The organism is Actinokineospora bangkokensis, from assembly GCF_001940455.1.
GTDB classification, from domain to species: domain Bacteria; phylum Actinomycetota; class Actinomycetes; order Mycobacteriales; family Pseudonocardiaceae; genus Actinokineospora; species Actinokineospora bangkokensis.
Map to the genome: position 1 here is coordinate 701759 of NZ_MKQR01000009.1, position 51625 is coordinate 753383.

Below are 51625 nucleotides of genomic sequence, written 5' to 3' on the forward strand. Positions count from 1 at the left end.
CGCAGGCGCCCCCTCAGCGAGATCGACGCCCGCGTCCTCGAAGGCATCGCCGCGGGCAACACCACCGTCCAACTCGCCGCCAAGCTCTTCCTCAGCCGCCAGGGCATCGAGTACCACGTCGCCGCGATGCTCCGCACCTTCAAGTCCCCCAACCGCTCCGCACTGGTCGCCAAGGCCTACTCCGAAGGCATCCTGCGCATCGGCCACTGGCCCCCGCAGGTCACCACCGACCACGTCGCCTGACACCCACAACCCCACACACCACACCCCCGGGCCCCACGCGGACCCGGGGGTGCCCGTGCGCCCGGAAACCGCCTACCGTGACCACACCACACCCAGCGCACCCCCAGGACGGACACCATGCCCACCGGGCTCACCAAGGACGCCGGCTGGCAGATCGGCGTCTCCCGCACCCTGCCCCACCCCCTCCCCGCCGTCTGGGACCTGCTCACCAGCCCCCACGGCCTCGCCACCTGGGTCGGCCCCGGCACCACCCTGCCCCCCAACCCCACCCGCACCACCCGGTACACCACCGACGGCGACACCGGGGGAGAGGTCCGCGGCTACCGCCACCACGACCGCATCCGCCTCACCCACGGCACCACCACCATCCAGACCACCGTCCGCGCCACCCCCACCGGCACCACCCTGCGCTTCCACCAGGAACACCTCACCGACGCCGACCACCGCGAACGCCAACGCACCCACTGGCAGCACGTCATCGACCGCCTCGCCACCGCCCTGGACAACCCCCCGACCTGACCCGCCCACACCAACCCCGCAGAACACCCCACCCTGAACACAGCCGCGCCAGCCGCCACCTACCCCCGCCGGAACCACCGACGCCGCCGCGCCCCAAACCCCACAGACTCAGCCCCCACCACCCGAGACCGCTCCCGAGCCGCCTCCTCCTCAGCCCGCACCCGTTCCCGCGCCACCACCCACCCCGCCAACGCCTCCTCCTCATCCACGAACCGCACCACCACCGGACCCGTCCCCGTCCGCATCCACTGGTCGATGCGCTCGTTCAACTCCCGCACCACCGCCCGCGCCTCCGACTCCACCCGCACCCCCGCCAACCGCTCGGGCAACAACTCCACCTCCCGCCGCAACCGCAACTGCGGCGGCAACATCTCCCGCCGCGCCTCACCACCCTCCCGCCGCACCAGGTTCGCCAACCAATCCCCGGAATCCCGCGGCAACGGCTTGCCCGAACCAGCCAACCCGTCGAACTCCCCGCGCTCGCGCGCCTCCCGGATCTGGCTGTCCACCCACGTCTCGAAATCCATGTGCCCCGGCTTGCGCCGCACCACACCAACCACCTCCCACCACCGATGCTACCCACCCACCACCCCCCGAACCCGCCTAGCGCAACGCACCCAGCGGACCCCACTCCGCCAACCCCAACCCCGACTCGAACCGCCGCTCCACACCCGACACCGGGTCCCGGAACTCCAACACCCGCGCCAACAACTGCAACGGCCGCGAGAAGTCGTCCAACGCCTGCTCCCGCAACACCGGGTAGAAGTCGTCGTTCACGATCGGCACCCCCAACGACGCCATGTGCAACCTCAACTGGTGCGTCCGCCCCGTCGCAGGCGTCAACCGGTACAACCCCCGACCACCCCGCACACCCACCAACTCCACCCGCGACTCCGCGTTCGGCTCACCCGCCACCTCCGCCGCCTGGATCACCCCCCGCTCCTTCTCGATCCGCGACCGCACCACCCGCGGCAGCACCAACCCACCGTCCACCGGCGCCACCGCCGCGTACTCCTTGAACACCCGCCGATCCCGGAACAACGTCTGGTACCTGCCCCGCAGCTCCCGCCGCACCACGAACAGCAACAACCCCGCCGTCACCCGGTCCAACCGGTGCGCAGGCGACAACTCCGGGATCCCCAACTGCCGCCGCACCCGCACCAATGCCGTCTCCACCACGTGCCTGCCCCGCGGGATCGACGCCAGGAAGTGCGGCTTGTCCACCACCACGACCTCGTCGTCCTGGTGCACCACCGACACCTCGAACGGCACCGGCACCTCCACCGGCAGGTCCCGGTGGAACCACACGAACAACCCCGGCACGAACGGGTCAGCGGGGGAGACCGGCCCCTCCTGCGTCACCACCCGCCCCTCCACCAGCATCTGATCGATCCGCCCCGGGTCCACCCGCGGCAACCGCTCCACCAGGTGGTCCCGCACCGTCGCCCACGACCCCTCATCGGGCAACCGCAACCGCGCAGCGTCCAACCCGTGCCGCTGGGGGAGAGGTGACCTGAGCTTGCGACGACCCACCCCCACGAGGCTAGTGGCCCGCCCACCACCCGCCCCCTAGCCCCCGTCCTCTCCCTCGCCGTCCTCCTGGCCGCCCGCCAACCCCTCCAACACCCGGTAAGTCCGGTTCGACGCCGCCGCCGCCCGCCGCTCCCGCCCTGTCGCATCGATGTAGCCCTGCGAGGTGTTCAGGCTCGCGTGCCCCAGCAGCACCATGATCTCCACCGCGTTCGCCCCGTCCTCGGCCAACCGCGTCGCGAACGTGTGCCGCAACGCGTGCAGGTTCGCCCCCGCGGGCACCCGGTCGTGCAACCCCGCCTGCCGGAAGCACTGCTTCACCAGGTAGTCCAACGCACCCCGCCCGATCCCCGCCCCGTCCGACCCCAGCACCAGCGGGTCCTCCGCCGACCACCGCGACGCCGGGAACCGCCGCTCGCACGAGGACAGGTACGCCGCGATCACCCGCTCCAGCGGCGGCTCGATCGGGATCGACCGCTCCCGGTTCGCCTTGCCGTGCACGTACACCCGCCGCTCACCCGGGCGCCCCACCACCGACGACCGCCTCAGCGCCCGGATCTCCGAGGCCCGCAACCCCGCCACCAACCCCAGCGCCAGCACCAGCAGGTCCCGCTCCGGCCACGGCACCCGCGCCCGCCGCGCCCCACCCGCGATCGCCGACAGCAGCTGCTCCGGCGTCGACTCGCCGCGCAGCGGCTTGGGGGAGAGGGGCCCCGGCCGCGGCCGCCCGATCGCGCCCATCGGGTTCCCACCAGCCAACCCGTCGGCCACGCAGAACTGGAAGAACTGGTTCCACGTCGACCACGCCCGCGCCACCGAGCTCTTCGCGTGCGTGTCCGCGAACGCCCCGAACGCCTCGCGCAGCACCTGGGCGCTGACCTGCTCCAGCTCGACGTCCTCGGTGCCCAGCGCGGCGACCAGGTGGGCGGTGACCCCGGCCAGGTCCCGGCGGTAGGCGGCGGTGGTGTGCGGGGAGTCCTTGCGCGGCCGCCGGGCCACGAAGAACGCGTCCTGCGCGTCGATCAACCTCACCGCACCTGCATACCCGGGCCCACCGACAAGTTGATCACCGACCCGCCGCCCGGCCGGGTGGTTCTCGCACTGGCGTTCGATGCATAACCGCGATTATGCATCGAACACGTGTTCGCCTGGATGGGGTCCGGTGGGCGAGTGTCGGGCTGTTCGGTCGACGTTCTGCCCGTCTCGCACACCCCGTGCCCGGCTCTCGCCGCCTCGGCGGGCGGCCGGTGTCCGATGCGCTCGAACGCTCGACGCGGACGACTCAAGGCTCCGGACGGCGCCGCGACGCGGCACCAGCGTCAAATCGTCACCGTGACGTTTGTCGGCGGCTCATCAGGTCGACGACCCCAGGTTGGCCGATGTTCGATAATCGACATTATGTCAAGTAAGCGGTGAGGGGTGCCCAGGAGACCCTTCCCCACGCCCGCTCGAACGCCGCCACAGCGTCCGGCGGCACCGCGTACTCCACCGCGTCGATGGCGCCGATCGGCTGGCACGCGCACTGGGAGTTGAGGAAGAACGCCCCGCGGAACCCGTCCAGCTCGTCGACCCGCACGGCTCGGTGTCGCTGCGGCACGTCCAGGTTGTCGCGCACGAGCTGCTGGGTGACGCCGTCGAGCACCGGCCCCGCGGGCCAGGTGACCCCGTCGCCGTCCCAGAGCGCCAGGTTCCAGATCGACCCCTCCAGCACCACTCCCCCGTGGTCGACGAAGATCAAGTCATCCACCCCGGCCGCGTGGGCCTGGTGGTGCGCCCGGAGCAACCCCATGGTGGCCAGGTGCTTCACCCACGGCAGTTCCCGCTCGTACCGCGCGGTCCGGGTCCGCAGCGGCGGTGCGGGGGTCATGTCCACGGGGTCGTCGACGACCACGAGCACGTCCGGTTCGTCCCGCTTGGGTGTGGCCATGATGACCCGCAGCGACGCGTCGCCCCGGCCGTCGGCCGCCAGGGCCGCTTGCACCAGCCGGGTCACGTGCTCGTCCTCGTGGGCCCACCCGAACATCTCCCGCGACGCTTCGCGGAGCCGCCTCAGGTGGTGCTGCCAGCCGGCGATCCTGTTCCCCCGGACCTGCGCGGCCGTGAAGTGCCCGTGTGGCAGCGGGATGAGGCGCGTGGCCGTCTCGACGTCGAGCGGCTGTCCGTTGACCTCGATGTGCCGCATCCCGCTCCCCCGCATGATTCGCTGTTCACCGAATCATGCCCGCTGCTCCCCCGCGGCGTCGCCTCAGGCGATGAGCCAGGCGTTGGTGGAGTGGGTGTGGGGGGTGGGTGCGGTGGTGGTGGAGGGGGCGATGCGGAGTTCCTGGGCGAGGGGGGTGAGGTGGAGGCTGCTGAGGATGGGGCCGCGGGCGAGGGTGGTGAGGGTGCGGCCGCGGCGGGTGCAGGCGCGGTGGGCGCGCAGGAGGACGGCGGTGCTGGCCCAGCTGAGGTGGGTGACGGCGGTGAGGTCGACGACGAGGTGGTGGGTGGTGGGGTCGGGGGTGGTGGCGGTGGTGATGAGGGCTTCTCGCCAGGGGGCTTCGGTGGCGAGGTCGATGCGCCCGTGGGCGGTGATGGTGGTGGTGCCCGCGGTGTGGGTGGTGGTGACGGTGAGGCTGCGTTCGGCGCGTTCTCGGGGGGTGCGGGCGAACTTGAGGGTCATGCGGGGGCCTCCAGGTGGGGGTTCTGCTGCCTGGAGCGCGTGGGGGTGGGAAAGGTTGCCGTGGTGGTGGGACGTTTTCCGGGCTGTCACGTCGGGGGTTGTCCGGTGCGTCCGGGTGGAGCAGCCCCTCCCCCGTCCTCGGGGCTACTCCCCCGTGGTGCCGTCGGCGAGTTCGCGGAGGATGTCGAGGTGGCCGACGTGGCGGGCGGTTTCCTGGATGACGTGGGTGAGGCACCAGCGGACGGTGCGGGTGGGGTCGCCGAGGGCCTGGTCGTCGGCGGTGAGGGGGGCCATGGCGGTCTCCGCGAGGGCCCATTCGGCCTGGTAGGCGGTGAGGACGGTGGTGGGGGTGTCGCCGGGGCGCAGGCGCCAGTCGTGGACGTCGTCGTCGGGGGGCCAGAGGGTCGGCAGGTCGGCGCCGCCCGCGGTGCGGGTGAGCCAGTGGCGTTCGACGGCGGTGAGGTGCTTGATGACGCCGAGGAGGGTCATCAGGGGTGAGGTGGTGAGGGGGGCGTCGGTGGCTTGGGCGGGGGTGGTGCCGGTGGCCTTGGTGACGGCGGTGGTGCGCAGGAAGCGGAGGAACTGCCACTGGAGGGCGAGTTCGTCGTGGGCGTCCGTGGTGGGCCAGGCGCGGTCCGGGGTCGGCATGATCACGATGGTAGGTGGGGGCGGGTGGTCCGGCTCGGGGTGCGGTGGGTCGGGTCGGTGGGGTGGGTGGTGGGTGGTGGTGGGAGTGCCCTTAGCGTGGGGTGTGCCGGGTCCTGTCCGGGGCCTGGGTGGTGGCGAGGGATGGGGTGGGTCGTGCAGCAGGAGTGGTCGCGGGTCGACGAGTACCTGGTGTCGGCGTTGGTGGAGCAGGACGAGGTGTTGACGGGGGCGTTGGAGCGGGCGCGGGCGGCGGGGTTGCCGCCGATCGATGTGGCGCCGAACCAGGGGGCGTTGTTGCACCTGTGGGTGCGGGCGTTGGGGGCGCGGCGGGTGTTGGAGTTGGGGACGTTGGGCGGGTATTCGACGATCTGGATGGGGCGGGCGTTGCCCGCGGGTGGGTCGTTGGTGACGTGCGAGGTGTCGGCGGAGCACGCGGCGGTGGCGCGGGAGAACTTGGCGGTGGCGGGGTTGTCGGAGGTGGTGGACGTGCGGGTGGGGCCTGCGGTGGAGACGTTGGAGGGGTTGGTGGGGGGTGAGCCGTTTGACTTCGTGTTCATCGATGCGGACAAGGAGAACAACCCGTCGTACTTCCGGTTGGCGGTGGGGTTGACGCGGCCGGGTGGGGTGATCGTGGTGGACAACGTGGTGCGGGGTGGGGCGATCGCGGACGAGGGGTCGGTGAACCCGCAGGTGGTGGCGACGCGGGAGATGAACCGGTTGATCGCGGCGGAGCCCCGGGTGGTGGCGACGGCGGTGCAGACGGTGGGGTCGAAGGGGTATGACGGGTTCGCGTTCTTGCTCGTGACGGGGTGAGGGTCCGCAGATGGGGTCGGGGGTGGTCGTCAGGGGGTGTGGAGGGTGACCTCGTGGGTGAGGTCGGGGTCGGTGGTGGTGAGCAGGTGGTGGGCTTCGGCGGTGAGGTCGTGGCGGGCCTCGGTGGTGGTGCGGGTGTGCTGGGTGATCTCGATGGTGGCGGTGCGGCGGGTGCGGCGCAGGCGCCAGGTGCCGGCGATGTGGCCGTCGACGAGGGTGGTGGCGGGGATGACGCCGTTGGGGCCGCCGAGGACGTGGGGGCGGACGGTGTCGGGTAGGACGCGGGTGCGGTCGGCGTGGGAGAGGATGAGGTTGTCGTAGTCGGCGATGAGGCGGGCGGGTGCGGGGGTGTCGGGGTCGGGGCGGGGTGCGTCGGGCAGGTCGTGCAGGACGGTGCCGGTGTCGGTGGTGTAGGTGCGCAGGTGGGGGGTGAGGCGGTCGAAGACCTCGGTGAGACCGGTGAGGCCTGACCAGGTGCGGGCGTCGGCGGGGGTGGCGGGGCCGTAGGCGGCGAGGTAGCGCAGGACGAGGTCGTCGATGGTGGTGGGGGGTCGGGTGGTCGGGGGGAGCCAGGTGTCGGTGGGTGCGTGGGCGGCGGGGCCGGGGGTGCGCCAGAGGCCGCGTGGGGGGATCTGGGTGAGGGAGGTGGTGTTGCGGACGATCATGGCGAGGCGGTCGGCGGGGTGGCCGGGGAACTCGGTGGCCAGTGCGGTGCCGAGTTCGGCGGCGGTCATGGGGCGTTGGGTGAGCAGGGTGCGGCCGCGGGTGGTGATGGCGGTGATCTGCTCGGGGGTGAGGGTGCGGACGGTGGGGCCGCCGTTGGTGCGGGTGGCCTTGTCGTGGAGGGGTTGCAGGAGGGGGCGCAGGGTGTGGGCGTCGTCGGTGGTGACGAGGTGGAGGGTGCCGCGCATGAGGGAGAGGCGGGCGGCGGCGCGGGTGCGCAGGAGGTCGGCGAGGTGGTCGGGGTGGAAGTCGGTGAGGCGGGCGTGGAGGCCGAGGTAGGGCGGGTCGGGGGCTTGGGCTTGCAGGCCGATGAGGTGGTGGAGGGCTTGGGCGGGGGTGAGGGGGTGGCGGTGGAGGAGGAGTTGGCGGGCGAGGTAGGCGCGGTTGAGGGCGCGGGGGGTGAGGCGGTCGGGCACGGGTGCAGTGTGGCGGGTCTTGCGGACAGGTGTTGTCCGGGTGGGGTGGGATGCTGGGGTGGTGATGGAGACGTCGGCGCGGTTGTTGCGGTTGTTGTCGTTGTTGCAGACCCGGCGGGATTGGTCGGGGGCGGAGTTGGCGGTGCGGTTGGGGGTGACGGACCGGACGGTGCGGCGGGACGTGGACAAGCTGCGGTCGTTGGGGTACCCGGTGAACGCGGTGGCGGGGACGGCGGGTGGGTACCGGTTGGGGGCGGGTGCGGCGTTGCCGCCGTTGCTGCTCGACGACGAGGAGGCGGTGGCGGTGGCGATCGGGTTGCGGACGGCGTCGACGGGGGCGGTGGCGGGGATCGAGGAGACGTGCGTGCGGGCGTTGGCGAAGTTGGAGCAGGTGTTGCCGTCGCGGTTGCGGGAGCGGGTGCGGGCGTTGGGGGCCTCGACGGTGCCGTTGGTGGCGGTGGGGCCGGTGGTGGACCCGGGGGTGTTGACGGTGTTGGCGGCGGCGGTGCGGGATCGGGAGCGGGTGCGGTTCGACTACCGGTCGCACGGTGGGGAGTCGTCGCGGCGGGATGTGGAGCCGTTGCGGTTGGTGCACACGGGTCGGCGGTGGTACTTGATCGGGTTCGACGTGGACCGGGGTGATTGGCGGACGTTCCGGGTGGACCGGTTGGAGCCGAGGGTGCCGACGGGGCCGCGGTTCGCGCCGCGGGAGCCGCCTGCGGAGGATCTGGCGGAGTACGCGCAGCGGGGGTTGACGGTGCGGGCGTACCCGGTGCAGGCGACGGTGTTGTTGCGGTGGTCGGTGGAGCGGGCGCGGGAGGTGATCTCGGTGACGTCGGGGCAGTTGGTGGCGGTGGATGAGGGGTCGTGCCTGTTGACGGCGGGGGCGCCGTCGTGGGAGGGGATGGCGTCGTGGTTGGGGATGTTGGGGTGTGAGTTCGAGGTGGTGGGGTCGCCGGAGTTGGCGGAGGCGTTGGTGCGGGTGTCGCAGCGGTTGGGGCGGGCGTCGGGGCGGGGTGCCGGGTCCGGGTGAGCGGGTGGGGGTTGTGGTGGGTGGTGGGATGGGGGTGTCAGTGGGTGGTGTCGTGGGGAGGGGGTCGTGGTGTCGGGTGCGGTGTGCCGGGTGGTGTCGCGGGTGGTGGGTGAGCCGTTGGCGGGAACGGCGGCGGTGGCGTCGGGGTGGGTGTGCGTGGAGCAGCCGGGGCCGTGGGGGCGTGAGGTGGTGGTGCCGGGGGTGGGTGCGCCGGGGGTTCGGGTGGTGTTGATCCGTCGTCCGGGTCGGGCGGTGGTGGCGGGGTCTCGGCGGGTGTTGGTGGCGTCGACGGTGCCGGGGTCGGAGTGGGTGCGGGCGGGTGTGGTGGAGGAGTTGGCGGGGTTGGACGTGGCGGGTGTGGGGGTGGGTGAGCACGGTGGGTGGGGTGTGCCGGTGTCGGGGCCGGTGTTGTTGGTGTGCACGAACGGTCGGCGGGATGTGTGTTGTGCGGTGGTGGGGCGGCCGGTGGCGGCGGGGTTGGCGGAGGAGTTCGGGGAGGCGGTGTGGGAGTCGACGCACTTGGGTGGGCACCGGTTCGCGCCGACGGGGTTGTTGTTGCCGTCGGGGTATGCCTACGGGGGGTTGGACGTGGAGCGGGGGCGGGTGTTGTTGGGTTCGGAGGGGGTGGTGGTGCAGGGGTGTCGGGGGCGGTCGACGTGGTCGGCGCCGGGGCAGGTGGCGGAGTTGGCGGTGCGGGAGTCGGTGGGTGTGGTGGGGTCCGGGGAGTTGGTGGTGCGGTCGGTGGTGGCCGGGGGCGGTGGGTGGTCGGTGGAGGTGGGGCACGTGGACGGGCGGGTGTGGCGGGTGGCGGTGGCGGAGCGGGAGTTGGGGGTGCGCCCGGCCAGTTGCGGGGCGGCGCCGACGCCGGTGGTGGCGCACGTGGTGACCGGGATCAGGTGACCTGGGCCGGGTGATCGGGGTCGGGTGATCGGGCAGGGTTGCCGCCCGGGTGGGCGGTGCTGGTTGGCGGACTGTTGTGGTGTCCGGTTGGTGGCCGACATGATGCGGTGATCGGACACCGGGCGAGGCGAGGAGTCGGGCATGGGTGCGCTGCTGTCGCGGCGGGGGTTGCTGGTCGGTGCTGCCGCGGGTGCGGTGGGGGTGGCGCTCGGTGGCCGGGTGGCCTCGGCGGCGGTGGTGCCGGGGGCGGCGGACTGGATGGGGGCGCTGGGGTCGTCGACGCCGTTGACGCGGGTGTCGATCCCAGGCACGCACGGGTCGGGGACGCGGGTGGGTGGGGCGGCGGTGGCCAACCAGGACCTGTCGATCGGTGAGCAGCTGGCGGCGGGGGTGCGGTTCCTCGACATCCGGTGCCGGTTGTTCGAGGGGTCGTTCTCGTTGCACCACTCGTCGTTCTACCAGCGCCTGAACTTCGACGACGTGCTGGTGGCGTGCCGGGACTTCCTGGCCGCGCACCCGGGTGAGGTGGTGCTGATGCGGGTGAAGCAGGAGTACTCGACGGAGTCGGACGCCGCGTTCGGGGCGGTGTTCGCCGGCTACGCCCAGCGGTACCCGGGGCTGTTGCGGACGGGGTCGGCGGTGCCGTCGGTGGGTGAGGCGCGCGGGCAGGTGGTGGTCGTGTCGGACAACGGCGGGGTGCCCGGGATCGGGTGGAACTCCCCCGCCGTGGACCTGTCCGACGACTACGACATCGCGACGCTGGCGGACCTGGAGAACCGCAAGTGGCCGGGGGTGGCGGCGCACTTCGACGCGGCGCGGGCGGCGGGCGCGGAGAAGCTGTTCATCACGTTCACCTCGTCCTGGGGGTGGGCGTTGTGGCCGCGGGACGCCGACAGGGCGATCTGGCCGAAGGTGTCGGGGTACCTGGACGCGCTGGAGACGGCGGTGGTGGGAGTGGTGCCGGTGGACTTCACCACGGCGGCGAAGGCGCGGCAGGTCTACCGGTTGAACTTCGGTCGCTGAGGCGGCACGGGCCCACGCGGGTCAGCGCCACCCGGTCCTCCCCCACCGCGTCGCCCGCCACGGCCTGACCGGCGGCGGTGGGCACGTCCTGGGTCTGGTGCCCGCCCCGGGCCGGGGGTGGCTGGGGTGGGCACCAGGCTGGGTCAGGGCTGCTGGGGCGGTGCCAGGGGGTTGCGGACCGGGCGGGTGATGTCCGGGTCGGCCAGTGGGGTCGGGGTGGGTCCGGAGGTGACCTGGCGGGGTTCCTCGGCGCCGCGGGTGACCGCCGGGGCGGCCGGGTTCGGGGCAGCGGTGGCCGGGGTGGCGGGGGTGGCCAGGGGTGATTCGACCTCCTTGCGGGCGACCTCCTCGGCGGCGCGCACGGCCTCGGCGACGCGGGGGTCGGTGGAGGTGTCGAACCAGGAGGCGACCTCCTCCTCGTCGGCCGCGGGGTCGGCGGCGGGGGCGGTGTCGGTGGGGGGCTCGTAGCGGAACACCCCGTCGTCGCCGCGGGCGCCGAGTTGGCGGGCGAAGCCCTCCAGGGCCTTGGAGAAGTCGGTGGGGATCATCCACACCTTGTTGGCGTCGCCCTGGGCCATGGTGGGCAGGGTCTGGAGGTACTGGTAGGCCAGCACCTCCGGGGTGGGCTTGGACGCCTTGACCGCGGCGACGACCTTCTCGATGGCCTTGGCCTGGCCCTGGGCCTGCAGGTAGCGGGCGGCGCGCTCGCCCTGGGCCTTGAGGATGCGGGACTGGCGGTCGGCCTCGGCGGCCATGATGGTGGCCTGCTTCTGGCCCTCCGCGGCGAGGATCTGCGCCTGCTTCTGGCCTTCCGCGGTCTTGATGGCCGCTTCGCGCTGGCCCTCGGCGTTGAGGATGATGGCGCGCTTCTCCCGGTCGGCGCGCATCTGCTTCTCCATGGAGTCCTGGATCGACGGCGGCGGGTCGATGGCCTTGAGCTCGACGCGGGCCACCCGGATGCCCCACCGGCCGGTCTCGGCGTCGAGCACCCCGCGCAGCTGGGAGTTGATGGAGTCGCGGGAGGTCAGGGTCTCCTCCAGGGACATGCCGCCGACGACGTTGCGCAGCGTGGTGGTGGTCAGCTGCTCGACGGCGACGATGTAGTTGGAGATCTCGTAGACCGCGGCCCGGGAGTCGGTGACCTGGAAGTAGACGACGGTGTCGATGGAGACGGTGAGGTTGTCCTGGGTGATGACCGGTTGCGGCGGGAAGGACACGACCTGCTCGCGCAGGTCGATGCGGGCGCGCACCCGGTCGAAGAAGGGCACCAGGAAGTTCAGCCCGGGTTCGGCCACGGTGCGGAACCGGCCCAGGCGCTCGATCACCGCCGATTGCGCCTGCGGGATCACCAGCACCGACTTGACCAGCACGATCAACACGAACACGACCACGATGATGGCGACGATGACTGTCGGCTCCACTCGCGGACCTCCCTACCCTGCGTCGTCAAACCCTGCGTCGACAGTCTCGCGTCGACAGTCCTTGCCTCGTCGAACCTTGCGCTTGTCCTGCTGTCCTCGCCCGCGCCTGCCCCCGGGGCGCGGTCGCCTCAGTCGCCGTCCGGCCCCGGCGGCAGGCCCGGTGGGTGGTCGGCCCACACCACCGCGGTCGCCCCGGCGATCTGGACGACGGTGACCGCGGTGCCGGGGGTGAGGACCTGCTCGGGGTCCATCGACCGCGCGGTCCACTCCTGCCCGTTGAGCCGCACCAGGCCGCCGTGGGCGTCCACGGTGGACAGCACGGTGGCCGGGGCGCCGAGCAGAGCGGCGGCGTTGTCGGTGACGTGGCGGGTGGTGAGCCGGTGGCGCAGCGCGGGCCGCGCGGCGGCCAGCAGGCCCAGCGCCGAGGCGGCGAAGACCGCCGCCGAGACCAGGGTCGAGCCGAACAGCGCCTCCGCGCCGCCGCCGAGCAGCGCGGCGACGCCGAGCATGAGCAGGACCAGGTCGCCGGAGAGCGCCTCTGCCACCACGAGCGCGATCCCCGCGATGACCCACACCAGCGCCGCCATGCCCCCATCCTCCCCCACCGGCGGCCCGGCGGGGGGCGCGGCGGTGACTTGTGGCCCTACCGCGACCCGGCGGGGTCGCGTGGTGCCATCCTCGCACCGCGGGCCGACGCCCGGGGCCGGTTGTCCACAGGGGGTCAGCCCGCGGGTTCGGTGACGAAGTCGATCAGCCGTTCCACGGCGCCGATCAGCGGGGGCTGCACGTCGCGGAAGGTGGTCACCGCGGCGCGGACCCGCCGCCAGCCCTCGGCCGGGTCGCCCCAGCCCAGCGCGTCGCAGACCCCCTGCTTCCAGTCGAGCCCGCGGGGCACGCGGGGCCAGGCGTCGATCCCGAGGGCGGCGGGGGTGACCGCTTCCCAGATGTCGACGTAGGGGTGGCCGGTGACCAGGACGTTCGGGTCGTCGAGGGTGTCGACGAGGCGGGTTTCCTTGCTGCCCGCGACCAGGTGGTCGACCAGGACGCCGACGCGGCGCAGCGGTGAGGTGCCGAAGGCGGCGAGCGCGGCGGGCAGGTGGTCGACGCCGTCGAGGGGTTCGACGACGATGCCCTCCACCCGCAGGTCGTGGCCCCAGACCCGTTCGACCAGCTCGGCGTCGTGCACGCCCTCGACCCAGATGCGGGAGGCGCGGGCGGTGCGGGCACGCAGGCCCTCCACGCGCACCGACCCCGACGCCGAGACCCGGCGGGCGGGGGTGGTGGGGGCGGGTGCGGGGCGGACGAGGGTGACGGGGCGCCCGTCGAGGAGGAACCCGGCGGGGGTCAGCGGGAACACCCGGTGGCGGCCGTGGCGGTCCTCCAGCACGACGGTGTCGCGTTCCAGGCGCACGACCGCGCCGCAGAACCCGGTGGCCGGATCCTCGACCACGGTGCCGGGGGTGGCGGGCACCTGCGGGATCGCGCGGGCGGGGGCGGGCTTGAGGATGTCGCGGCGGTAGTCGTGGGGGCGCACGCGGTCACGCTAGGCCGTGCTCCACAGGCCCGCCACCCGCCCCCGCGTCCCCCGCCCGGCATTCACCCACCTGACACCGCGGCCGCCTGACATCACGGCCGCCTGTACCGCCCGACGCGGCTCCTAGCCGGCGAGTGGGCGTGGGCGCAGGACCGACGCGCCCAGGGCGCCGACCGCGCACAGCAGCACGGGCAGGGCGAACGCGGCGTTGAGCGGGACGAGCCCGGTCAGGGCGCCGATGGAGGCGGGTCCGGCGAGCAGGCCGAGGTAGCCCATGCCGACCACGCGGGCGACCAGGACCGCCGAGGAGCGGGACCCGAGGTTGCCCGCGGCGGTGAACAGCTGCGGGACGCACCCGGACAGGCCGATGCCGAACACCGCCCACCCGGTGATGGCGAGCGCGGGCCAGGGTGCGGCGGCGGCGGTGGCGAGGCCGACCGCGGCCAGGGCGGCGCCCCAGCGCACCACCCACACCGCGCCGAAGCGGCCCGCGACGGGGTCGGCGGTGAAGCGGCCGATGGTCATGGCCACCGAGAACGCCCCGTAGGCCAGGGCGGCGGTGCCCGGGGGTGTGCCCAGGACGTCGCGCAGGTGCACCGAGGCCCAGTCGTAGGCCACGCCCTCGGAGAGCATGAGGGCGAAGGCGAGCCCGCCGAGCAGCCACACCAGCCGGGTCGGGGGGCGTTCGGCGGGGGTGGTGTCGTCGGGGTCGCCGCGGCGGGGGTCGCCGGGCAGCAGCGCGCGGGCGAAGGCGACGACGGCGACCAGGCAGACCGCGGCGACGGCGAGGAGGGTGGGCAGCACCGGGACCCGGCCCAGGACCAGGGCGCCGACCGCGGCGGCGAGGGCGCCGCCGACGGAGAACACGGCGTGGAAGGCGGACATGACCGGGCGGCCGTAGGCGCGTTCGACGTCGACGGCGTGGGCGTTCATGGCCACGTCGAGGGCGCCGTTGCCCAGGCCGAGCACGACCAGGGCGGCGGCGAGGGTCCAGGGGCCCCTGGCCAGGCCGGGGCCGATGATGGCCAGGGAGATCAGGGTGGCGGCGGCGGGGACGACGACGCGGTGGCCGAAGCGGTCGGTGAGGGCGCCGGTGGCCTGCATGCCCACGAACGCCGAGCCGCCGAGGACCAGCAGCAGCGCGCCGAGGGTGGCGTGGCTGATGCCGGTGTCGTGCTCGATGACGGGGATGTGGACCACCCACATGCCCAGGACGAACCCGTTGAGGCCGAAGTAGCCCCAGGTGGCCACCCGCGCCGCGCGCGGGGGCGCGGTCGGGGCGGACTGCTCAGCAGACACGCACCGTCACCCCTCTCTCCTGCAGTTCTGCCCGGTCGGGTGCCGGGGCGGTGGCGTCGGTGAGCACCGCGTGGGCGGTGTCGGCGGGGAAGACGCGGGCGAGGGCGACCTGCCCCCACTTGCCGCCGTCGGCGGCGACGAGGACGCGGCGGGCCGCGGCGGCGGCCTCCTGCTTGACCTGGGCGTCGGCCAGGTCGACGGCGGTGAGCCCGGCGGTGGTGTCGAACCCGCAGGGGCTGAGCAGGGCGACGTCGAAGCGCAGGGCGCGCAGGGAGGCCAGGGTGAGCGGGCCGACCAGGGCCAGTTCGCCGGGGCGGGGTTCGCCGCCGGGCAGCAGGACGCGGGTGACGGGGTCGTCGAGCAGGACGCGGGCGGCGTGCACCGACAGGGGCATGACGGTGACCGGTCGCCCGCGCAGGGCGCGGGCGACCTCGACGGCGGTGGTGCCGGAGTCGAGGACGACAGCCTCGCCGTCGTCGACCATGGCCGCCGCGGCGGCGGCGATGCGGCGCTTGGCGCCGGTGGCGTCGCGGGCGCGTTCGGCGAAGGGGACCTCGACGGCGCCGGGCAGGGCGGCGACGGCGCCGCCGTGCACGCGGCGGACGAGGCCGGTGGCGGCGAGGGCGTCGAGGTCGCGGCGCACGGTCATCTCGGAGGCGCCGGTGCGCGCGGCCAGGGCGGAGACCTCCACGACCTCCACCGTGCCCGCGCGCAGCGCGGCGAGGATCACCTGCCTGCGTTCGTCGGCTCGCACCCCACCATCCTCGCACACATGGGATGTTCGTTCGCACACCTGGGGTGTTCGGGATGGGGGTGCGGTGGTCCGGCCGGACAAGGCGGCGGCCATTGTCGGGGCGATCTTGGGCAAGCGCGCACGAATGCGCCCGCGCCGGTGGCCAACCGGGTGCCAAAAACGCGGCGATAGGCACCGTTCGGCGGTACAAAACCGGTCGTGAGCAGGAAGGATGCGAGCGACCACCGGGGTGGGTCGCCCGTGTGTCAGACCGGTCACAATCGTGATCACCCCAATGGAAACACTGTGCTAGACCCTTTCGGAAGCCGCGTCGGACAAAGGGGCGGACGAGGCGTTCACCCGCGCGCGGGGGAAGGACGGGCACGAATGGCGCAGTCGCTCGGACAGCAGCGAGCCCTCCAGGAGGTCGTCGACACCGACCGGTACCCGCTGCACGACCCGGGCGGCGCCGTGCTCGCCGCGGTCGTCGAGCGCGCCAGGGCCGAGCTGCGCGAGCGCGGGTGCACCGTGCTGCCCGACTTCATCCGCCCCGAGCAGCGGGCCACCCTGCGCGCCGAGGGCGAGGCGGTCGCCCCGCACGCCCACTACGAGCCCGAGACGGTCAACGCCTACAACATCGCCGTCGACGACACCCTGCCCGCCGACCACCCCGCCCGGCGGGCCATGGTCCGCGGCAACGCCTTCGTCGCCCGCGACCTGCTCCCCCGCGACTGCCTCATCGAGCGGCTCTACACCGACCCCGGCTTCGGCCGGTTCGTCGCCGACTGCTTCGAGCTGCCCGCCCTGCACCCGCTGGCCGACCCGCTCTCGGCGCTGTGCCTCAACGTCATCCCCCCGGGCATGGCCCACCCCTGGCACTTCGACACCAACGAGTACACCGTCTCCATGCTCACCCGGGAGTCGGAGTCCGGCGGTCAGTTCCACTACTGCCCGGGGATCCGCTCTGCGGAGGCGGAGAACCTCGACGACGTGCGCGCGGTGCTCGACGGCGACACCACCGCGGTGCGGGAGCTGACCCTGCGCCCCGGGGACCTGCAGCTGTTCAAGGGCCGGTTCTCCCTGCACCGGGTGGATACCGTCACCGGCGCCACCGCCCGGCACTCGGCGATCTTCGCCTACAGCGAGCGCCCCGGGGTCATCGGCAGCGTCGAGCGCACCCGCCAGCTCTTCGGCCGGGTGCTGCCCGCCCACCACGCCGCCGCCGCGGCCCGCGTGCGCGGCGACGCCCTCCTCGACTGACCCCCGGCGCGACCGCCACCCCCGGCGCGACCGGCACCCCGGCCCGCGCCGCCCCCGCGCGCCCCACCCCACCGGAACCACCAGCGAGGAGCACGCCCCGTGGAGTACGACGACACCGGCAAGACCTCCTTCGACCACATCTACACCCAGCCCGACCCGCGGTCCTACTTCGCCGCCCTGCGCGAGGTCGACTACCGCATCCCCGACCTGGCCAAGCCCTACTTCGCCAAGCTCGTCGCCGAGTACCGCCAGACCCAGGACACCCCCACCCCGCAGGTGCTCGACATCGGCTGCTCCTACGGCATCAACGCCGCCCTGCTGCGCGCCGACACCACCATGGACACCCTCTACGACCACTACACCGACCCCGCCCGCGCCGGGCTCGACCGCGCGGGGCTGCTGGCCCAGGACCGGGCCCTGCTGCACCCGGGCGAGGGGGGCGAGGACATCCGGGTGGTCGGGTTCGACGCCTCCGCCCCCGCCCTGGCCTACGCCAGGGAGGCCGGGTTCCTCGACGACACCGTGCACGCCGACCTGGAGACCGCCGAGCCCACCGAGGCGCAGGCCGCGGCGCTGGCGGGCACCGACCTGGTCATCTCCACCGGGTGCGTCGGCTACGTCACCGAGGCCACCCTGGTGCGCGTCGCCCGCGCCCAGGGCGGGCGGCTGCCGTGGATGGCGCACTTCGTGCTGCGCATGTTCCCCTACGACCCGATCGCCGAGGCGCTGGCGGAGCTGGGCTACGAGACCACCGCGGTGCCCGGGGCGTTCAAGCAGCGCCGCTTCGCCTCCGCCGACGAGCAGACCCAGGTGCTCGACACCATCGCCGCCGCCGGGGTCGACCCCACCGGCCTGGAGACCGAGGGCTGGCTCTACGCCGAGCTGCACCTGTCGCACCCGCGCGGCACCACCCCCACGGCGCTGGCATGATCCACCGACCATGATCGACACCCCGGGGCCCCCGCCCGCGGCCGCGGCGCCACCGGGTGGGCACCCGGGGTGATCACGGCGTTATTGCGCACCGACGACCGCACCCCAGATGATGACCCCCGCGTCCCACCGGGACCGCACCGCACCAGCACCACCACAACACCACCACCACGGACAGCAGCACAACCGGACAGCACCACCGGCGCGAAGAAGGATGACAGTGACCAGCACCCAGGCCTCGACGGGCACCGCGGCGACCACCGAGTGGTCCACCAGCACCTTCGGCAACGAGGAGCGGCTGCCCCGGGTGCCGCTGCCCACCCTGGACGACACCTGCGCCCGGTTCCTGGACTGGTGCGCCCCGCTGCTGACCCCCGAGCAGCTGGCCGCCACCGAGGCCGCCGTCGCCGAGTACCTGGCCGAGGGCTCCCCCGCCCGCGCCCTGCACGCCGACCTGGAGCGCTTCGACGCCGAACCGGGCACCCGCAGCTGGCTCGACGTGTTCTGGCCCGCCCGCTACCTGGGCCGCCGCGACCGCATCGCGCTCAACGCCAACTTCTTCTTCCTGTTCCAGGACACCGACGCCGACCAGTTCACCCGCGCCGCCGAGCTGATCACCGGCGCCGTGGCGTTCAAGCTGGCCCTCGACGCCGAGGCCGTGCCCCCGGTGCTCCAGCGCGGGCAGGCGCTGTCGATGGAGCAGAACAAGTTCCTGTTCTCCGAGACCCGCATCCCCGGCGCCGAGCAGGACACCGTCCGCGTCCCCTACACCGACCAGTGGCCCGGGCCCTCCACCGCCCGCCACGTCGTCGTGTTCAACCGCGGCAACGCCTTCGCCCTCGACGTCATCGGCCCCGACGGCGCCCCGTACTCCCCCGAGGACCTCAAGGCCGGGCTCGCCGAGGTCGTCAAGGCGGGCGGCAACTCCCCCGCCGCCCCCGACACCACCGTCGGGTCGCTGACCACCAAGGCCCGCGCCGAGTGGGCCGCCACCCGCGCCCGGCTGCTCGCCGACCCGGGCAACGCCGCCTCGATCGACACCATCGAGACCGCGCTGTTCGTCGTCAACCTCGAGTCCTTCGCCCCCAAGGACGTCCAGGCCGCCTGCGACCACCTGCTGCACGGCGACTCCGGCAACCGCTACTTCGACAAGTCGGTGTCGTTCATCGTCTTCGCCGACGGCCGCGCCGGGATCAACGTCGAGCACTGCGGCCTCGACGGCACCACCATCCTCAGCTTCGTCGACGCCGTCCTCGGCCGCGGCGCCGAGGAGCACGCCGCCGCCTCCGGCGCCCGCACCCAGGGCACCCCGCCGGTGCGGCTGCTGGAGTTCACCCTCGACGACGAGCTGCGCGCCGACATCGCCGCCGCCCGCCGCGCCTTCGCCGAGTACGGCGCCGCCACCGCCACCCGCACCGTGTCCTTCCCGGACTTCGGCACCAAGGTCGCCAAGAGCCTGAAGATGTCGCCCGACGCGTTCGCGCAGCTGGCCTACCAGCTCGCCCACAAGCGCGCCAAGGGCATCACCGGCGCCACCTACGAGTCCATCGCCACCCGCCAGTACCAGAACGGGCGCACCGAGGCGATGCGCGTGGTCACCCCCGAGGTGCTGGCCTTCGTCGCCGCCATGGAGGACACCGGCGCCGACGCCGCGGCCAAGCGGGCGGCCTTCCGCGCCGCCGCCGAGGCCCACGTCGCCCGCGCCAAGGACTGCCAGCAGGGCCGCGCCCCCGAGCAGCACCTGTGGGAGCTCCAGCTCATCCAGAAGCGCCGCGGCGAGCAGCTCGGCGCCACCGGGCACCTGTCGCTCTACGACAGCCCCGGGTGGACGGTCATGCGCAACGACTACCTGTCCACCAGCTCCGCGCCCTCGGTCAACATCCAGTACTTCGGGTTCGGCTCCACCAGCCCCACCTGCATCGGCATCGCCTACGTGCTGTTGCCCGACCACCTCAACATCTACCTGTCCACCCCCGCCGCGGTCGCCGAGCAGATGCACACCTTCGCCGAGCACCTGCGCGACGCCGTCACCGAGCTGCGCGACCTGCTCGCCTCGGAGTAGCCGCCCCCGGCGCGCCCGCCCGAACTGGTTCCGGGGCGGGCGGGCGCGCCACCGGCCTCATCGGACTGTTTGCCCCGCGAGCACCACCGGGTACCTCCCGGCCACACGCCCCCGGGGAGGACCAGCATGACCACGATGCGCGCCGTGCAGTTCCCCCACCCCGGCGGCCCGCTGCAACTGGTCGAGCGGGAGGTGCCCGAGCCGGGGCCCGGGCAGGTGCGCGTCACCGTGCAGGCCTGCGGGGTCTGCCACGCCGACACCACGACCAGGGACGGCGCACCGGCCTACCCGATCGTGCCCGGCCACGAGGTCGTCGGCGTCGTCGACGCCCTCGGCCCCGACGTGCCCGGGACGTGGGCGCCCGGCGACCGGGTCGGGGTGGGCCGCTTCGGCGGCGGGTGCGGGCACTGCGACCGCTGCCGCCGCGGCGACGCGATCACCTGCCCCACCGGCCGCGTCCCGGGCACCACCGTCGACGGCGGCTACGCCGACGCCCTCGTCGTCCCCGCCGCCGCCCTGGCCAGGGTGCCCGACGCGCTGGCCGCCGAGGAGGCCGCGACCCTGCTCTGCGCCGGGGTCAGCGCCTTCCACGCCCTGCGCTCGAGCCCCGCCCGCCCCGGCGACCGCGTCGCCGTGCTCGGCCTCGGCGGCCTGGGCCACCTCGCGGTCCAGTTCGCCGCCAAGATGGGCTGCGAGGTCATCGCCATCTCCCGCGGCGCCGACAAGGCCGCGCTCGCCCGCGAACTCGGCGCCCACCACCACATCGACCCCGACACCGTCGACGCCGGCAAGGCACTGTCCGCCCTCGGCGGCGCCCGCGTCGTCCTGGCCACCACCACCAGCGGCCCCGCGGTGTCCACCGCGCTGACCGGGCTGTCCCCCCGCGGTCAGGTCACCGTCTTGGGCGCGGCCGCCGAACCCCTGCGCGTCGGCGCCACCGCCCTCATCGGGGCCGCCACCTCCATCACCGGCCACCCCTGCGGCACCGCCATCGACTCCGAGGACACCATGCGCTTCTGCGTCCTGACCGGGGCCCGGCCCCTCGTCGAGACCCTGCCCCTGGAACGCGCCGCCGACGCCTTCGACCGCATGCTCTCCGGCCGCGCCCGCTTCCGCGTCGTGCTCACCACCGGCAACTGACCCCGTGCCGGGTGGTCGTCGCAGTTCGGCCGCGCGGCGTCTCAAGTGCCTGGTGCGGTGGCAGGCTTGTGCGACTACGACGATCAACCGGCACAGTGGACAGACGGGTTCGGCGGTGTGGCCCGCACGCGAACGGTCGTGACTGCCCGCGTCCAGCAACCCCTCCCCGACTGCGCCGGGCGGCGGTGGTGGTCAGAACGCGGGCCAGGGGATCGGGTAGTGCGACTCGTCCGGCGACGGGTACACCGGGGTGTTGATCAGCCGCGACACCCGCGACCGCAGCGCCTTGAGCTCCGCGCGGGTGATGTGCTCGCCCAGGTCCTCGGCCAGCGACCCCGACAGCGCCGAGCGCAGGCGCACCAGGGCCTCGACGACCTCGTCGCCGAAGGGCTCCTCTGCCCACCCCCACAGCACGGTGCGCAGCTTGTGCTCGGAGTGCAGGCTGATGCCGTGGTCGACCCCGTAGACCCCGCCGTCCGCGCCGAGCAGGACGTGCCCGCCCTTGCGGTCGGCGTTGTTGATCACCACGTCCAGCGCGGACAGCTTCGCGATCGCCGCGGAGTCCGAGTGCGCCAGCACCGCGGGCTCGCCGTCGGCGTCGCGGGCGCGCAGGATCGCCTTCCACCCCGCGGGCAGCTCCGCCGGGGCCACCACGTCGACCAGGGCGCGCTCGTCGTCGGTGTCGACCCACAGCTGCACCATCCCCGGGCCCAGCGGCCCCGAGCGCAGCACCGTCGGCGGGATCAACCCCAGCCCGGAGGCCTCCGACACCAGGTAGGCGCCCACCTCCCGGCCTGCGAGCGTGCCGTCGGGGAAGTCCCACAGCGGGCGCTCACCGCGCACCGGCTTGTACACGCACTGGGCGGCCACGCCGTCGGCCTCGATCGCGCAGAACAGGGTCGCGTTGGAGGCGTCGACCAGCCTGCCCTCGATCTCCAGGGTCCCGCGCCGCAGCAGCTCCAGCGCGTCGGGGTCGGTGGGCAGCACCGGCTAGTCCTCTTCGCTGCGCCGGTACCCGTTCTGCCTCGGGCAGACGTGGCCCTCCGGGTCCAACGGCTCCGAGCACAGCGGGCAGGGCTTGCGCCCGGCGTTGACCACCCGGTCGGCGCGGCGGGCGAACGCGCGCGCCTCGGTCGGGGTCAGGAACACCCGCACCGCGTCCGGGCCCTCCTCGGTGTCGTCGAGCACCACCGACTCGTCGACCTCGCCCTCGGTGGCCGCGAGCAGCTCGATCACCACCGCCCGGGTCTCGGCGTCCCAGCCCAGGCCCATCGTGCCCACCCGGAACTCCTCCTCGACCGGCACCTGCAGCGGGTCGGCGTCGACGGCATCGGCGGCGTCGGCGGCCACCGCCTCGCCGACCTCGGCGCCGAAGCGGCGGTGCACCTCCTCCAGCAGCGAGCCGATGCGCTCGGCGAGCACCGCGACCTGCTGCTTCTCGATGGTCACCGACACGGTGCGGGCGCTCTCCACCGCTTGCAGGTAGAAGACGCGCTCGCCGGGCTGCCCGACGGTCCCCGCGATGAAGCGGTCGGGCTGGCGGAAGACGTGGATCACACGGGCCATGGCACCTCCGAACCTAGTGCACGCCGCTGATCTGAGCAGACCGTGCCTCCCTGACGGTTAACCGTATCGGTCCGCCCACCGGTACTCGGTAGGGTCCCTCCTGTGGTGAAGATCGCGCCGTACGGCACCTGGACCTCCCCCGTCACCGCCGCGGACGTCGCCGACCCCGGGGCCGCCCCGAACTGGGTGCGCCGCTTCGGCGACGAGGTGTGGTGGACGCTGGCCAAACCCGACGAGGGCGGGCGCTCCACCCTGGTCCGCCAGGCCCCCGGGGGCGCGGCCACCGAGCTGCTGGGCCCGGGGTGGAACGCCCGCAACCGCGTCCACGAGTACGGCGGCACCCCCTACACCGTCGTCGGCGGGCGGGCGGTGTTCACCAACTGGGCCGACCAGCGCGCCTACCTGCTCGACCCCGGGTCCGAGCCGGTGGCGCTGACCCCCGAGCCCGACCGCCCGCAGGGGCAGCGGTTCAGCGACCTGGTGCCGGGCCCGGACGGGGCGTCGGTGTGGGCGGTGCGCGAGACCGCCACCGGCGACCGGCCCACCGACGTGGCCCGCGACCTGGTGGCCATCGCCCTCGACGGGTCCGGGGTGCGGTCGCTGGGCGCCTCCCACCACTTCCTCACCGCCCCCCGCCCCAGCCCCGACGGCCGGTTCGCGGCGTGGATCGGGTGGGAGCACCCGAACATGCCCTGGGACGGCACCGAGCTGTGCGTGGCGCCGCTCACCGCCGAGGGCACCCTCGGCGTGCACCGGGTCGTGGCCGGCGGGCCCCAGGAGTCGGTGTGCCAGCTGGAGTGGGAGGCCCCCGACTCGCTGCTGGCGCTGACCGACCCGGACGGGTGGTGGAACCTGCACCGGGTCTCCCTCGACGGCACCGTGACCAACCTCGCCCCCGGCGAGCACGAGATCGGCGGCCCGCTCTGGCAGCTGGGCCGCCGCTGGTTCGGGGTCCTGGGCCGGGGCCGGTTCGCCGTGCTGCGCGCGGGCGGGCTCGCCGTGCTCGACGAGCGCACCGCCACCATCACCGACGTCGAGACCGACGTGCCGCTGTGGTCGGACCTGGGCGCCGGGACCGATGGGGTGGTCACCGCGGTGGGCTCCGGGCCCCGCGAGGCCGCCGGGGTGGTGCGCCTGGACCTGTCCACCGGCGAGCTGACCCGCCTGGGCGAGCCGGGGCAGCCGATCCCCGACCCCGCGTGGCTGCCCGAGCCGGTGCACCGCAGCTTCGCCGCCGCCGACGGCCGCGCCATCCCCGCGCTGGTGTACCCGCCCACCAACCCCGACTTCGCCGCCCCCGAGGGCGAGCTGCCCCCGTACGTGGTGCACGTGCACGGCGGGCCCACCGGGTCCAACGGGACCGCGCTCAACGTCGGGTTCGCCTACTTCACCAGCCGCGGCATCGGGGTCGTGGCCGTCGACTACGGCGGGTCCACCGGCCGCGGCCGCGCCTACCGGGAGGTCCTCAACGGCCAGTGGGGGGTGGTCGACGTCGCCGACTGCGCCGCGGTGGCCACCGCGCTGGCCGCCGAGGGCACCGCCGACCCCGCCCGCCTGGGCATCCGCGGCGGGTCCGCGGGCGGGTGGACCGCAGCGGCGTCGCTGACCACCGTCGACACCTACGCCTGCGGGGTGGTCCAGTTCCCCATCCTCGACCTGTCCGGGTGGACCGCCGACGGTGGCGAGACCCACGACTTCGAGTCCCGCTACACCGAGAACCTCGTCGGCACCCTGCCCGAGCACGCCGACCGCTACCGCGAGCGCTCCCCCATGCACAAGGTGGCCGCGCTGGCGGGCCCGGTGCTGCTGCTGCAAGGGCTGGAGGACCGGATCTGCCCGCCGGAGCAGGCCGACCGGTTCAACGCCGCCCTGGACGGGTCGGGCACCCCGCACGCCTACCTGACCTTCGCCGGGGAGCAGCACGGGTTCCGCAAGGCCGAGACGATCATCGCCGCGCACGAGGCGGAGCTGTCGTTCTACGGCCAGGTCCTCGGGTTCACCCCGCCCGGGGTGCCGGTGCTGGAGCTGCGCCGGTGAGCCGCACCGCGCCCCGGCGGCTGCGCCCCGGCGACACCGTGGCCGTGATCGCCCCCGCCGGGCCGGTCACCCCCGAGCAGCTGGCCGAGGGGGTGGCGGTGCTGGAGTCCTGGGAGCTCGACGTGCGGGTGGGCGAGCACGTCCTCGACCGCCACCCGGACCTGCCCTACCTGGCCGGGCGCGACGCCGACCGGGCGGCGGACTTCCGCGACGCCTGGTGCGACCCGCGGGTCGCCGCGGTGTTCTGCGCCCGCGGCGGGTACGGCTCGCACCGCATGGTCGACCTGCTGGACTGGCCCGCCCTGGCCGAGGCGGGCCCGAAGCTGCTGGTCGGCTCCTCGGACACCACCGCGCTGCACACCGCGGTCGGGCAGACCCTGGACCTGGTGACCCTGTTCGCGCCGATGATCTCCACCCGGGCGTTCGACGCCGAGGCCCGCAGGCACCTGCACGCCACCCTGTTCCACCCCGAGGAGGTCACCACCCTCATCGGCCCGGCGACGACCTCCACCGGGCACGAGCGGGCCGAGGGGGTGCTGGTCGGGGGGAACCTGAGCCTGCTGGCCGCCGAGGTCGGCACGCTCGACGCGCTGCCCCCGCCGGACGGGTCGATCCTGCTGCTGGAGGACGTCGACGAGCAGCCCTACCGGATCGACGGGATGCTCACCCACCTGCTGCGCGCCGGGTGGTTCACCGGGGTCGGCGGCATCGCCCTGGGGTCCTGGCAGGGCTGCGGGGAGCTGGCCGAGGTCAAGGCCGTGGCGCAGGACCTGCTCGCGTCGCTGGGGGTGCCGGTGCTGTGGGAGCTGGGGTTCGGGCACTGCCCGAACGCGCTGACCGTCCCGCTGGGCGCCACCGCGGTCCTCGACCCCGACGACGCCACCCTGACCCTCAAGGACCCGGCCCTGTCTTGATCCCGGCCCCCGCGCCCGCCGCCCGCTTCAGAGGTCGGTGGCGGGCCGGGGGCGCAGGACCTCTGTGGCGGCCAGCGGCACCGGTGGGGGCATGGGGTGGTCGCTGCGGGCCCCGGCGAGGAACCAGGCCACGAGCCTGCGGGTGGCGGCCGTGGCGGTGGCGGGGTTGTCGGAGACGAGCCCGTTGTTGGCCATCAGCAGCATGAGCACGTCGTCGAGGGTGAAGTCGGCGCGCAGCCCCCCGGAGCGCTGGGCGCGGGTGATCAGCTCGGCGGTGGCGCGCAGTGCGCGGGCGCGGTGGGTGGTGAAGTCCAGGACGTCGGGGTAGGCGCGCAGCAGCGCCGCGGTCAGGCCCCGGTCGAGGGTGCGCATCCCGGCCAGGCGGGTCACGGCGGTGGCGAACCCCTGCCAGGGGTCGGGGTCGGCCAGGCCGTTCTCGGCGATCACCGCGCAGGCGGTCATCCGCTCGGCGAAGGCGGCGGCGACGAGGTCGGACTTGGTGGGGAAGCGCCGGTAGAGGGTGGCGGCGCCGACTCCGGCGCGGCGGGCGATGGTGGCCATGGGGGTGTCCAGGCCGCGTTCGGTGAAGGTCTCGCGGGCGGCGGCGATGATCCGCTCGCGGTTGTCGCGGGCGTCGGCGCGCAGCCGAGAGCCGGGGGCGCTCATGTCTCCCACTTTACGAGCGGGCGGAACACCCCGGTCGGCGCGACCGCTGGACGGGGTGGCCGGTCACCCGCGGCCACCCCGATCCCTTGGAGGAGCGACCGTGTTCGCGTTGCGCTACCACCGCCTCGGCGGCCCCGACGTCCTCGGCGTCGACCAGGACGTGCCCGAACCTCACCCCGGTCCCGGGCAGGTGCGCGTGCGCGTCGCCGCGTCCGGGGTCACCCCCGCCGACTGGTACCTGCGCACCGGGCGGCTCGGTGAGCTGGCGTCGGTGCCGCTGCCGCACATCCCGGGCATCGACGGCGCCGGGGTCGTCGACGAGCTCGGCGCGGGTGTGGAGGGGGTGGCGGTGGGCGATGAGGTGTTCGGGGTGGCCGAGCTGTCCCGGTTGGGCGGCACGGCGGCGCAGTTCGCGGTGCTGGCGCACTGGGCGCCCAGGCCCGCGGGGTGGTCGTGGGAGCAGGCCGGGGGCGCGGGCGGCAACGTCGAGACCGCGACCAGGGTGCTGGACCTGCTGGGGGTCGGCGCCGGGCACACCCTGCTGGTCGAGGGCGCCGCCGGTGGGGTGGGGACGATGGCGGTGCAGCTGGCGGTGGCCCGGGGCGCGAAGGTCATCGGCACCGCCCGCGAGCCCAACCACGACCTGCTGGTCGACCTCGGCGCCATCCCCACCACCTACGGGCCCGGTCTGGCCGGGCGGGTCGCCGGGCACGCGGTCGACTTCGTGCTGGACGCGGCCGGGTCGGGGAGCCTGCCGGAGCTGGTGGCGGTGGCCGGTGACCCGGCGCGGGTGGTGTCGGTGGCCGACTTCACCGCCCCCGAGCACGGGGTGCACCTGTCGGCGGTCGGCTCCCCCGAGTGCGAGGCGGGCGGGGCCTACCACGGGTTGCGCACGGCGGTGGAGCTGGCCGGGCAGGGCAGGCTGCGGGTGCCGGTGGCGGCGGTGTTCCCGTTCGCCCGGGCGGGCGAGGCGCACGCGCTGTCGGAGTCGCGCCGGGTCCGCGGCAAGGTCGTCCTGGTGCCCTGAGCCGGGTGGACGCGCGAACGCCCCCGGGGTGTGCTCCCGGGGGCGTTCGCGGACGGGTCTGTCAGACCTTGGCTGTGGTGTCGGCTGGCGGGGTGTCGGCCGGTGGGGTGTTGACGTCGACCAGTTCCTCGCGGCGGTCGGCGAACAGGCCCAGCGGGTCGACGCGCAGCAGGGAGAACCCGGCGAGCACGGCCGCGGCCAGGGCGCAGGCGATGAACGGCCAGTTGTAGAGCATGTCCTCCCCCGCCGGGGAGTAGGTCAGCACCAGGAACACCGCGGCGGCGACCAGGATCGCCAGCTGCCGCCGCTGCCAGGGCAGCGCGGCGGCGATCACGAAGCCCCAGGTCAGGTACCAGGGCAGGGTGGCGGGCGAGAGGACGGCCACGGCGAAGAGCACGAACGCCATGCGGCGCACCGCGTCGGAGCCGCCCGCGCGGGACAGCCACCACTGGCGCACGCCGATGGCCAGGAACGCCAGGGCGCCCAGGACGCGGGTGGTGTTGACGAACCACGACTTGTTGGTGTCGACGAAGACGTTGACGACGGTGTTGACCGCCTCACCGACCGCGGTCGGGATGGACAGCCAGTTCACGATCATCGTCGGCGCCTGCAGGGCCTGGATCCAGCCGAGGTTGACCCCGGCGACCAGGGTGACCGCGGCGAAGGTCGCGACGAAGGTGGCCACGGCCAGCGCCCCGGCGCGCAGGAAGTTGCGGGTGTTGAACCCGCGGGTGGCGCCGCCGAGGTGCGCGGCCCACACCAGCACCAGGAACGGCAGGGCGATCGCGGCGGTGGCCTTGACCGCCACCCCGAGGGTGACCAGGAAGACGCCGAGGACGTGCTTGCGGTCGAGCACGCACAGGGTGCCCGCGGCCAGGAACCCGACCATGAGGATGTCGTTGTGCGGGCCGCCGACGAGGTGGACCACGGTCATCGGCCCGGCGATGGCCAGCCAGTAGGTCGTGGCCAGGTTCCCGCCGAGGTGGCGGACCAGGCCGGGCAGCGCCCACAGCAGCAGCCCGAGGCCGATCATGAGCACCAGGCGCATGAGCACGACCCCGGCGATCATGTTGCTGCCGGTGACGGCGGCGACGCCCTTGGCGAGCAGGATGAACATGGGGCCGTAGGGGGCGGGGGTGGTCTGCCAGAACGGGTGGACGTTCTGCACCACCGACTGCATGTCCAGCACGATCGGGCCGACGACGTAGGGGTCGTGGCCGAACAGCGGCAGGGTGCCCTGGGCGATGTAGGAGAACACGTCGCGGGTGAACACCGGCGGGGACACCAGCAGCGGCGCGATCCAGCACCCGGCGGCCAGCAGCACGGTGCGGGGGGCGACGCGCCCGGCGAGCACGTGGCGGCCCAGCCGCACCCACGCCCACACCACGAGGGAGAACCCGAGGTAGAGCACCCCGGTGGCCAGCATCTGCCCGTGGCCGTAGCGCAGCCACGACAGGGGGCCGTGGCCCAGGACGGGGTCGTGGACCAGGATGCCCGCGGCGCCGAAGGCGCTGATGAGGATGAGCAGGCTGCCGAGAGTGCCCAGCGCGATGGTGCGCTTGGGCAGCGGGCCGGTCCGCTGCTCGGTCGGGTCGGTGGTCCCGACGTCGGCGGTTGTCAGCTTCTCTGCGTTCTCAGCGACCAAGGACTCTTCCACGGTGGGCACGGTTCGTTCGGGGGCTCCGCCAGCCGTCGGCGGTTCAAGGGGAGAGGTTACACAGGGCGCCCGAGGCGGTCGCGCGCTACGGCCGTTCCGGTGGCACCTGGCGCGTGCCCCTGGTCACACCGGGTAGCGGAGGTGGTGGTCACCGGTGGTGCTCCCCGGTGGGGGTGGTGGGGTCGGGGACGGCGGCGAGCAGGGCCCGGGTGTAGTCGTGGGCGGGGTCGGTGAGGACCTGCTCGACCGGTCCGGTCTCCACGACGCGGCCCTGGTGCATGACCGCGACCCGGTCGGCGATGTTCCAGGCCAGGCCGAGGTCGTGGGTGATGACGAGCGCGGCCAGGCCCAGGCGGGCGCGCAGGCGCAGCAGCAGGGCCAGCACCTCCCCGCGCACGGAGGCGTCGAGGGAGGCGACGGGTTCGTCGGCGACGAGCAGCCGGGGGGCCAGGGCGAGGGCGCCCGCGATGACGACCCGCTGGCGCTGCCCGCCGGAGAGCTCGTGGGGCAGGGCGGTGAGGTAGCGCTCGGCGGGGCGCAGTTCGGCGTCGTGCAGTGCGGCGCGGACGAGGTCGGCCTCGTCGCCGGGGACGCGGTGGATGCGCAGGCCCTCGGCGACGGCCTCCTGGACGGTGTGGCGGGGGTTGAGGGCGCTGGTGGGGTCCTGCAGGACGAGCTGGACCTGGCGGCGGTGGGCCTTGAGGGCCTTGGCGCGGGTGGGCACCGGTGCCCCGTCGAACAGGACCTGCCCGGAGTCGGGGGCCTGCAACCCCAGGACGGTGCGGGCGAGGGTGGTCTTGCCGGAGCCGGACTGCCCGACGAGGGCGACGACCTCCCCGGCGCGCACGTCGAGGTCGACACCGTCGACGGCGGTGGTGCGGCCGAAGGTGACGCGCAGGTCGCGCACCGACAGCAGGGTGGGGCCGATGGCGTCGGTGCCCGGCGGGGGCGCTTCGCCGGTGGTGGCGGGGGCGTAGCGGGAGGCGGGGTCGCCGATGGTGGGGAACGCCGCGGCCAGCGCCCGGGTGTAGGGGTGGGTGGGGGTGGTGACCAGGGTGCGGGCGTCGCCCTCCTCGACCACGACCCCGTCGCGCATGACGGCCAGGCGGCGGCAGGTGGCGCCGAGCACGGCCAGGTCGTGGGAGATCAGCAGCAGCCCGATGCCGCGGTCGCGGACCAGGCGGGTGAGCAGGTCGAGGACCTGGGCCTGGACGATGACGTCGAGGGCGGTGGTGGGTTCGTCGGCGATGATGAGCCGGGGGTCGCAGGCCAGCGCCATGGCGATCATGACGCGCTGCTTCTGCCCGCCGGAGAGCTGGTGGGGGTAGGCCTGGGCGCGGTCGGCGGGCAGCTCGACCTGGGCGAGCAGTTCCCGCACCCGGGCCCTGGCCTGGGCGGGGGTGGTGCGCGGGGAGTGCACGAGCAGGGGTTCGGCGATCTGGTCGCCGATGCGGTGCACGGGGTTGAGGGCGTGCATGGCGCCCTGGAACACCACCGACGCCCCGGCCCAGCGGACCGCGCGCAACCGGCCCCAGGACATCGTGCGGGTGTCCTCGCCGTCGAGCAGGACCTGCCCGTCGACCTCGGTGCCGGTGGGCAGCAGGCGCAGCACGGACATGGCGAGGGTGGACTTGCCGCACCCGGACTCCCCGGCCAGGCCGAGGGTGTCCCCGGCGTCGAGGGTCAGGTCGACCCCGCGCACGGCCTCGTGCCCGGAGGGGTAGCGCACGCGCAGGTCGCGCAGCCGCAGCAGCGGCGCGCCCGTCCCGCCCGCGCTGTCGGGGTCGGGGGTGGCGGGGTCGGGGGTGGCGGTGGTGCCTGGGGTGGTCATGGGGGTCAGCGCTCCCGGAGGCGGGGGTTGAGCACGGACTCCATGGCGCGTCCGCAGAGGGTGAAGGCGAGCACGACCGCGGCGATCGCCACGCCGGGGGGCAGCAGGTACCACCAGGCCCCGGCGGTGATGGCGCCGGAGTTGAACGCCGAGCGCAGCATGCTGCCCCAGGACACCGCGGTGGGGTCGCCGAGGCCGAAGAAGGCCAGGGTGGACTCGGCGACGATGGCGGTGCCCACGGCGAGCACGGTGTTGACGAACACCAGCGGCAGCACCCCGGGCAGGACGTGGTGGGTGATGACGTGGCGGTGACCGCCGCCGAGGGCCTTGGCGCGCTCGATGTAGGGGCGGGCCTCGACGGTGAGGGTCTGGGCGCGCACCAGGCGGGCCGCCGAGGGCCAGGAGGTGACGCCGATGGCGAGGATGATCGTGCCCAGCCCGGCGCCGAGCACCGCGGACAGGGCGATGGCCAGCACCAGCGAGGGCAGCACGAGGAAGAAGTCGGTCAGCCGCATGACCACCGCCGCCCCCCAGCCGCCGAAGTGGCCGGTGAGCACGCCGACGAGGGTGCCGATGGCCACCGAGAGCAGGGTGGCGGAGAGCCCGACGAGCAGGGAGATGCGGGCGCCGAGCAGGGTGAGCTGGGCGACCGAGCGCCCGGACTCGTCGGTGCCCAGCCAGTAGGCGCCGGAGGGGCCTGCCAGGCGGGGCCCGGTGGCGCGGGTGACGTCGACCCCGGTGGGGTCGGTGAGCACGGGGGCGAGCAGGGCGAGCGCGACGATGGCGGCCAGCACGCCGAGGCCGACGAGCCCGGCGCGGTGGCGGCGGAACTCGGCCCAGGCGGCGGTGGCCGCGGCGCGGCGGCGGGTCCAGGCGGGTCCGGGGCTCATGCCGCGCGCACCCGGGGGTCGAGGACCCGGTAGAGCAGGTCGGCGAGCAGGTTCATGGCCACGACGGCGGCGGCGAGCACGAGGAAGGTCCCTTGCAGGAGGAAGACGTCGTTGAAGCGCAGCGCCTCGTAGGTGAGCAGGCCGAGGCCGGGCCAGGAGAACACGGTCTCGACGGTGACCGCGCCGGAGACGACCAGCCCCAGGTGCAGGAACACCAGGGTGACGGTGGGCAGCAGGGCGTTGGGCACGGCGTGGTGGCGGCGGACCCGGTCGTCGCGCAGGCCCTTGGCGCGGGCGGTGAGCAGGTGGTCGGCGTGCATCTCCTCCACCAGCGAGGACCGCATGACCAGTTGGTACTGGGCGTAGACGACGGCGACGAGGGTGATCAGGGGCAGCACCATGTGGTGGGCGGTGTCGACCGCCTGCGACCAGAAGTCCGGTGGGGTGTCGGGGTAGGTGATGCCCCCGGAGGGGAACAGCCCGCGGGTGACCGACAGCAGCAGCAGGCCCAGCCAGAACGTCGGCGCCGACCACAGGGTCAGGGCGATGCCGGTGGAGACCCGGTCGAACCGGGACCCGCGCCGCCACGCCGAGCGGGTGCCCAGCCACAGCCCGAGGGCGACGGCGATGAGGGTGGCCACGCCGACCAGCAGCAGGGTGGGGCCGACGCGCTCGCCGATCTTCTGCGCCACCGGCACCTTGAACTGGGCGGAGGTGCCCAGGTCGCCGTGCAGCAGGTTGCCCGCGTAGCGCAGGAACTGCTGCCACAGCGGCAGGTCGAACCCGTACTGGCGGCGCAGGGCGTCGGCGCCCTCGGGGGTGACCGGGGCGCCGCGGGTGAGGATGCGCACCGGGTCGCCGGGGATGAGCACCCGGAACAGCACGAACCCGAGCACGGCGATCAGGGCGAGGCTGACCAGGGCGGCGCCGAGCTTGGTGGCGGTGTAGCGGAGCAGCCCGCCGCCCCCGCCGCCGCCCCGGGTGGGGGCGGCGGCGGGGTCCTCGACGGGGGTGAGCGCGTCGGTCACGGGTTACTCGCGCTCGTCGGCGGTGGCCCGGCGGCGGCGGGCGAGCACGACCACGACCGCGGCGCCGACGACGACGACCGCGCCGATGACCACCCACACCAGCGTCGACGACGAGGACGACCCGGCGGCCTGGGCCTGCGGGGTGGCGGAGTAGTAGCCCCAGTAGGACTGCTGGTTCATGATGAACCCGCCCGGGTCCGGGGAGATAGTGAACGGGGCGAACCGGTCGGAGCGGTAGGCCTCCAGGGCGTTGTCGTAGGTCAGCACCACCATGGGGGCCTGGTCGTAGAGGATGGCCTGCATGCGCTTGACGACCTCGGCGCGCTTGGCGGTGTCGAACTCGCTGCCCTGCTGGGCGTAGAGCCGGTCGTACTCGGGGTCGCAGAAGAACGTGTCGGGGGTGGCGCCCTTGCCGTCGGCGTTGGGCCGCGACGCGCAGGTCTGCAGGGACAGGATGTAGTCGGGGTCGGGGTTGCCGTTCCACCCGGAGTAGACCAGGTCGAAGTTGCCCGCGGTGGTGTCCTCGTTGAGCTTGTTGTCCGAGGCGGACTGGGCGGTCACGGCGATGCCGATGTCGCGCAGCCACCCGGTGATGAACGGGGCGGACTGCTCGTCGAAGGCCTTGCCGGAGTGCAGCAGCAGCCGCAGGGCCAGCGGGCGGCCGCTGGCGGGGTCGACGCGCACCCCGTCGCCGCCCCTGGTGTACCCGGCGGCGTCGAGGGCGGCGTTGGCGGCGGCGGGGTCGAACGCGCGGGCCCGGTCGCCCTCGGGCTGGTAGTGGTAGGTGGCGAACAGCGGGGGGACGTACCCGCTGCCCTGTTCGGCGTAGCCGCCGGAGACCTTGTCCACGAGGGTCTTGGTGTCGATGGCCTGGGCGATGGCGCGGCGCAGCCGGGCGTCCTTGAGCGCGGGGTGCCCGTCGCCGATGGGTTGGCCGGTGGCGGTGGCGGCGCCGGGGTTGAGGACCAGTTCGTTGAACCGCTTGCCCTTGGCGTTGTTGCGGGTGATGGACCCGTCACCGGCGAGGGCGTCGAACTGGGTGGGGGTGAGGTTGTTGACCAGGTCGACCTCGCCGTTGCGCAGCGCCTGCACGGCGGCGTCGGCGTTCTTGTAGTAGACGAAGTCGAGGTTGTCGATCTTCGGGGCGCCGCGCCAGTAGTTCTTGTTGGCCGCCAGCCGGGTGTACTGGGACTCCTTGAACTCGGTGATGACGAAGGGCCCGGACCCGACCATGGGGAAGCTGGGCTCGGCGCCGACGTCGGCGGACTTCCACACGTGCTCGGGCACGATGGGGATGTCCAGGGCGGTCATGGTGGTCTGCGGGGCCTTGGTCTTGACCACGACGGTGGTGTCGTCGGGGGCGGTGACCGACTCCCACCCGGCGATGTAGCTGCTGTTGGCGGTGCGCGCGGTCTCGTTGCCGAGCATGAGGTTGAACGTGAACGCCACGTCCTTGGCGGTGATGGGCTGCCCGTCGCTCCACTTGGCCCCGGAGCGGATGGTGTAGGTCCAGGTGAGCTTGTCCGCCGAGGGCTCCCACTTGGTCGCCAACCCCGGTTCGGGGCTCATGTCCTTGGCCGAGGCGGCGGTGAGCTCCTCGAACGTCGCCCGCAGGATGTCGGTGCCGGTGCGGGTGGAGGACAGGAAGGGGTTGAGCGAGTCGACCTCCTGGGTGACCGCGATCCGCAGGGTGTTGCCCTGCTGGGCGGTGGCGGGGGAACCGAGCCCCGGCACCACCACGGTCGCGGTGAGCACCGCCACCGCCGCTAACGCCGACCGTCTTGCACGCACCGAGCCCACGTCGGATTCTCCCGTCGACCGAACCTTGTGAGAAGTTGGCAAGAAAGAAACCACTCGGCCACCGGGAAAGTCAACGAGCGGCGCGCAGAAGTAACCTGGGGCCGGTGCGCATACTCATCTCGGCCGACATGGAAGGCGCCACCGGCGTCACCTGCACCTCCGACGTGGTGCCCGGCACCGAGCAGTGGCAGCGGTTCCGCCGGTTGTACACCGGCGACGTCAACGCCTGCGTGGCCGGGCTCTTCGACGGCGGGGCCACCGAGGTCCTGGTCAACGAGGCCCACTCCGCCCAGCGCAACGCGCTGCTGGAGGAGCTGGACCCGCGGGCGCGGATGCTGACCGGGCGGCACAAACCCCTGTCGATGATGCAGGGGGTCGACTCGGGGGTGGACGGGGTGGTGTTCCTGGGGTACCACACCGGGGCGGGCGCCGACGGGGTGCTGGCCCACACCTACCTGGAGAACTCGATCACCGAGGTGCGCCTGGACGGGGTCGCGGCCTCGGAGGGCCGGTTGAACGCGGCGCTGGCCGCCGAGCACGGCGTCCCGGTCATCCTGGTCACCGGCGACGACCTGACCTGCGCCGAGGCCACCGCCTACGCGCCCAGGGCCGGGCACGCGGTGGTCAAGGACGCGGTGTCGCGGTACGCGGCGGTGTGCTCGCCCCCGGCGGTGACCGGGCCGCTGATCACCGCGGCGGCCACCGCGGCGGTGGCGCACGCCGGGCGGGGGCGCGGGGACGCCAGCGCGCACACCGTCGAGGTCGACTTCGACGCCACCCACCTGGCCCACGCGGCGGCGGTGGTGCCGACGGTGCGGTTGGCGGGCACGCGCACCGTGGCGTTCACCGCGGAGTCGATGACCGAGGCGATGAAGGCGTTCAAGGTGGTGACCGCGATCGCCGCGGGCGCCGTCGACGGCGTGTACGGCTGAGAGGGGCCAAGGAGTGGGACTGCCGGTCGAGGAGCTGTGTTCGAGGTTGGTGCGCATCGACACCACCAACCTCGGTGGTGGCGCGGGCAAGCCGGAGCGGCCCGCGGCGGAGCTGGTGGCGGGGTTGCTGACCGACGCGGGGCTGGACCCGGTGCTGCTGGAGCGCGAGCCGGGCCGGTCCAACGTGGTGGCCCGCTGGCCGGGGGCCGACCCGTCGCTGCCCGCGCTGCTGGTGCAGGCGCACCTGGACGTGGTGCCCGCCGACCCCGCGGAGTGGTCGGTGGACCCGTTCTCCGGGGAGGTGCGCGACGGGTTCGTGTGGGGTCGGGGCTCGGTGGACATGAAGGACCTGGTCTCGGAGGTGCTCACGGTGCTGGCCCGGTGGCGGGCCGAGGGCCGGGGCCCGCGCCGGGACGTGGTGCTCGCGTTCGTCGCCGACGAGGAGGACGCGGGCCTGTGGGGGGCGCACTGGTTGGTCGACAACCACCCGGGGCTGTTCGAGGGGTGCGCGGCGGCGATCAGCGAGTCCGGGGCGTACACGATGCGCGCCCGCTCGGCCGCCGGTGACCCGGTGCACCTGTACTCGGTGGGCACGGCCGAGCGGGGCACCGCGCACCTGCGGCTGACCGCGACGGGCCGGGCCGGGCACGGGTCGCGCCGCAACGACGACAACGCCGTGGAGAAGCTGGTCCACGCCCTGTCGCGGCTCTCGGCGCACCGGTGGCCGGTGGTGCTGACCCCGGCGGTGCGCGCGTTCCTGGAGCGGGTGGGGGCGGCCCTGGGGATACCGGTGGACCTGGACGACCCGGACGCCATCGACGCCGCGATCGCCCGCTTCGGCGACGCGCGCAAGGCGGTGGAGAACGTGGTGCGCAACTCCGCCAGGCCCACGGTGCTCTCCGCCGGGTACAAGGTCAACGTGGTGCCGGGGCAGGCCCAGGCGCAGGTCGACGTGCGGGTGCTGCCGGGCACCGAGGAGCAGCTGCTGGCGGAGGTGGACCGGTTGCTGGGCCCGGGGGTGGGCAGGGAGTTCGTCTCCCACCAGCCGCCGGTGCAGGCCAGGGTCGACAGCCCGTGGTTCGACGCGATGGCCGCGGCGCTGCGCTCGCAGGACCCGGGGGCGGTGGTGGTGCCGTACTGCATGGGCGGGGGCACCGACGCCAAGGCGTTCTCGAAGCTGGGGATCGAGTGCTTCGGGTTCGCCCCGCTGTGGGTGCCCGAGGGCTACGACTACCGGGCGATGGCCCACGGTGTCGACGAGCGGGTCCCGGTGGAGGGGTTGCGCTTCGCCGTGGAGGTCCTCGACCGGTTCCTGTCGGACTGCTGACCCCCCGCGGGCCGAGCCCGTGGGGGGCCGGCCCGCGGGGCGCGGGTCAGCGGGGGGCGCGGGTCAGCGGGGGGCGCGGTGGACGATGCAGGTGGTGCTCGCGTGCGCCACGAGCCGCCCGTCGGGGTCGGTGACCCGGCCCTCGGCGGTGGCGGTCTGGCGCCCGAGGTGCACCGTGGTGCCCACGGCGGTCAGCAGGCGCCCGTCGAGCGGGACGGCCCGGATGTAGTTGACCTTCAGCTCCAGGGTGGCGTAGCTGTCCCCCGGCCCGAGCTCGGTGTGGATCGCGCACCCCATGACCGAGTCGAGCAGGGTCGCGCAGATGCCGCCGTGGGTGGTGCCCATGGGGTTGGCGAACTCGGGGCGGGTGGCGGCGGTGAACACCACCCGCCCCCGCTCGATCTCCCCCACCCGCATGCCGATGAGCCCGGCGATGCCGGTGGCGGCGCGGGGCCCGGTGAACACCGCGCGCAGCAGCTCCAGCCCGGTCGGCCCGTCCGGGGCGGTGGCGGGGGTGGCGGCCGGGTCGGGCAGCGGGGTCGCCGGGGTGGTGGTCACCGTGGTCCTCCTCCTGGGGGTCCGATACTCGCGCATCAGACCACAACCAGCTCAGTTCCACAAAGCAACCCACCGGTGTGGTGTGCTGTCACCCGGATGCCGCGATAACGCCCGGGCCCGCCGCGCGGATCTAGAGGATGACCAGGGTGGGGGGCGCGGTGTTCGCTACAGTTGACCTTCGTCCGGGGCGTGCCGCCCGGGCGCTCGGAAACGGGTGGCGACCGGGGGGTGCGCGTGGGGCGCGCTGGGCGGATCGGGTGGCGGTGCGCCGCGGCAGCCGCGGCGACCGCGTGGGCGCTGCTGTCCGGTGCCCCCGCCCAGGCCCAGCCCGAGGACGCCGAACTGGTCTACTGCCTGTCCCCCGCCCAGGCCCAACCGCTGCGCGACGCGGCGGTGGCCCTGGGCGCCGACCGGGCCAAGGTCACCGATCTGGCCGCGTGGCGCCGCTCGGACACCGAGGCGTTCGACAAAGCCTGCACCGCCCTGTTCGAGGCGCAGAAGTCCCCGCCCAAGGACGCCCTGGACAACCTGCTGCCGTTCCTCACCGGCCTCTTCGGCGCGGTGGCCACCTACGTCGCGACCGCCTGGCAGGCCAGGGTCACCGCGGGCCGCGCCGACCGCGACGCCCTGGTGCAGGCCGCCACCGCCTTCCACACCGCCGCCCGCGAGTACCTCGGCGCCTACGCAGGCACCCGGGACGACAAGGACCTCAACACCGCCCACGCCGCCCTCTCCGCCCGGCTGCTGCGGGTGGTCTCGGACCACCCGCGGTGGCCCGCCGCCCGCCGGGCCCACACCGCGATCACCTCCGGGGCGCTGTCACCGCAGGCCCTGGAGGCCGACAGCCGGGGCGCGGGCGACCCGCGGCTGGCCCGGCTGGGCGAACTGGAGGTCGACTGCGCCCGCGTCGGCGGCGGGCTGGCCACCCCGGGCCGCTGGCACCGGTCGCTGCGCCGCGACCCCGACCGGCCCGCCCAGGTCGAGGGCACCGGCACGGGCGACAGGGGCGGCAGCGGTGGTGGCAGCGGTGGTGGTGGCCGGGCATGACCGAGCCGGTGAACCCGTTCGCGGTCCCGCACCACCGCCAGGGGGCGGTGCTGCCGCTGTGCCCGTACCGGTGGCCCGAGCACGACGACCTCTACGTCGACGTCTGCGGCTCGGCGGCGGCGTTCGAACAGGCCCTGGGCGAGTTCGACGACTTCGGGCACCTGGTCGAGGGCGGGTACGTGCTGGTCTCCGGGGAGTCCGGGTGCGGCAAGTCGGCCATGGTGAACCGCCTGGCCGACCGGGTGCGCGCCGGGCTGGGCGGGCTGGGCCTGCGCACCGGGGTGGTGGACCTGACCGCGGTCCTGGAGGACCAGGAAGAGTCCATCGACCAGCGCATGGAGCTGGTGTGCGGGCTGCTGCCCGGTGAGCTGCGCGCCGCCGGGCTGCTGCGCCAGGGCGCCGAGGCGCTGTGGACGCAGAACCCCAACCCGCGGCTGGTGTTCCCGCAGCTGTCGACCGCCCTGGAGCCGGGCACCGCGGTCGTCGTGTTGCTGCCGACGCCGGGGGACCTGATCCTCGAGGTGGTCCGCTACGCCAGGACGCTGAGCAGCGCCCGGGTGGTGTTCGTGACGGAGTCGGCCATGCTGGGAGACCGGTTGTTGGAGATCGAGGAGCGGTTGGAGGGCTTCCGCCCCGCGGTGGTGGTGCAGATGCGCACCCTCACCGAGGCGGACGTGGCCCGCTACGTCGCCGACCGGCTGGGCAGGCACGCCCCGGGGTCGTGCCCGGGGATCACCCCGGGGGGACTGGCGGCGCTGCGCTCGATGTGCCCGTCGATCAAGACCCTGCAGAAGGTCGCCCACGGCACCTACCGGATGGTCGGGTCGGCCACCGCCGACCTGGGCCCGGAGGACTTCCACCGGTTCCGGGCCCGGCAGCTGGCCAGGCGGGGGAGGCAGGCGTGAGCGCGGCCCCACCGCCGCGGCGGCGGCGCAACCCGTTCGCCGACATGGCCGTGGCCAACGTGTCGGTCATCGACGGCGACCCCGACACCGCCGAGGTCACCGTGACCACCGACGCGGTGCGCACCGCGTTCTCCTTCCTCGACGACTACCTCGACGCCCACACCGGCGACGGCACCGACGGCGCCGACGACCGCGCCGGGGGCACGGTGATCGCCCTGCTGGGCGACTACGGCATCGGCAAGACCCACCTGTCGGTGCGCATGGTCGCCCGCGCCCGCGCCCGGCTGGGCAACCCGCGCGCCGCGGTCTACCTCGACGCCGCCGCCGCGGACTTCCTGTCGCTGTACCGGCGGTTCATGGCGACCCTGGGCGTGGACGGGGTGGTGGCCCAGGTCAACGACTACTACGCCGACCAGGTCGCCGAGGCGCTGGAGCCCTCGGGGCTGACCCGCGCCGACGTGCGGGCGATGACCGGCGCCGACGCCGAGGGCACCGACCCCGGCGAGCTGCGCTGGCACGAGATCGCCCGGGAGCTGGGGCTGCTGGAGTCGCGGCTGCTGCGGCAGGTGCGCGAGACCCTGGCGGGGGTGACCTCCTCCCCCGACTTCGCCGCGGCGCTGACGCTGCTGCTGCGCCCGGGGTTCCAGGAGGCGGTGTGGAACTGGCTGACCGGCGGGCGCCCCGAGCAGATCCTGGTCGACCGGGGGGTGAGCCGGGTCATCGACGACGACCTGGCGGCCCTGGAGGCGCTGCGGGTGTTCGCGCTGCTGCTCGGCGGCCGCGACCGCCGGTTCGTGCTGGTGGTCGACGAGCTGGACAAGATCTTCTCCGCCCAGCACGCCCCCGGGCACGCGGTGATGGCGGAGTTCCAGGAGCTGCTGCAGGTGGCCACCAAGGCCGGGGCGTGCCTGGTGCTGGGCGGGCTGCCGGAGGTGTGGCCCGCCCTGTCCGGGCCGGTGCGCGCCCGCATCCCGCACCCGGTGCGGCTGGCCGGGCTGACCGAGGGGGAGATCACCGACTTCATCCTGCGCACCCAGGAGCTGACCCTGGGCACCCGCACCCTGGCCCCGTTCACCCCCCCGGTGGTGCGCACCATCCGCATGATCACCCGCGGCAACCCGCGGGAGGTGATCCGGTTGTGCCACCGGGCGTTCCGGCTGGCCGACGACCGCCGCCGCCAGACCGGCGACGAGTCGGTGCTGGTCGACGACGCGATCATCAACCAGGCCAACACCGAGCTGTTCGGCACCCCCTCCGGCGACGACATCCGCGACCAGATCGGCCGGGTGCTGGGGATGGCCAACTGGGACCACTACCGCGACCGGGTGCTGGGGGCGCGCGCGGACACCCGGGTGGACTACTGGGTGCGCTTCCCCCAGCGCGGGTCGGGGTGCGCGCTGCTGCTGACCAGGGCGCTGCTGACCGACGCCGACGTCGAGGACGTGGTGTCGCGGATCATCTCGGTGCGCGGGGCGGAGCCGCACGCGGTGGTGCTGCCGCTGGTGACCGGCACCCCCACCGACATGGCCGTGGCCAGGGTGCGCGAGCAGCTGGGCTACGAGCCGGTGCTCTACCGGCAGTCGACCTTCGTCGACGACCTGGTGACCGCCCTGGAGACGGCGATGGCCCGGCTGCCGGAGCTGGACGCGGCGGACCCGGTGGGGCAGGTGCTGGCCCAGACCGACCAGATCATCCGCCGGATGGCCACCATGCACCGGGACCTGCTGGAGCAGATCCAGCACGGCACCGACCGGGTGGAGTCGGCGGTGGGCCGGTCGGCGCCGGTGGAGGCCCCGACGACCCCGCCCGCGGCCGACGAGCCGGGGTTGCCCGCCCCGGTGGCGGAGCTGTTCGCCGAGGCTGTGGCGGCGATCCAGGCGCTGACCACGGTGGACCCGGAGGTGTCGCGGGCGTTCGAGGCGGGCGGCTACGAGGCCGCCGACGCCGCGCTGCGCATCGTCGAGCGCCCGGACGTGGTGGCCGCGGCGGGCACGGGCCGGTTGCTGGCGGAGGTGGTGGTGCGGTTCCGGGCGTCGGTGGCGGGGTGGTTCCGCCGGTTCCCCCCGGCGCCGGGGGCGGGGGTGACCGGGGGCGGGTCGGCGGAGGCGCGGGCGGCGCTGGAGGGCATCTGCAACGTCTACGACGCGATGGCCGAGTACCTGCCGACGTTCCGGTTGCTGCCGCTGGCGTCGGTGGCCGGGCGCCCGGAGGACGCGGTGGCCAGGGTGGAGGAGGCGCTGCGCAACCTCAGCTTCCGGGTGCGGCGGGCGGCGCTGCGCGCGGCCGCGGGCCGCTGACCCCACCGCGGGCGCCTGTTGGTGCCGGGTGGGTCAGCCGAAGAGGGGGAAGCGGTCGGCCAGGGCGGTCTCGGCCCCGGTCAGGGGCAGTCGCCCGGTGCCCTTGAGGGCGTAGGTGCGGTCGTCCCAGTCGAACGGGGCGGGGTGGCCCAGCAGCCCGTCGAGGACCCGCCGCACGCGCCGCAGCCCGTCCGGGTCGGCGGCGGGGGCGTCGGGGACCTCGGCGGTGAGGTCGAGGTGGTGGACGGTGGCCTCGACGACGAGGGTGTCGAGGAAGTCGGTGGTGGTCAGCACGTGCCCCTGGGTGCCCACCGCCGGGTGCGGGCACCGCTGCGCGGCGACCACCGCGGCCGCCGCGGTGGCCCGCCACTCGGCCACCAGCGCCCCGGGCGGGTAGGCGGCGGTCACCGCGCGCACGAACCGGGCGTGCTCGTCGTCGGTGGTGTCACTGGTGTCGGTGGTGTCCGCGCGGCCGGGGAACCCGAGCCAGTAGGTGACCGCGTCGCGGTCGGGGGCCCGGTCGCCGGGGGTGTTGAGGGCGACCAGGGCGCGGCGGGCGTCGCAGAGCTGGTGGAACAGCAGGTCCCCGGCGTGCCACCCGGCGCACCCGGTGCCCACCCCCGCCAGGCCACCCCCTGCCCCCTCGATGTGCTCGGTGACCTCGGTGATGGCCGCGTAGCAGCGGCGCAGGGCGTCGACGACGGCACGGCGGTCGGGTGCTGGTGCGCTCACCCCCGTGCTGTTCCCCGCCGCGACCGATCCCACTCCCCCCAGGCCGGGGCGGGGCGTCATTCGGGCAGCAGGGACAGGTCGGCGGCGAGCCCGGCGACGCGGTCGTCGGCGGCGCCCACCCGCCGCTGGTCGAGGGTCACCCCCACCAGGTAGCGGCGGGCGGGCAGCCGCCGGTAGAACACCGCCCCGCCCTCCACGTCCAGCACCAGCCGCAGCAGCCTGCCACCCAGGGCACCGGCGGCGGCCCGGTTGAGCTCGTTGGCCCGCGGCCCCAGGTCGGCGCCGAGGTCGGTGTAGTAGGCGCGCCGCTCGGTGGCGGTGAGCCCGTCGGGGTCGCACAGGGCGAGCACGGTGGGGTCGTCGAGGCAGTCGACGGTGGTGATGGGGTGGTCGTCGGCCCAGTAGGTGAGCAGGTGCAGGGTGTCGGGGCCGACGTGGGCGCGCAGCAGGTCGGTGATCGCCGTCGCGTCGGTGCCGGGGCGGGTGATGGGCCGGGTGGGGGACTCGCCCGGGTCGGCGGGGACGGCGGTGGTGTCGAAGGACCCGTAGTTGGGGGCGGGCAACCCGTCCAGGGCCCGCAACCGGGTGGCCAGGGCGGCCACCGCCCGGTCCCCCGCCGCCACCGCCGCGGGCCCCGCGGCCACCGGCATGACCCCGATGACGTCGTCGCCGGGGCGGATGGTGTCGCAGAACAGGGCGTTGCGGTCGGTGGAGACCGCGGTGCGCACCAACCGCCCGGTGCGCGCCTGCTGCAACCGCCGGTCCATCGCCCGCACCGTGGAGGTGACGTGGCGGCCCAACCGCTCCACCGCGTCGCGTCGGGTCGACCCGGGCAGGTGGTCGGGGCCGGGGGCCGGTTCACCCAACCGGTCGAGGGCGTGGTGCAGGGTGCCCGCCCGGAAGTGGGCGAGGTAGTCCAGCTCCGGGGTCGCGGCGAACGCCCCCCGCAGGTGCTCGACGACCTCGTCGACCGACCCCGGGGGGTGGGCGGGGTGGGTCTCGTGCGGGTCAGGTCTGGGGGATGTCGACATCGATCAGCCTCCAGCCGGTGGTGGCGCCCACGCGGGCGAGGTCGAGGTTGGCGGTGGCGTCGAGGGCGACCGGGTGGTCGGGGCCCAGGTAGTCCACCGCGTCGTCGCGGGCGGCGGCGGTGACCCCCCTGGCCTCCCGCACCCGCCCGGTGGCCGCCAGCAGCGCCGCCAGGTCCACCGCGGCCGCCAGCGTCCACGGGTGCACCCGCTCCAACCGGTCGGTCAGCGCCACCAGCGCCGCCCGGTGCCGCTCCTCGGCCCGCTCCCACGCCCCCGCCGCGGCCTCCGCCTGCCCCAACCCCAGCTCGCACAGGGCCAGGAACGGGTGCCCCTCGGGCAGGTCCAGGTCGCTGTGGAACCCGGTGTGGGCCTCCAGCGCCAGCTCCAGGGCCATCGCGTGGTCCTGCCCGAAGCGCCGCTGGGCGTGGGCGTAGGACAGGGTCGCGGCCAGCGTGTCGGGGTGGGCGTCACCGAGGGTGGCCCGCAGCACCGTGCGCGCGTTGCGGGCGTGGCTGCGGGCCCGCCCGGGGTCGGTGGCGCGCAGCGCCCCGGAGAAGTGCCACTCCGCGGCCACGGTCAGCCGGGCGTCGACCCCCAGCAGGTCCCGCAGCTTCTGCCACGCGATCTGCAACCCCTCCACCGCCCCCGGGCGGCGCAGGTCCCGCCGGTACATGCCCACGTTCACCGCCGACCACCACGTCTCGGCGTTGTCCTGCCCGAACAGCCGCACCCGCCGCCGGTGGTTGTCCTCCTCCAACCGCAGCGCCCCCTCGGTGTCCCCGGACAGGTACCGGGAGTGGGCCAGGTTGTTCGCCGCCCGCCGGGTCTGCGGGTGGTCCTCCCCCAGCTCCCGGACGTAGCCCTCCCACGTGGTCTGGTCCTCGACCAAGGCGTCGGCGTAGCGGCCCAGGCCGCGCAGGTCCCCGCCGAGGCCGCGGGCGGTGGCCAGGGTCGGCAGGTCCCCCGCCGCGTCGGGCAGCGCCCGCTGCCGGGCCAGGGTGTCCCGGTCCAGCAGCAGCGCCCGCCGCCGGTCGCCCAGGTCGCGGGCCAGGTTGGCCAGCTGCCCGGCCATCCGCAGCCGCAGCGGGTCGTCCACCCCGAACCGCTCGGCCCAGTCGGCCAGCACCCGGGTGCCGATGTCCAGGGCGGCGTCGAGGATGCCGTACTCCCCGCGGTGCAGGTACAGGTACCGCACCTGGTTGACCAGCCACCGCCGCACCTGCGGGTCGTCGGAGCCCAGCGCCCTCGAGGCCAGCACGTGCCGCTGCAGCTCGGCGAACCGGTCCGCCGAGGACACCTCGTCGGAGGTCTCGGCCGGGGCGTAGCGGGCCAGGCACCGCAGCAGCGTCGCCCGCAGGGTCTCCCGCTCGGCGGGGCTCATCAACCCCAGCACCACCCCCTGCAGGGTGTTGCCCAGGTGCACCCGGGCCCGCTCCCCCCAGTCGACCTCCAGCAGCCCGTAGCGCTCCCCCAACCACAGCGCCCGGTCCACCCTGGTCGCGTCCAGCGCCAGCGCGGTGTCCCCGGCCAGGTCGGCCACCGCCGCCACCAGCGGCCGCGACCGCATCAACCCCAGCGCGATGCCCTGGGAGGACAGGAACGCCCCGAACCGCACCAGCAGCAGCGTCACCCGCCCCAGCGGCGACCCCGACAGGGTCCGCAGCGTGTGCTCGGTCATCCGGCACCCCGCCGGGTCGTGGTCCCCGGTCGGCGGCTGCCCGTCGTGCCGGTCGCGGGTCAGCTCCCCCAGCAGCTCCGCCACCGCGTGCCCGGCCGCGGCCAACACCGCCGCCCCACCCCCGCACAGGTCCTCCACCGCCTCCCGCAACCACCGCGCCGCCAACTCCAGCGCGTACGGGCGGTGGTCCAGGGCGTCGGCGACCGCCGCCGCCGCGGGCTCGGCCAACCCGGGCACCACCGACGTCAGCAGCGCCGTGGCGTCCCCCGGCGACATCCCGGTCAACTCCACCGTGCCGTCCACCGAGGACCGGGTCGTGATCAGGATGTGCCCGGTGGTGCCCCCCGGCAGCAGGTCGTCGAGGTCGTCGTCGGCGGGCACGTCGTCGAACACCAGCAGGAACCGCCGGTGCGCGGGCTCGGTCGCCAACGCCCGCAGCGCCGCCTTCGCCTGGTACCCGGTGGTGCGCCCCAACTGGGCGGCCAACGCCGCCAACGCCAGGAACGCCCGCTGCCGGTCGTGGGTGGGCACCCACCACACCAGGTCGTAGTCGTAGGCGAACCGGTGGGCGTAGGCCAGCGCCAACTGCGACTTGCCCGACCCCGCCGCCCCCGTCACCGTCACGATCGCCCGCGCGTCCCCGGTGCGGGCGAACCGGTCCCGCAGGGCGTTGATGTCCGCGTCGCGCGGGGTCAACCGCGGGTTGAGCGCGGGCACCCCGAACCGGGCCGGGGGCAACCCCGGCAACCGCGGCGCGGGCCCGGCGATCCCCACCCCCCGGTCCACCAACCCCAACGCCCGCAACATCGCCGACCGCACCTGGTCGGCGCGCTCGGCCGCCGCCCGCCGCACCGCCGCCACCACCGGCCCCTCCGGGGCCGCGGTCGGCACCACCCGGTGCACCCGCAACCCCCGGGCCTCGACCACCCCCGCGGCGTCCCCGACCGGCCACCGCTCACCCTCGCCCGCCACGACCACCACCGACGGCGGCGGCCCGGACCCCTCCACCAACCAGTCCCCCGGGTCGGCCAGGTCCCGCGTGCGCGCCCCCGCCCGCCCCACCTGCTCGCGCACCCAGTCCGCCCACGGCCGGTGCGCCGCCGCCGCGGCCACCAGCACCCGGTCGGGCTCGGAGTCGGTGGCCAACCCGAACGCCCGCCGGTAGGTCGCCCGCGTCGCCGCGGGCACCGGGTCCACCGCCGCCAACCCGTGCCCGGCCAGCACCTCCGCCAGCGCCGCGTACCCGGCCAGCAGCCCCGGCGCCGTGCCCGGCGACTCCACCAGCACCGCCAGCAGCGCCGACGGGTCGTCGTGGTGCCAGGCCGGGATCTCCAGGTGCCCGTCCACCGGCGGGTCGTCGGACTGCTCGGCGGTGATCGGCGCGAACGCCCGGTGGATGTCGGTGCGCGTCTGCGCGGCCACCTCCGCCTCCTCACCCCCGGAGAACGGCGCCGCCAACGCCACCACGTCCACCCGCACCGGCGCCGCCCGCCGCAACCCCGTGGCCACCTCCACCGCCGCGGCCACCGCCCGCGGCCCACCCCCGAACACCACCACCGCGATGTCACCCAACGCCGCCGCCGCGGCCAACCGGTCCGGGTCCCGCCCCGCGGGCAGCATCACCAGCACGTCGTCGTACCCCGACCCGGTCAGCAACCCCCGCAGGTCACCGGCCACCGCCGGACCCGCCGTCGCGGTCACGAAGTCCGGCAACCCCCCGGGCACCCCCGTGGAGATCAGGTCCACCGCCGCGGGCAACCCCGGCACCGTGAACCGCTCCAACGCCCCCGGCCCCTCCGGCCGCGCGTGCGCGGGCACCATCGCCATCAACCCCGCCCACAACCCCGCCCCCACCGCGGTGGTCCCGGAGTGGAACGGGTACAGGAACTCCCGCACCGGCGGCGACTCGGTCGACCAGTCCAGCACCAGCACCCGCCGATCGGCAGCGGCCAGCAGCACCGCGGTGTTGGCCACCGCGTCCGCCCGCCCCGGGCGCACCGCCGCCGCGGCGAACACCGTCACCGCCGCCTGCCCCACGGCGTCCCGGCGCCCCGTCATCGCGACCTCACATCCCCGCACCCGACATCCCCGCACCCACAGCCGTCCCCCACCACCGCTGACGCCCGGCGGACCCGCCGGGATGCCTCCACCCGACCAAGATCACCCGAACGTCGCAGCCACCCGCGGGACACGACCTAGACCGCGTTCTGGAACGCGGCGAACCGGTCCGGCCCGCCCCCGCAGCGCAGCACCCGCTCCAACGCCGCCCGCAGCACCGAATCCGGCATCGCCTCCAACTCCGCGAACCCCACCCCCGACAGGTCCGGCAACCCGACACCCACCTCCGGCGCGGGCCCCACCACCGCGTCCCCCTCACCGCCCACCGCGACCCCCTCCCCTCCCGGACCACCCCGGCACCGCACACCCCGGCGGTCACACCCCGTGGCCCCACCAGCACCGAGTGTACAGCGCACGACCACCCGAACCCGCGATGAGCCGATCGGGTGCACCACCCACGACCAGCACCCCACCACCGGCCACAACCGGGATCATTCACCCGTGTGGGCACCGAGAAGGTGACGGCGTTCCGGGAGTTCGTGCTCAAGGTGCACGGCCGGTGCAACCTGTCCTGCGACTACTGCTACGTCTACGAACTGGCCGACCAGCGCTGGCGCCACCGCCCCGCCGCCATGGCCCCACCCACCGCCGACGCCGCCGTCGACCGCATCGCCGAGCACGCCGCCACCCACCACCTCGACCACGTCCGCCTCGTCCTGCACGGCGGCGAACCCCTCCTCGCCGGGACCACCGCCTTGCGCCGGGTCCTCACCCGCGCCCGCGACCGCGTCCCCACCCCCGTCCGGTTCGCCCTGCAGACCAACGCCGCCCTGCTCACCCCCGCCTTCTGCGACCTGTTCGACGAGTTCGACGTCGCCGTCGGCGTCTCCCTCGACGGCACCCCCGCCGACCACGACCACCACCGCCGCACCCGCACCGGCCGCGGCTCCCACACCGCCACCACCCGCGGCCTGCACCTGCTCACCACCACCCACCCCCACCTGTTCGCCGGACTGCTCTGCGTCATCGACCCCACCCACGACCCCCTCGACACCCTCACCGCCCTCGCCGCCTGGAACCCCCCGCTGGTCGACCTGCTCCTGCCCCACGGCACCTGGGCCACCCCACCCCCGCACCGCACCCCCGACGACCCCGCCACCCCCTACGGCGACTGGCTCACCACCGCCTTCGACCACTGGTACACCACCGGCACACCCCCCGTGCGCCTGTTCACCTCCCTGCTCGACCTCATCCTCGGCGGCAGCTCCACCGTCGAAGGCCTGGGCACCACCGCCTCCCCCCAACTGGTCATCGAGACCGACGGCACCCTGGAACGCTCCGACATCCTCGCCGCCGTCGCCCCCACCGCCTCCGCCACCGGCCTCACCGTCCACCACCACCGCCTCGACGACGCCCTGCTCCCACCCCCACCCCTGTCCGCCACCTGCACCGCCTGCCCCCTGCTGCCCGTCTGCGGCGGCGGCCACCCCGCCCACCGCCTGCACCCCGACACCGGCCTGATCACCCCCTCGGTCTACTGCCCCGACCTCACCCGCCTGATCACCCACGCCCTGCACCGCGTCACCACCGACCTGGAACACCTCCGGTGACCCCCACCCACACCCTCACCCCCGACCAGCTGCGCACCCTCGCCGCGGGCCCCACCGCCCACACCCACCTCGTCCACGCCCTCGTCACCGCCCGCCGCTCCCGCACCCTGGCCCTGCTGCGCCTGGCCATCACCGGCGACCCCACCGCCACCGCCGCCTTCCGCGCCCTCGGCGACCTGCGCGCCCACACCCCCCACGCCGTCGACCGCACCCTCGACGACCCCCTCGTCAGCGCCTGGGCCACCGCCCTGCACACCCACCGCACCGGCCGCCCCGCCGACCTCGCCTGGATCACCGCCGCCGCCGCCCTGCGCGCGGGCACCCCCCTCACCCTGGAATTCCCACCCACCACCGCCGCCACCCTGCCCTCCCTCGGCCGCGCCACCGAACCGGTCACCGGCCGCCGCGCCACCACCACCATCGGCTGGAAGCCCTTCCCCCTGCTGCGCCCCACCCCCACCACCACCCTCACCCTCGCCACCTGGCCACCCGGCCTGCTGCCCCCCGACCTCGGCACCTGCGACGAACCCCCCTCCTGGCGCGACAACCTCACCGCCGCCTGGGCCCTGCTCGACCGCGACCACCCCCACGCCGCCGCCGAGACCGCCGCCATCACCACCACCGCCACCCCCCTCACCGCCCCTGCGGGCACCGACACCTCCGCCACCGTCCCCTCCGCCCTGGGCTGCCTGTTCCTCTCCGCCACCACCGACCCCGAGGCCACCGCCGCCACCCTCACCCACGAGACCCAACACGCCAAGCTCGCCGCCATCATCGACCTGCACCCCCTCGTCACCGACACCACCGACACCACCGGCCCGCGCCACTACGCCCCCTGGCGCCCCGACCCCCGCCCCACCACCGGCCTGCTCCACGGCACCTACGCCTACCTCGCCGTCACCGCCTACTGGGCCACCCGCCGCACCACCGCCCCCTCCCACCGCGCCGACCGCGAGTTCGCCCGCTGGCGCACCGCCGTCGCCGACTCCACCACCACCCTCCTGCGCGCACCCCTGACCGACGCGGGCCGCACCTTCGTCCACGGCATCCGCGACGCCATCACCCCCCACCTCGACACCCCCGTCCCCACCCGCGCCGCCGCCGAGGCCGAAGACCTCAACCGCACCCACCGCGCCACCCACGACCGCACCTGACCCCCGCACCACCGGGGTAATCCACGTGACGCGACCACCCCCCACCAGCCACGATCGCCGGGTGATCGCTCAGCACTTCCCACCCGCCGCCCTCGTCCTGCGCACCCCCGACCTCGAACTGCGCCTCCCCGACCACGACGAACTCGGCCACCTCGCCGACGTCGCCGCCCGCGGCATCCACGACCCCGCCCACATGCCCTTCACCGCCGGGTGGACCGACGCCGACCCCGCCGCCGTCGCCCTCTCGGTCATCCAGTTCCACTGGCGCTCCCTCGCCGACTGCACCCCCCAGCGGTGGACCCTGCAACTGGCCGCCTTCCACCACGGCCACCCCATCGGCGTCCAGGAGATCACCGGCCGCCAGTTCCCCGCCACCCACGAGGTCCACACCGGCTCCTGGCTCGGCCTGCCCCACCAGGGCCGCGGCCTCGGCACCCAGATGCGCGCCGCCGTCCTGCACCTGGCCTTCGCCGACCTGCACGCCGAGGAAGCCGTCTCCGCCGCCATGGCCGACAACCCGCAGTCACTGGCCGTGTCCCGCAAGCTCGGCTACACCCACGACGGCACCGAGCGCGTCGCCCCCCGCGGCACCCTCGCCATCAGCCACCGCCTGCGCCTGACCCGCCACGCCTGGGACACCCACCGCACCACCCCCGTCACCACCGAGGGCACCGACGCCCTGCGCGAGTTCCTCGGCCTGTGAACAACCAGCGCGGCGCCTGAGCCGGTCTCACGCCACCCCGCGCGACACGAACTCCCACGCCCGCTCCACGTCCAGCACCGGCGGCCCCCACCGCCGCGCCGACACCGCCCCCACCGACAACCCCGACCGCACCACCGACGCAGGCACCCCCGGCGCCAACGACCACACCAACGCCGCCGCCGCACCCGCCACCACCGCCGCCACCCCATTGCCCGACACCCGCCCCGCCGCCGTCGGCACGTCCTGACCCGGCGCCAACAACCCCCGCGGCACCTCATCACCCCCGGCGTCGACCCCCTCGGCGTCCCACTCCACGAACCACGCCGGACGCCCCGTCGGACCACACGCGAACACCGGCACCACCCACGGGTGCTCCAACACCGGGCACGCCGCCCCCACTGCCCCCACCGCACCCGCCGCCACCACCAGCACCCCCGCCCCCGCCGCCGCGTCCAACGCCGCCGACAACGCCATCCGGTGCGACCTCGGCCCCCGCCGCACCACCGTCGACACCACCAGCACCCGCGCCGCACCCGCCAACGCCGCCCGCACCGCCACCGCCACGTCCCCCGGACCACCACCGGCCTCGAACGCCGACACCGGGCACCCCGGCGCCACCCCCAACCCCCGCTCACCCGGCACCGCCGTCAACACCGCCAGGTCCGCCGCGGACCCCACCACCGCCAACCCCACCTCACCCGACCCCGCACCCCACCGCCGCACCCGGGTCAAGCGCACCAGGTCCCACACCGGCGCGCCCAGCGACACCACCACGAACCGCACACCCCCGACCCGTCCCGAGCACCACGGGGCACAAGATCACCCCACCGACCTCGCAGAGTGTAGTAACCAGTACGCGCACAGTGACGACACCCAACCGAGTGATCCTCACCGACCCCCCATCACCCCCGGTCACCACCCGAGATCCGCACCGAATCCCCCGAGTACAACCGCACCGCCGCCACGATCTCCCCCAACTCCCGCCGGAACAACCGCGTGTCCACCGGCAACCCCGGCCCCGACGCCACCGGCCACGCATCCCGCCGGTGCAACCCCGACACCCCCGGCGACCCCGGCGTGATCGACGGCCGCACCCGGAAGTTCAACGTCGGCCCCTCCACCACCACCCCCCGCAACGCCTCCCACGGCAAGAACGCCGGACCCCGCCCCGTCGGAACCCGCACCCCCACCCGATCCACCGTCAACGACGTCCGCCGCCGCTCCCGCCGCGCCACGAACGCCGACACCTTCCACACCACCACCCCCACCGACCCCACCAGCACACCCA

Annotated in this window: 48 protein-coding genes (1 of these 48 only partly in view); 22 read left to right on the forward strand and 26 right to left on the reverse strand. The window is 74.6% G+C overall.

The features are described 5' to 3' along the window. Together BJP25_RS10965 and BJP25_RS10970 are read left to right on the forward strand one after the other, a co-directional pair. Positions 1–243, forward strand: the 3' portion of a protein-coding gene (locus BJP25_RS10965; RefSeq protein ID WP_233157997.1) for a PAS domain-containing protein. The gene continues 471 nt to the left of window position 1, outside the view; 243 of the gene's 714 nt are visible here — the last part of the coding sequence; its start codon lies beyond the left edge, outside the window; the stop codon is at positions 241–243. Between the two features lie 117 nt (positions 244–360). Continuing rightward, a complete protein-coding gene (locus tag BJP25_RS10970) occupies positions 361–762 on the forward strand; it encodes an SRPBCC family protein (RefSeq protein ID WP_075974699.1) in 402 nt (133 codons plus the stop codon). Between the two features lie 59 nt (positions 763–821). On the opposite strand, the gene BJP25_RS36140 is transcribed toward BJP25_RS10970, so the two are convergent. The 6 genes from BJP25_RS36140 to BJP25_RS11000 all read right to left on the reverse strand — a co-directional run bounded on the left by BJP25_RS36140 (position 822) and on the right by BJP25_RS11000 (position 5602). Beyond that, positions 822–1289: a DnaJ family domain-containing protein gene (locus tag BJP25_RS36140; RefSeq protein ID WP_075974837.1), complete on the reverse strand. Its 468-nt coding sequence runs from the start codon at positions 1287–1289 to the stop codon at positions 822–824. Between the two features lie 76 nt (positions 1290–1365). Beyond that, on the reverse strand, positions 1366–2235 hold the full coding sequence (locus BJP25_RS10980) for an RluA family pseudouridine synthase (protein WP_233157998.1): 870 nt from the start codon (positions 2233–2235) through the stop codon (positions 1366–1368). 96 nt (positions 2236–2331) lie between these two features. Beyond that, a complete protein-coding gene (locus BJP25_RS10985; protein ID WP_075974700.1) occupies positions 2332–3324 on the reverse strand; it encodes a tyrosine-type recombinase/integrase in 993 nt (330 codons plus the stop codon). 364 nt (positions 3325–3688) lie between these two features. Beyond that, positions 3689–4474: an aminotransferase class IV gene (locus BJP25_RS10990; protein ID WP_158075631.1), complete on the reverse strand. Its 786-nt coding sequence runs from the start codon at positions 4472–4474 to the stop codon at positions 3689–3691. Between the two features lie 63 nt (positions 4475–4537). Then, positions 4538–4954 (reverse strand): STAS domain-containing protein, encoded by a 417-nt coding sequence (locus BJP25_RS10995; protein ID WP_075974702.1) that lies wholly within the window; start codon positions 4952–4954, stop codon positions 4538–4540. A gap of 144 nt (positions 4955–5098) precedes the next feature. Beyond that, positions 5099–5602, reverse strand: a complete 504-nt coding sequence (locus BJP25_RS11000; protein WP_075974839.1) for a DinB family protein — start codon at positions 5600–5602, stop codon at positions 5099–5101. Positions 5603–5743: 141 nt separating this feature from the next. Here BJP25_RS11000 and BJP25_RS11005 point away from each other — a divergent pair, with 141 nt between their 5' ends. After that, positions 5744–6415 carry an O-methyltransferase gene (locus BJP25_RS11005; protein ID WP_075974703.1) on the forward strand — a complete coding sequence of 224 codons (672 nt, stop codon included), beginning with the start codon at positions 5744–5746 and terminating at the stop codon, positions 6413–6415. Between the two features lie 29 nt (positions 6416–6444). On the opposite strand, the gene BJP25_RS11010 is transcribed toward BJP25_RS11005, so the two are convergent. Continuing rightward, on the reverse strand, positions 6445–7554 hold the full coding sequence (locus BJP25_RS11010; protein WP_075974704.1) for a winged helix DNA-binding domain-containing protein: 1110 nt from the start codon (positions 7552–7554) through the stop codon (positions 6445–6447). Positions 7555–7615: 61 nt separating this feature from the next. Between BJP25_RS11010 and BJP25_RS34820 the strand changes: the two genes are divergently transcribed. The 3 genes from BJP25_RS34820 to BJP25_RS11025 all read left to right on the forward strand — a co-directional run bounded on the left by BJP25_RS34820 (position 7616) and on the right by BJP25_RS11025 (position 10510). Next, a complete protein-coding gene (locus BJP25_RS34820; protein ID WP_075974840.1) occupies positions 7616–8587 on the forward strand; it encodes a helix-turn-helix transcriptional regulator in 972 nt (323 codons plus the stop codon). 414 nt (positions 8588–9001) lie between these two features. Next, the gene (locus tag BJP25_RS36145; RefSeq protein WP_269844536.1) at positions 9002–9487 is read left to right on the forward strand and encodes a sucrase ferredoxin; all 486 of its coding nucleotides are present in this window, start codon (positions 9002–9004) and stop codon (positions 9485–9487) included. Positions 9488–9628: 141 nt separating this feature from the next. Then, entirely contained in the window at positions 9629–10510 is an 882-nt protein-coding gene (locus BJP25_RS11025) for a phosphatidylinositol-specific phospholipase C (RefSeq protein ID WP_075974705.1), read from the forward strand. Positions 10511–10653: 143 nt separating this feature from the next. On the opposite strand, the gene BJP25_RS11030 is transcribed toward BJP25_RS11025, so the two are convergent. The 5 genes from BJP25_RS11030 to BJP25_RS11050 all read right to left on the reverse strand — a co-directional run bounded on the left by BJP25_RS11030 (position 10654) and on the right by BJP25_RS11050 (position 15518). Next, the gene (locus BJP25_RS11030; RefSeq protein ID WP_084793871.1) at positions 10654–11931 is read right to left on the reverse strand and encodes an SPFH domain-containing protein; all 1278 of its coding nucleotides are present in this window, start codon (positions 11929–11931) and stop codon (positions 10654–10656) included. A 128-nt stretch (positions 11932–12059) separates the two neighbouring features. Then, positions 12060–12518: an NfeD family protein gene (locus BJP25_RS11035; RefSeq protein WP_075974706.1), complete on the reverse strand. Its 459-nt coding sequence runs from the start codon at positions 12516–12518 to the stop codon at positions 12060–12062. A 134-nt stretch (positions 12519–12652) separates the two neighbouring features. Then, positions 12653–13465, reverse strand: coding sequence for a DUF3097 domain-containing protein (locus tag BJP25_RS11040; RefSeq protein WP_075974707.1), 813 nt, complete (start codon positions 13463–13465; stop codon positions 12653–12655). A 123-nt stretch (positions 13466–13588) separates the two neighbouring features. Beyond that, positions 13589–14764, reverse strand: coding sequence for an MFS transporter (locus tag BJP25_RS11045; protein ID WP_075974708.1), 1176 nt, complete (start codon positions 14762–14764; stop codon positions 13589–13591). Continuing rightward, positions 14754–15518, reverse strand: a complete 765-nt coding sequence (locus BJP25_RS11050) for a DeoR/GlpR family DNA-binding transcription regulator (protein WP_233157999.1) — start codon at positions 15516–15518, stop codon at positions 14754–14756. The genes BJP25_RS11045 and BJP25_RS11050 overlap by 11 nt, the downstream gene beginning before the upstream one ends. Before the next feature lie 366 nt (positions 15519–15884). On the opposite strand from BJP25_RS11050, the gene BJP25_RS11055 reads away from it, so the two are divergent. From BJP25_RS11055 to BJP25_RS11070, 4 genes are all read left to right on the forward strand, one after another. Continuing rightward, positions 15885–16757 carry a HalD/BesD family halogenase gene (locus tag BJP25_RS11055; RefSeq protein WP_075974709.1) on the forward strand — a complete coding sequence of 291 codons (873 nt, stop codon included), beginning with the start codon at positions 15885–15887 and terminating at the stop codon, positions 16755–16757. A 99-nt stretch (positions 16758–16856) separates the two neighbouring features. Then, positions 16857–17687 carry a methyltransferase domain-containing protein gene (locus tag BJP25_RS11060; protein WP_075974710.1) on the forward strand — a complete coding sequence of 277 codons (831 nt, stop codon included), beginning with the start codon at positions 16857–16859 and terminating at the stop codon, positions 17685–17687. Positions 17688–17907: 220 nt separating this feature from the next. Next, positions 17908–19749, forward strand: a complete 1842-nt coding sequence (locus BJP25_RS11065; protein ID WP_233158000.1) for a choline/carnitine O-acyltransferase — start codon at positions 17908–17910, stop codon at positions 19747–19749. A 126-nt stretch (positions 19750–19875) separates the two neighbouring features. Continuing rightward, a complete protein-coding gene (locus BJP25_RS11070) occupies positions 19876–20889 on the forward strand; it encodes an alcohol dehydrogenase catalytic domain-containing protein (protein ID WP_075974712.1) in 1014 nt (337 codons plus the stop codon). Positions 20890–21081: 192 nt separating this feature from the next. Here the strand turns inward: BJP25_RS11070 and BJP25_RS11075 are convergent, their stop codons facing one another. Together BJP25_RS11075 and BJP25_RS11080 are read right to left on the reverse strand one after the other, a co-directional pair. Beyond that, positions 21082–21876 carry an SCO1664 family protein gene (locus tag BJP25_RS11075; protein WP_143218983.1) on the reverse strand — a complete coding sequence of 265 codons (795 nt, stop codon included), beginning with the start codon at positions 21874–21876 and terminating at the stop codon, positions 21082–21084. A 3-nt stretch (positions 21877–21879) separates the two neighbouring features. Continuing rightward, complete coding sequence (locus BJP25_RS11080; protein ID WP_075974713.1) at positions 21880–22455, reverse strand: DUF3090 domain-containing protein; 576 nt, start codon at positions 22453–22455, stop codon at positions 21880–21882. Positions 22456–22557: 102 nt separating this feature from the next. Here BJP25_RS11080 and BJP25_RS11085 point away from each other — a divergent pair, with 102 nt between their 5' ends. Beyond that, positions 22558–24492 carry a S9 family peptidase gene (locus BJP25_RS11085; RefSeq protein WP_075974714.1) on the forward strand — a complete coding sequence of 645 codons (1935 nt, stop codon included), beginning with the start codon at positions 22558–22560 and terminating at the stop codon, positions 24490–24492. Then, entirely contained in the window at positions 24489–25406 is a 918-nt protein-coding gene (locus tag BJP25_RS11090; protein WP_075974715.1) for a S66 peptidase family protein, read from the forward strand. Before BJP25_RS11085 ends, BJP25_RS11090 begins: the two co-directional genes overlap by 4 nt. A 27-nt stretch (positions 25407–25433) precedes the next feature. Here the strand turns inward: BJP25_RS11090 and BJP25_RS11095 are convergent, their stop codons facing one another. After that, the gene (locus BJP25_RS11095) at positions 25434–26072 is read right to left on the reverse strand and encodes a TetR/AcrR family transcriptional regulator (RefSeq protein ID WP_075974716.1); all 639 of its coding nucleotides are present in this window, start codon (positions 26070–26072) and stop codon (positions 25434–25436) included. A gap of 100 nt (positions 26073–26172) precedes the next feature. Between BJP25_RS11095 and BJP25_RS11100 the strand changes: the two genes are divergently transcribed. Continuing rightward, positions 26173–27099, forward strand: coding sequence for an NADP-dependent oxidoreductase (locus tag BJP25_RS11100; RefSeq protein ID WP_075974717.1), 927 nt, complete (start codon positions 26173–26175; stop codon positions 27097–27099). 61 nt (positions 27100–27160) lie between these two features. Here the strand turns inward: BJP25_RS11100 and mptB are convergent, their stop codons facing one another. The 5 genes from mptB to BJP25_RS11125 form a co-directional block, all read right to left on the reverse strand. Then, on the reverse strand, positions 27161–28756 hold the full coding sequence (gene mptB / locus BJP25_RS11105) for a polyprenol phosphomannose-dependent alpha 1,6 mannosyltransferase MptB (RefSeq protein ID WP_233158001.1): 1596 nt from the start codon (positions 28754–28756) through the stop codon (positions 27161–27163). A gap of 148 nt (positions 28757–28904) precedes the next feature. After that, entirely contained in the window at positions 28905–30587 is a 1683-nt protein-coding gene (locus BJP25_RS11110; RefSeq protein ID WP_084793873.1) for a dipeptide ABC transporter ATP-binding protein, read from the reverse strand. A 5-nt stretch (positions 30588–30592) separates the two neighbouring features. Then, a complete protein-coding gene (locus tag BJP25_RS11115; RefSeq protein WP_075974718.1) occupies positions 30593–31477 on the reverse strand; it encodes an ABC transporter permease in 885 nt (294 codons plus the stop codon). Continuing rightward, positions 31474–32505 carry an ABC transporter permease gene (locus tag BJP25_RS11120; RefSeq protein WP_084793874.1) on the reverse strand — a complete coding sequence of 344 codons (1032 nt, stop codon included), beginning with the start codon at positions 32503–32505 and terminating at the stop codon, positions 31474–31476. The genes BJP25_RS11115 and BJP25_RS11120 overlap by 4 nt, the downstream gene beginning before the upstream one ends. Positions 32506–32508: 3 nt before the next feature. After that, positions 32509–34260: an ABC transporter substrate-binding protein gene (locus BJP25_RS11125; RefSeq protein ID WP_233158002.1), complete on the reverse strand. Its 1752-nt coding sequence runs from the start codon at positions 34258–34260 to the stop codon at positions 32509–32511. Positions 34261–34409: 149 nt separating this feature from the next. On the opposite strand from BJP25_RS11125, the gene BJP25_RS11130 reads away from it, so the two are divergent. Continuing rightward, positions 34410–35237, forward strand: a complete 828-nt coding sequence (locus BJP25_RS11130; protein WP_075974719.1) for a M55 family metallopeptidase — start codon at positions 34410–34412, stop codon at positions 35235–35237. A gap of 13 nt (positions 35238–35250) precedes the next feature. After that, complete coding sequence (locus BJP25_RS11135; RefSeq protein WP_075974720.1) at positions 35251–36564, forward strand: M20/M25/M40 family metallo-hydrolase; 1314 nt, start codon at positions 35251–35253, stop codon at positions 36562–36564. A 63-nt stretch (positions 36565–36627) separates the two neighbouring features. Here BJP25_RS11135 and BJP25_RS11140 read toward each other — a convergent pair whose 3' ends face one another. Further along, positions 36628–37122, reverse strand: coding sequence for a PaaI family thioesterase (locus tag BJP25_RS11140; protein ID WP_233158003.1), 495 nt, complete (start codon positions 37120–37122; stop codon positions 36628–36630). Positions 37123–37356: 234 nt separating this feature from the next. Between BJP25_RS11140 and BJP25_RS11145 the strand changes: the two genes are divergently transcribed. Genes BJP25_RS11145 through BJP25_RS11155 form a run of 3 tightly spaced genes read left to right on the forward strand, consistent with a single transcriptional unit; the run spans position 37357 to position 41371 of the window. Further along, complete coding sequence (locus BJP25_RS11145; protein ID WP_143218986.1) at positions 37357–38169, forward strand: hypothetical protein; 813 nt, start codon at positions 37357–37359, stop codon at positions 38167–38169. After that, entirely contained in the window at positions 38166–39074 is a 909-nt protein-coding gene (locus BJP25_RS11150; RefSeq protein WP_075974722.1) for a hypothetical protein, read from the forward strand. Before BJP25_RS11145 ends, BJP25_RS11150 begins: the two co-directional genes overlap by 4 nt. Next, positions 39071–41371 carry a hypothetical protein gene (locus BJP25_RS11155; protein WP_075974723.1) on the forward strand — a complete coding sequence of 767 codons (2301 nt, stop codon included), beginning with the start codon at positions 39071–39073 and terminating at the stop codon, positions 41369–41371. Before BJP25_RS11150 ends, BJP25_RS11155 begins: the two co-directional genes overlap by 4 nt. Before the next feature lie 33 nt (positions 41372–41404). Here BJP25_RS11155 and BJP25_RS11160 read toward each other — a convergent pair whose 3' ends face one another. The 4 genes from BJP25_RS11160 to fxsA form a co-directional block, all read right to left on the reverse strand. Continuing rightward, the gene (locus BJP25_RS11160; protein ID WP_075974724.1) at positions 41405–42103 is read right to left on the reverse strand and encodes a maleylpyruvate isomerase N-terminal domain-containing protein; all 699 of its coding nucleotides are present in this window, start codon (positions 42101–42103) and stop codon (positions 41405–41407) included. 56 nt (positions 42104–42159) lie between these two features. Beyond that, positions 42160–43134 (reverse strand): hypothetical protein, encoded by a 975-nt coding sequence (locus BJP25_RS11165; protein WP_075974725.1) that lies wholly within the window; start codon positions 43132–43134, stop codon positions 42160–42162. Beyond that, positions 43112–46870 (reverse strand): FxSxx-COOH system tetratricopeptide repeat protein, encoded by a 3759-nt coding sequence (gene fxsT, locus BJP25_RS11170; RefSeq protein WP_075974726.1) that lies wholly within the window; start codon positions 46868–46870, stop codon positions 43112–43114. The genes BJP25_RS11165 and fxsT overlap by 23 nt, the downstream gene beginning before the upstream one ends. A gap of 137 nt (positions 46871–47007) precedes the next feature. Then, positions 47008–47196: an FxSxx-COOH cyclophane-containing RiPP peptide gene (gene fxsA / locus BJP25_RS11175; protein ID WP_075974727.1), complete on the reverse strand. Its 189-nt coding sequence runs from the start codon at positions 47194–47196 to the stop codon at positions 47008–47010. 177 nt (positions 47197–47373) lie between these two features. Between fxsA and BJP25_RS11180 the strand changes: the two genes are divergently transcribed. The 3 genes from BJP25_RS11180 (at position 47374) to BJP25_RS11190 (ending at position 50337) form a co-directional block, all read left to right on the forward strand. Then, a complete protein-coding gene (locus tag BJP25_RS11180; protein ID WP_075974728.1) occupies positions 47374–48480 on the forward strand; it encodes an FxsB family cyclophane-forming radical SAM/SPASM peptide maturase in 1107 nt (368 codons plus the stop codon). Continuing rightward, positions 48477–49634 (forward strand): aKG-HExxH-type peptide beta-hydroxylase, encoded by a 1158-nt coding sequence (locus tag BJP25_RS11185; RefSeq protein ID WP_075974729.1) that lies wholly within the window; start codon positions 48477–48479, stop codon positions 49632–49634. Before BJP25_RS11180 ends, BJP25_RS11185 begins: the two co-directional genes overlap by 4 nt. Before the next feature lie 61 nt (positions 49635–49695). Further along, the gene (locus BJP25_RS11190) at positions 49696–50337 is read left to right on the forward strand and encodes a GNAT family N-acetyltransferase (protein WP_075974730.1); all 642 of its coding nucleotides are present in this window, start codon (positions 49696–49698) and stop codon (positions 50335–50337) included. 27 nt (positions 50338–50364) lie between these two features. Here BJP25_RS11190 and BJP25_RS33245 read toward each other — a convergent pair whose 3' ends face one another. Then, complete coding sequence (locus tag BJP25_RS33245; RefSeq protein WP_075974731.1) at positions 50365–51120, reverse strand: hypothetical protein; 756 nt, start codon at positions 51118–51120, stop codon at positions 50365–50367. A gap of 213 nt (positions 51121–51333) precedes the next feature. Here BJP25_RS33245 and BJP25_RS34095 point away from each other — a divergent pair. Beyond that, a partial coding sequence (locus tag BJP25_RS34095; protein ID WP_158075633.1) for a hypothetical protein occupies positions 51334–51625 on the forward strand: 292 nt, incomplete at its 3' end.

Bases quoted from the DNA above. Each gene is read 5' to 3' on its own strand.
- BJP25_RS10970 (WP_075974699.1), top strand. From the start codon at position 361: ATGCCCACCGGGCTCACCAAGGACGCCGGCTGGCAGATCGGCGTCTCC.
- BJP25_RS36140 (WP_075974837.1), bottom strand. From the start codon at position 1,289: ATGGATTTCGAGACGTGGGTGGACAGCCAGATCCGGGAGGCGCGCGAG.
- BJP25_RS10990 (WP_158075631.1), bottom strand. From the start codon at position 4,474: ATGCGGCACATCGAGGTCAACGGACAGCCGCTCGACGTCGAGACGGCC.
- BJP25_RS10995 (WP_075974702.1), bottom strand. From the start codon at position 4,954: ATGACCCTCAAGTTCGCCCGCACCCCCCGAGAACGCGCCGAACGCAGC.
- BJP25_RS11000 (WP_075974839.1), bottom strand. From the start codon at position 5,602: ATGCCGACCCCGGACCGCGCCTGGCCCACCACGGACGCCCACGACGAA.
- BJP25_RS11005 (WP_075974703.1), top strand. From the start codon at position 5,744: ATGGGGTGGGTCGTGCAGCAGGAGTGGTCGCGGGTCGACGAGTACCTG.
- BJP25_RS11025 (WP_075974705.1), top strand. From the start codon at position 9,629: ATGGGTGCGCTGCTGTCGCGGCGGGGGTTGCTGGTCGGTGCTGCCGCG.
- BJP25_RS11035 (WP_075974706.1), bottom strand. From the start codon at position 12,518: ATGGCGGCGCTGGTGTGGGTCATCGCGGGGATCGCGCTCGTGGTGGCA.
- BJP25_RS11055 (WP_075974709.1), top strand. From the start codon at position 15,885: ATGGCGCAGTCGCTCGGACAGCAGCGAGCCCTCCAGGAGGTCGTCGAC.
- BJP25_RS11070 (WP_075974712.1), top strand. From the start codon at position 19,876: ATGACCACGATGCGCGCCGTGCAGTTCCCCCACCCCGGCGGCCCGCTG.
- BJP25_RS11080 (WP_075974713.1), bottom strand. From the start codon at position 22,455: ATGGCCCGTGTGATCCACGTCTTCCGCCAGCCCGACCGCTTCATCGCG.
- BJP25_RS11095 (WP_075974716.1), bottom strand. From the start codon at position 26,072: ATGAGCGCCCCCGGCTCTCGGCTGCGCGCCGACGCCCGCGACAACCGC.
- BJP25_RS11110 (WP_084793873.1), bottom strand. From the start codon at position 30,587: ATGACCACCCCAGGCACCACCGCCACCCCCGACCCCGCCACCCCCGAC.
- BJP25_RS11115 (WP_075974718.1), bottom strand. From the start codon at position 31,477: ATGAGCCCCGGACCCGCCTGGACCCGCCGCCGCGCCGCGGCCACCGCC.
- BJP25_RS11150 (WP_075974722.1), top strand. From the start codon at position 38,166: ATGACCGAGCCGGTGAACCCGTTCGCGGTCCCGCACCACCGCCAGGGG.
- BJP25_RS11165 (WP_075974725.1), bottom strand. From the start codon at position 43,134: ATGTCGACATCCCCCAGACCTGACCCGCACGAGACCCACCCCGCCCAC.
- fxsT (WP_075974726.1), bottom strand. From the start codon at position 46,870: ATGACGGGGCGCCGGGACGCCGTGGGGCAGGCGGCGGTGACGGTGTTC.